Raw genomic sequence first — 55,707 nt, 5'->3', positions numbered from 1 at the left:
CCCTGCCGGCCTATCGGGGCGACATCGTCAACGGCATCGGCTTCGACGAGAAAAGCCGCGTACCGGATCCGGAGCGATTGCTGCAGTCCTATCATCAGTCCACCGCGACCCTGAACCTGCTGCGGGCGTTCGCCCAGGGCGGCTTTGCCGATTTGCACCAAGTGCACAAGTGGAACCTGGATTTCATTGCCAATTCGGCCCTGGCGGAAAAATACAGCCACCTGGCCGACCGCATCGATGAAACCCTGGCGTTCATGCGCGCCTGCGGCATGGACAGCTCGCCGCAGCTGCGCGAAACCAGTTTCTTCACCGCCCATGAAGCGCTGCTGCTCAATTACGAAGAAGCCTTTGTGCGCCGCGACAGCCTGACCAACGACTATTACGACTGCTCGGCCCACATGCTATGGATCGGCGACCGCACCCGTCAGCTGGACGGCGCCCATGTCGAATTCCTGCGCGGGGTGAACAACCCGATCGGGGTCAAGGTCGGCCCGAGCATGAACCCTGACGACCTGATCCGCCTGATCGACGTGCTCAACCCGGACAACGACCCGGGCCGCCTGAACCTGATCGCGCGCATGGGCGCCAACAAGGTCGGCGATCACCTGCCGCAGCTGCTGAGGGCCGTGCAACGCGAAGGCAAGCAGGTGCTGTGGAGCTCCGATCCGATGCACGGCAACACCATCAAGGCCAGCAGCGGCTACAAGACCCGGGATTTCGCGCAGATCCTGGGCGAAGTGAAGCAGTTCTTCCAGGTCCATGAAGCGGAAGGCACCTATGCCGGCGGTATCCACATCGAGATGACCGGGCAGAACGTCACCGAATGCATCGGCGGCGCACGACCGATTACCGAGGATGGGCTGTCGGACCGCTACCACACCCACTGCGATCCGCGGATGAATGCCGATCAGTCGCTGGAACTGGCGTTCTTGATTGCAGAGACGTTGAAGCAGGTTCGGCGTTAGGTTCTTCTTCGCCTGTTCAATCGCTTCGCGAGCAGGCTCGCTCTCACATTGGATCTGCAGTGGACACAAAATCCGTGCTCACCGAAGGCCACTGTGGGAGCTTGCTCGCGATGGCGCCAGCTCAGTCACCCTCGATCTGCGCCAATGCCACTGCCAACCGCACCCCACTCTCCCGCTGGCAATTGAGTTGGACCCGCTCCAGCCCCAGCCACCGGGCCATGCGCCATAGGTTCAGCGCCAAGGCCTGCATGCCTCCCTCATCCAGCCCCGGCTCCTCCTCATGCACGGCATGCACCGCCAATTGCCCCAACGCCCGCTCGGCTCGCAGGTCTACCCGCGCCGCAATACGTTCGTGGTGCAGGAACGGCAACACGTAATAGCCGTACACCCGCTTGTGCACGGGGGTGTAGATCTCCAGCCGATAGCGAAAGTCGAACAACCGCTCGGTACGACCGCGCTCCCAGACCAGTGAATCGAACGGCGACAGCAACGCACTCGCGGCGACCTTGCGAGGGATTTTCACTGCGGGTCGGCACCAGGCCGGTTGTTTCCAACCCTGCACCTGGCAACGCTGCAGTTCCCCCGCCTCCTCCAGCTCGGCCAGGCGCCCACGACTGTCGGCCGGGTCGAGGCGAAAGTAGTCGCGCAGGTCTTTTTCGGTGGCGATACCCAATGCGTCGGCGGCATGCACCAGCAAGGCACGCTGGGCCTGGGCTTCGTCGGGCAGCGGTTGCTGCAGGACCGAGGCCGGCAAGACCCGCTCCGGCAAATCGTAGAGGCGCTCGAAGCCTCGGCGCCCCGCCACTGTCACCTCACCCGCCGCGAACAGCCATTCCAGCGCATGCTTTTCCGCGCTCCAGTCCCACCATGGCCCGGCCTTTTCCTGGCGAGTGGACAAGCTGCCGGCGCCAATCGCGCCCTGGTCCCGGACCGCTTGCAGCACACGGCGAATGACATCCTGCCGCTCCCGCCCAAAACGCGCCAATTGTTGATAGATACCTTCGCCGCGCGCCGCCCGCACCATGCGCCAGCGCATCAACGGATACATCGCCACCGGCAGCAGCGAAGCCTCATGCCCCCAATATTCGAACAGCGTGCGACGTCGGCCCTGGCTCCAGGCCGCCTGGTCGAGGAGATCGCGATCGTAGTGACCGAGTCGGGAAAACAGTGGGAGGTAATGCGAGCGCACCAGCGCGTTGACGGAGTCGATCTGAAGGACGCCGAGGCGTTCGATCAAGCGGTTGAGGCGCGAGGGTTGCACCGACGCTGACGGCAGCCGCCCATCGAATCCTTGGGCGGCCAACGCCAGACGCCGGGCCTGTTTGAGGGTAAAGGACAGCGTCGCGGGCATGGGAATCTCCTTGTCTGCTCGCAACCTACCTCACCAATAAGGGGCTTGTGTAGGGAAGGATGGCTCATTTGTGCATGGGGTCATCCCAAAATGGCCGAACCACTTCCTGCTCCACGTCGGCGCGACTCACGCCGATGTCCTTGAGCGCCTCGTCGCTCATGCCGGCCAGCAACTCACGTTCGTGGTGTAATTCGTACCAGCGACTAACCTTATGCAGCAGGGCACTGACCGAGAAGCCGTGGGAGAGTTTGTCTATCAGCAGATAACCTTTCTGACCTTTCATCGTGATGTCCTCCGTTGGGGATGGCTCAAGTCTCGCGCCAACGGTAAGATCAATCCAACGAATGTTTCTTATGCAACACATCTCGGAGATTGATCAATTGTCGAGTTACCCGAGTATCGATACGGAAGTGCTGCGCACCTTTGTCGCCATCGCCGATCAAGGTGGCTTTACCCGCGCCGGCGAATTGGTCAACCGTACGCAGTCCGCGGTCAGCATGCAGATGAAGCGGCTCGAAGAAGACGTCTTGCAGCGCCGGCTGTTCGAGCGCGATGGACGACAGGTCAAGCTCACCGCCGAGGGGCAAGTGTTGCTGGGTTACGCCCGGCGGATCCTCAAGCTGCACAGTGAAGTGTTCAATACCCTGCGCGAACCCCATATGGTCGGCACGGTGCGCATCGGCACGCCGGACGATTATGTGATGCGCTTTCTGCCGGGCATCCTGCAGCGCTTCGCCCAGTTCTATCCGCTGATCGAAATTGAGGTTCACTGCGAATCGTCCAAGCAATTGCTGCTGCGCCAGGACCTGGACCTGTCCATCGTCACCCGAAAGCCGGGGGATGAGATCGGCCAGTTGCTGCGCAAGGAGCGTTTTGTCTGGGCCGAAGCCGCCTGCTTCAACGTCCACGAACAGACGCCGCTGCCGCTGGCAATGTTCAACAGCGACTGTTTCTGCCGGCAATGGGCGTGTAATGCGTTGGATGCCATGGGCCGCGATTATCGCGTGGCCTACAACAGCTCGAGCCTGTCGGCGCTCATGGCAGTGGTGGGCGCCGGCCTGGCGATCACGGCGCAACTGGAAAGCCTGCTGACCCCGGACATGCGTGTGCTGGGCGAGGCCGAAGACCTGCCGGAGCTGCCCGAGGCGAGCATCATGCTGATCCGCAACCTGCACAATCCGTCGCCGATCACCGAGTGCCTGGCTGAACACATCGTCGAAGGCTTCAAGCTTTAAAGATGAGCAGCACCGCGCACAGCACCAGGAAACCGCAGAACAACCCACGCAGCAGTCGCTCCGGCAACGCGTGGGCGACCTTCACGCCCCAACTGATGCTCATCAACCCACCGATTGCCAGCGGCACACCGATCCACCAGTCCACTTCATTGTGAAAGGCGTACGTGGCAAGGGTCACGCCCGTGCTGGGCAAGGCCAGCGACAGCGACAATCCCTGGGCAACCACCTGAGTCGTGCCGAACACGCTAGTGAGGATCGGCGTGGCGACAACCGCCCCACCCACACCAAACAGGCCGCCCATCGTCCCTGACGCCGCCCCCAGCACGCCGAGCCATGGCCAGCCGTGGCGCATCTGCGCCGAAGCCGGTGCCGTGGGGGCGAACATGCGGATGAGGTTGTAGGCCGCCAGGACAACCAGGAACACCACGAAACCAATGCGCATGCTTTCCGCGTCGATGCCTACGGCCCAGATGGAGCCGAGCCAGGCGAAGCAGAATCCCATGGAGGCCAACGGCAGGACGTGACGCAGCTCGATACGATTGCGCTGGTGATAACGCCACAGGGCCAGCATGACGTTGGGAACCACCATCACCAGGGCCGTGCCCTGGGCGATCTGCTGATCCAGGCCGAACCATACGCCCAGCACCGGTATCGCGATCAGCCCGCCACCAATGCCGAACAACCCCCCCAGGGTGCCCAATGCGGCGCCCAACAGTAAATACAGCACGACCTCGATCACAGACGACTCTCCCCTTATTCAGGGCGCCTATCCTACGCAGTTGGCGTCATTCATGGAACGCAACATCCAGTTACACGTCAGAATTATCTGGTGCATTAAAGATTCGTCCGCTAGATTCATACGATCATCGATGAAAGGTTTTGCCATGAGTACCCAACGCGACACTCCCGACCCCTGCGAAGCGCTGCTGCTGGATAACCAGGTCTGCTTTGCCCTGCATTCCACGTCGCTGCTGATGACCAAGGTCTACAAACCACTGCTCCAGGCATTGGGCCTGACGTATCCGCAGTATCTGGCGATGATGGTGTTGTGGGAAAAAGACGGCCTGACCGTCGGTGAAATCAGCACACGTCTACTCACCGACCCAGGCTCGCTGACGCCACTGCTCAAACGCCTGGAGGCCGAAGGCTTGCTGAGCCGCACCCGCAGCCGTGAAGACGAGCGCGTGGTGATCGTCGAGCTCACTGAACAGGGCCGTGCCTTGCAGAAAAAAGCGCTCGACATCCCACAATGCATCCTCGCCGCCAGCGGCCAGACGCTAGAGCAATTGAAGAAACTGCAGCTTGATCTCCAGGAACTGCGCGGGCATTTGCAGGACAGCCTATAACCACAGGAATACCGCCGGCCCTTATGGGAGCGAGGCTGCTCGCAAAGGCGCCGGCGAGTCCACCACCCCCACCGCTTGACCCTCCGTTCTCCTCGCCAAACCCCACGCGTCGAAAAAATTTTTAACCCCATCAAACCGCTCTAGAGCAGTCATTCCAGCCATTTTCGGCTTACCAATTCACATTCGCCACGAAAATTTATCTTGCGCGCAAACTATTAGCGCATTACATTCTCTCCACACCTAATTAGCGCGCAAACATTTAGCGCACAAATCCAACCTGAAACGAGGCGTCCACCATGAAAACTCTCTACACCGCAATCGCAACCTCCACCGGCGGCCGTGACGGTCGTGCTATCTCCAGCGACAACATCCTCGACGTCAAACTCGCCACGCCAAAAGAACTTGGTGGCGCAGGCGGTGCGGCGACCAACCCTGAACAACTGTTCGCCGCCGGGTACTCGGCCTGCTTCATCGGCGCGCTGAAATTCGTCGCCAGCCAGACCAAACGCAAGATCCCCGACGACGCCTCGATCACCGCCCACGTCGGCATCGGCCAGATTCCTGGTGGTTTCGGTCTCGACATCGACCTGCACATCAGCCTGCCGGGCCTCGATCAAGCCGACGCCCAGAGCCTCGTTGATGCAGCGCACCAGGTTTGCCCTTACTCCAACGCCACCCGCGGCAACGTCGATGTGCGCCTGCACGTGACCGTTTGACCCTCGCCCCCAACCGACTGAATTTCAAGGAGACAGACATGAACACCATTAACAAAACCCTGACCGGTGCCCTTCTCGCCCTGAGCGTCAGCAACGCTTTCGCCAACGGTATCGTCGAACACAACACCCAGGCGTTCCTCGACGCACTGAATGCCGGCACCGGCAAGCCGCTGGAGCAGTTGTCGCCCAAGGACGCCCGCGCGGTACTGGTCGGCGCCCAGGCAGGCGTGAAGTTGGCACTGCCCAAGGCCGATGTCAGCGAGAAGACCATCAAGGTCGACGGTCAATCGATCAGCCTGACGATCGTTCGTCCGGCCGGGGCCAAGGGTGAGTTGCCGGTGTTCATGTTCTTCCATGGCGGCGGTTGGGTGCTGGGAGACTTTCCGACCCACGAACGACTGGTCCGCGACCTGGTGGCGGGTTCGGGCGCCGCTGCAGTGTTCGTCAACTACACGCCGTCACCCGAAGCGCATTACCCGGTGGCAATCAACCAGGCTTACGCCGCAACGAAATGGGTCGCCGAGCACGGCAAGGAAATCAACGTCGATGGCAAGCGCCTGGCGGTAGCGGGCAACAGTGTTGGCGGTAACATGGCCGCCGTCGTGGCCCTGATGGCCAAGGACAAGGGCACCCCGGCGATCCGCTTCCAGGCGCTGTTGTGGCCGGTGACCGACGCCAACTTCGAGACGGCGTCCTACAACCAATTCGCTGAAGGGCACTTCCTCAGCAAGAACATGATGAAGTGGTTCTGGGACAACTACACCACCGATGCCGGGCAGCGCAACGAGATCTATGCCTCGCCATTGCGGGCAACCACTGCGCAACTCAAGGGCTTGCCGCCAGCGCTGGTGCAGACCGCCGAGGCCGACGTGCTGCGCGACGAAGGCGAAGCCTACGCTCGCAAACTGGACGCGGCGGGCGTCCCGGTCACAGCGGTCCGTTACAACGGCATGATCCACGACTATGGCTTGCTCAACGTCGTGAGCCAGGTGCCAGCGGTGCGTTCGGCGATGTTGCAAGCGTCGCAGGAGCTCAAGGAACACCTGAAATAACAGGATCCCTGGCAGCAAGAATGAAAAAGCCCGACTCAATGGTCGGGCTTTTTCGTACAAGAGACTTCGCTTATTTAGCGCGGCCTTTGTAGGAACCGCCTTCGCGGGTATCGATCTCGATCATGTCGCCGATTTCGATGAAGTCAGCAACCGACAGCTCGGTACCGTTCTTCAGTTTGGCAGGCTTCATCACCTTGCCGGAAGTGTCGCCGCGAGCGGAGCCTTCGGTGTAGTCAACCTGACGCACGATGGTGGTCGGCAGTTCTACGGAAACCAGGCGCTCTTCGAAGAATACGGCTTCGCAAACGTCGGTCATGCCTTCTTCAACGAACGGCAGAACGCTTTCGATGTCTTCGGCGTTCAGCTCGTACATGGTGTAGTCAGTGGTGTCCATGAACGTGTAGGTGTCGCCGCTGATGAAGGACAGGGTCGCTTCCTTGCGGTCCAGGATCACGTCGTCCAGCTTGTCGTCCGCACCGTACACGGTTTCGGTCTTGTAGCCGGTCAGCAGGTTTTTCAGCTTGGTCTTCATGATCGCGCTGTTACGACCCGACTTGGTGAATTCAGCTTTCTGAACCAGCCAAGGATCGTTGTCGATACGAATCACGGTACCGGGTTTAAGTTCTTTACCAGTTTTCATTGCGAATATCCGAATTTGGATGGGATTTACAAAAATCTAGGCCGCGTATCATAGCCAATTTCGGTAAAACTTCACCAGCGCCGTGGCGAGATCGGCTCGCGAGCCTTGTTCCAGGCACCATGCCTGGGCGTGCTCGGCCAGTTCCAGATGCTCAGCGCAAACTGCTTTCCAGTGTTCGGCCATGTCCTGGCCGGCGTTCCAATCCCGCCAAAGACCGCTGATCGCTTTTTCCACCGACTCAGAAAGTCCCTGGGTATACAGCCTGAGAAATGCCTCGAATTTTTCCAGGTGGACGTCTTCTTCCTGTTGATAAATGTGCCAGAGCAGGGGCCGCCCCGCCCATTGCGCACGCACGAACGAGTCTTCGCCGCGCACCGCGTTGAAATCGCAGCACCATAGCAATCGGTCATATTCATCCTGACGGACAAATGGCAACACCTGCACCGTCAGGCCGCCACGGCGATGCAACGCGCCGGGCGCCAAGCCGTCCACGCCCAGCCAACGCGCCACATCGCCCAGGACTCGACCTTCCGGGACCAATACGTGAGACGGGCACACATCGGTCGCCATCGCCTCGAACCAGCTCGCCAGCCCTGCATTTTCGTACGCAAACAGCGAGATCAGGCGCGCACCGGGTTCTCGCATAACACCCAATCCGTGCAGGAAACTTTTCTGCGCTGCGTCATCGTGTTGAAACTGCCGCCGGCGCTCCAGCAGGTCGGCCTCACGCAACAAGCCTCCCGTTCCCGCCTGGAAGCCGGGAAAAAAGAAATATTTTTGCACATGCTTGTATTTGACCGACGGCAGACCGTGGCAACCGATGACCCAGTCCTCGGCGCTCAGGTAGTCGAGGTTCATCCATAACGGCGTCACCTCGCGTTCGGCCATCGCGTCCATGTAGGCGCTGGGCAATTGGCAGGCAAATGCTGCGATGACGACGTCTGCTGCCTCGGTAGCGGGCCAATCCTTTGGCCACTGGCACACTTGCACGCCCTGCTGCCATTGTTCACGAAGGCTGACTTCGATGTCCGGGCACAGCCGCTCGAAAGCACGCAGGTCGTCGACCCAAAGCCGCACCGCGCACTGATGCTCGGCCACCAATTGCCGGGCCAGGCGCCAGGTAACGCCGATGTCGCCGAAGTTATCCACGACGGTGCAAAAAATATCCCAACGCACGGTCATTCCCGACTCCCTGTGGCAAAACCTGATTGTCCCGCATTGAACCGGTGTTGCAGAAGGGCCGACGGCGATTAATCTTCATGCGACAATCAGCGCTTATCCATGCCCCTGCCAGGAAGCAGCCATGCCTGACCATCCCCCAGCCCCGCGCCTCACAGCCTTGCGATTGACCGTCAGTATTGCCCTGGGACTGTGGCTGGGGTTCATCGCCATCGTTCTGACGGGCTGGCTGCTGTCCAGGTTCCTGTTCGAAGAACAACTGGCTCCGGTGGCCGAAGCGGTCCATCAACTGGCGCAACCACCCGCGGTGCAACCGGCACCCGAGCCGCCCACGCCGATGTTCGAGCAGTACCAGCAGAACCTACAGAAGAACGAGCGACGCCAGGCGCTGGATCAGGTGCGCAGCAATCCTCGCAACCTGTCCAACCCCAAATGCCAGTTCTGGCTGCAACAGGACCAGAACGCACCCAGCGAAAAAAGCCGCGCCAATGTCCTGCAGTTCTGCGAGTGATCATGAACAAACAGACCGTCCACCAGTTGATCCTCGACAAGCTCAAGGTCGACCTCGACATCGCCGAGCGCGCCGCGCAGACCGCCTACGAAACCGCGACCCACGAAGAAAACATCGCCGAGAACAAGTACGACACCCTTGGCCTTGAAGCGTCCTATCTTGCTGCGGGACAGGCCAGGCGCGTAGAGGAAATCCGCCAGGCCCTTGCCCTTTGCCAAAACCTGGCGCTCAGGCCTTACGATGACCAGCGCGGCATTCAGATCGGCACTTTGATCGGATTGGAGGATGAAGATGGCCGCCAACAGTGGCTATTCCTGGGGCCGGATGCGGCAGGACTGAAGGTATCGCTGGTGGGGCAGCCCATCACCGTCATCACCCCTCGCTCGCCACTGGGCAGAGGCCTGCTGGGCAAGTTCGAAGGGGATGAAGTGGAGATCGTCGTGGCGGGCGCCCGGCAACAGTTCGCTGTCACCGAGGTGATCTAGGTTTCTGCTTAGTGCACCGGCAATTCGACGCCGTCGAACAGCTCTTCGAGTTCTTGCTTGTTGTGGCACTGGATGGCCTTGGCCATCACTTCCCGCGTCAGGTGCGGCGCGAATTTTTCGATGAAATCGCACATGAAGCCACGCAGGAAGGTGCCGCGACGGAAGCCGATCTTGGTCACGCTGGACTCGAACAACTCACTGGCATCCAACACCACCAGGTCATTGTCGAGCTTGGTATCGACGGCCATTTTCGCCACGATGCCCACGCCCAGGCCGAGGCGAACGTAGGTCTTGATCACGTCGGCGTCGGCGGCGGTGAACACCACTTTCGGCGTCAGGCCGCGGTGGCTGAAGGCTTCGTCGAGTTTTGAACGACCGGTGAAACCGAACACGTAGGTCACGATCGGGTATTCGGCCAAGGCTTCCAGGGTCAACTTAGGCAGCTTGGTCAGCGGATGTCCCTGGGGCACCACCACGCAGCGGTTCCAGCGATAGCACGGCATCATCACCAGGTCGCCGAACAACTCCAGGGCTTCGGTGGCAATGGCGAAATCCACCGTACCGTCGGCGGCCATCTCGGCGATCTGCATCGGCGAGCCCTGGTGCATATGCAGCGCCACGTCCGGGTATTGCTTGATGAAATTGCTGATCACCGGCGGCAGTGCATAACGGGCCTGGGTGTGGGTGGTCGCGATGGACAGGGTGCCTTTCTTCTCGTTGGAAAACTCCTGGGCGATCTGCTTGATGCTCTCGACCTTGCGCAGGATCTCGCCAGCCGTGGTGATGATGCGTTCACCGGCCGGGGTGACACGGGTCAGGTGCTTGCCGCTGCGGGCGAAGACTTCGACGCCCAGTTCGTCTTCCAACAGGCGGATCTGCTTGCTGATGCCAGGTTGCGACGTGTAGAGGCTTTGGGCGGTAGCGGAAACGTTGAGGTCGTGGTGCGCCACTTCCCAGATGTAGCGCAATTGTTGAAGCTTCATATGTATCCCTCAAAGCAGTTGGATGCGACGGGCATCAGCGACGGCATATAACTATATGAATGGTTGTATTAAGAAATCTAGAACTTTTTATAAAAAGCCATCATTTAGCCTCAGGTCTCTCCGTGACGCCGGCGCTGCACCAGCGGCACCAGGTAGACCGGCACCCGGGATAACTGCAATACCCGAGCGGCGGTCCTGCCCAAAGGGGTGTCGCCGTTCGCTCCCTGGCAATGACTGCCAACGATCAGCAGATCGACGGAGAGTTTCGCCGCCTGCTCCAGAATGACCTGGGACGGGTCACCCTGGAATACCCTCACCGACTTGATCAACTGCAAGTCTTGCTGCCCTTCCCCCAGCTCCTCGCGAAAATTGTCGAGGACCCGCTGCTCGATGTTGGCCATCACCGTATTCAGACCCTGGCGATGAAATTCGTTCAACGCGTGCTCATCGAGATAACTCTGCAACACCGACTCGGCGAACAGCCCCATCGGCTCAACCGCGTGCACTACATACAACTCGGCTTCGAACGTCCGTGCCAACGCCAAGGCATGCTGCATCACATAAGGGGCATAGAGGCCCAGGTCTGTGGCGTACAGCATCGAACGAATCATGTGACCTCCTCAAGTGCCAGAATGGCGGAGATTGATTCAGCTTAGCAGCGCCCCGAAGACTGCGACGTGCGGCATGACGCCCCGCGCAACCGGCGGTCAGAGCTTCACTTCGTTACTGATGCCGTGGGGCACGTGCCCGGTGGCGACCACTTCGCGGGCGAGCTCGCAGTGACCGGTCTGGTCGTCGAAAAATACATCGGCGGCAAAGGCTTCGAGAAACGCCGACTTGGTCAAGCCGCCCAGGAACAATGACTCGTCGAGGCGGATGTCCCATTCGCGCAACGTGCGGATGACCCGTTCGTGGGCCGGTGCCGAACGGGCCGTCACCAATGCCGTGCGGATCGGGCAGGCATCCTCGGGGAATTCTCGCTGCAGTGCATTGAGCGCCGCCAGGAACCCCTTGAACGGTCCGCCACGCAGCGGTTCACGCGCGGCCTGGCGCTCACTGGCCTGGAAGGCTTCCAGGCCGCCGCTCTGATAGATGCGTTCCGACTCGTCGGAAAACAGCACCGCATCGCCGTCGAAAGCAATGCGCAACTCCTCGCTGGCGGCGCGGCTGGCGCCGCCCGACAGGATTGTCGCCGCTGCAAACCCGGCATCCAGTGCGCTGCGCACGTCTTCGGCATGGGTGGAAAGGAACAGGTCGCAGCCGAACGCCTTCAAATAAGGATACGGGCTGCGACCACCAACGAATGCGGCCCGGGAAATCGCCAAGCCGTAATGGTGGATCGAGTTGAATACCCGAAGGCCTGTATCAGCGCTGTTTCGCGAAACCAGGATCACCTCGACCCGGGCACGCCCAAGGTGTTCGTTGAGGTTGAGCAGCTTCTGCACCAGGGCGAAGGCATCCCCTGGCTCGAGGACTTCGTCCTCATGCTCGATCTGGTATTGCCGATAGGCCTCGACGCCGCTCGACAGATAGACCTTGTGACTTTCCCTCAAGTCGAACAAGGCCCGCGACGAAATCGCCAGTACCAGTTTGTCATCGATGTTATTGGCCATGTTGCCCCCCTTCGCCTATCAACGGTTGCGACGATCCAGGAACGCCAGCGCCTGGTACAGCGCTTCGATCTTCGGCAGCTCGCAGCCCGCCGCCCTGGCCGCTGCCAATGGCCGGGCGTAGATCGCGTCCAGCTCCAACGGTCGCTTATGGGCATAGTCGTGATACATGCTCGGCCAATAGTCGGGCATCTTTTCGGTCATCGTGAACAGATAGTCTGCGTAGCCAGCCGCGATTTCATAGCCGCAGGCCTGAGCACCGCGCACCACCTCGCCCATGAGCGCCTGGATCAGCCCACGGCTCTGATCGCTTGCCATCAACGGCGAGGTGCTGGCCGCCAGCAGAACCGACAGACCGTTGTACGGCACGTTCCACACCAGCTTCTGCCAACGGGCCTGCTGCAAGTCGGGCATCGCCTGGGAATCGATGCCGGCGCTACGGAACAGATCCGCCGCCGCCTCGACAACCGCCATGCGTTCAGCCTGCCCCTGGCAGGGGCCACTGTGATAGCCAATGTTGACCGCACCGAGCGCCTGGTGGGCGATGACGCCCGGGCCGACACGATTCACACAGATCAGGCACAAGCCACCCAACAGGTGCAGCGACTCGGGCAGCAGCGGCCGCAGGTCTGCCTCGACATCGAGGCCATTCTGCAACAAGAGGACTTTTGCACCATCGGCGGCGGCCTGGATGATCGCCGGTGCCAGGTCGGCATTGCTGGTGGTCTTGGCGCCGACCAGCAGCCATTCGCAAGGCGGCATTTGCTCCGCCGAGCGGTATGCCTGGACCGGATCAAGGCTCAGCGCGCCATGGACATCGCTGGCGATACGCAGGCCGTCCTCGGCGACGGCGGCGAATTCGCTGCGTAACAAGAAGTGCACATCATGACCGGCGCGGGCCAGCATCACCCCGTAAAACCCGCCGATCGCCCCGGTGCCGATCATGCCGATCCTGCCTTTCCCGGCTCTAGCGCCTGCCTGCATCATGCAACTCCCCTGTCTGACTATCCCCGCGCATCATTACACAGGACCTACCGTCCGTGGCGAGCGACCTTGCCTGCGGCAATTAAAGGGGCGCCTGCCCATTGTCGAGCCACCTCCGAACGCGCTAAGGTTCGGCTCCCCGACGCGCTTAACTTCGCTGTGCACCGCCGCGCGGGGATCGCTGGCGGCCGGCACCCGTGACCTGACGAGTAACACGATGGCTGATTTACCGATCAATGACCTAAACGTCGCCTCCAACGAGACCCTTATCACGCCTGACCAGCTCAAGCGCGATATTCCCCTGAGCGACGCTGCCCTGCGCACCGTGACCAAGGGCCGGGAAGTCATCCGCAACATTCTCGACGGCACCGACCACCGCCTGTTCGTGGTGATTGGCCCCTGCTCGATCCATGACATCAAGGCTGCCCACGAATATGCCGAGCGCCTGAAGGTACTCGCCGCGGAAGTTTCCGACACCTTGTACCTGGTGATGCGGGTGTACTTCGAAAAACCCCGGACGACCGTTGGCTGGAAAGGCCTGATCAACGACCCATACCTGGACGACTCCTTCAAGATCCAGGACGGCCTGCACATCGGACGCCAGTTGCTGCTGGACCTGGCTGAAATGGGCTTGCCCACCGCGACCGAAGCCCTGGACCCGATCTCTCCGCAATATTTGCAGGACCTGATCAGCTGGTCGGCCATCGGCGCGCGCACCACCGAATCCCAGACCCACCGGGAAATGGCTTCCGGCCTGTCCTCGGCGGTCGGCTTCAAGAACGGCACCGACGGCGGACTGACCGTGGCGATCAACGCCTTGCAGTCGGTTTCCAGCCCTCACCGCTTCCTCGGTATCAACCAGGAAGGCGGCGTGTCGATCGTCACTACCAAGGGCAACGCCTACGGTCACGTCGTGCTGCGCGGTGGCAACGGCAAGCCGAACTACGATTCGGTCAGCGTCGCACTGTGCGAACAGGCGCTGGACAAGGCCAAGGTCAAGCCGAACATCATGGTCGATTGCAGCCACGCCAATTCCAACAAGGACCCGGCGCTGCAGCCGCTGGTGATGGAAAACGTCGCCAACCAGATCCTGGAAGGCAACCAGTCGATCATTGGCCTGATGGTGGAAAGTCATTTGAACTGGGGCTGCCAGGCGATCCCGAAAGACCTCGCCGACTTGCAGTACGGCGTCTCCATCACCGACGCCTGCATCGACTGGGGCACGACCGAGAAGACCTTGCGCGGCATGCATGCCAAGCTCAAGGACGTGCTGCCCAAGCGTCAGCGCAGCTGATCGGGTGCTTGAACCGATAAAAAATCGGCAATAAAAAACGCCGGGCTTTTCAGTCCGGCGTTTTTTTTGGCAATCGTTGGAGGTCAGAGCTTCGCCGCGTGCCGCTGGTGACGCTCCATGTAGCGCTCCACATAGGAGCAGGACGGGATCACCGTATAGCCCATTTCTTCAGCAAACCGCAGCGCTTCTTCGGTCAACTTCGCCGCAATCCCCCTGCCCCGCAGCGCGTTGGGCACGAAGGTGCGATAGATGTCCAGGGTCTGCTTGCCCAGGTCCATATAGGTCAGATAGGCACGATGACCGTCCACAGTGGTCTCGAACTGATGACCAGCCTGGTCATGGTGGATGGTAACCGCCTCGCTCATCACTACTCCTCGCGGGTCTGAATGCCGACCCCTACCTTACCGATGTTTTTCCGGCGAAGGAACATCTACGCCACCCCGTGCCTACCTGGTCACCGAGCGCAAAAAACCAGTCGCTCAAACCCGAGCACGTCCTGAATAGTAGGCACCAATGACGCAAATGCTCAAGGCACGCCGGTCACTGAAGGGATAAACCCCGACGGGTTTATCGATTGAGCGTGACTTTCAGGCTGTAGTCGGTCAAGGCGCAATAGCTGAACATCGCCAGTTGTTGAGTCTTGAGACGAGCGCCGGATGTTAAAGTCACCGCCATGGCCAATAAAAAGATGCCTGCGGTTGCGCAAAAAATGAGCAAAAGTCTAAGAGAATCAATAAACAGCAACTTTAGTGTCGGCGCCTGAGTTGCGCTCGCCCGCGGAACTTTTTTTCACCGGCGCGCTCCATTCGGGAGGCTGAGGCTGTGTATTTTTTAAACAACCCCTGGAAAAGTTGCTTGAAAAAGAATCACCGCCTACAATTTTTTTGCTTCTTGCGCTACGTCAGTTTACTTACTACAAGTAATGAGTAGTATGTACGCCGGCTAACTCCTCACTCTGGGGAGACAGTCATTAAATAGAAAGTCCTTGAAGGGGAACACGATGAACAACGTTCTGAAATTCTCTGCTCTGGCCCTGGCCGCAGTTCTGGCTACCGGTTGCAGCAGCGCATCGAAAGAAACCGAAGCACGTCTGACTGCTACTGAAGACGCAGCAGCTCGCGCCCAAGCTCGTGCAGACGAAGCCTACCGTAAAGCTGATGAAGCTCTGGCTGCTGCTCAAAAAGCACAACAGACTGCTGACGAAGCTAACGAGCGTGCTCTGCGCATGCTGGAAAAAGCTAGCCGCAAGTAATAGTCCTTCGGGATTGTTATCGAGCCGACCCATTACTGGGTCGGCTTTTTTATTGCCCTTGGTTTTTGCAGGACAAAAAAACCCGCCGGCATCACAAGACATCGGCGGGTCGCTTCAGCAGATTCTTACTGGGGCATGTCGACCGGCGCGCTCGAGACCATCGACGCCGAGGCACCAGGAACGGCGATTTCCACTGGCAAGCCGTCTTCTGCAGCCACCACGTCACGCACCACATCCCAGTTCATGCGCAGGTTGCTGGTGATGTCTTCGCGCTTGAGCATCGCGTTGATGACCGAGGTGTGCTTGTCCACCACGGACGGGTTGCCCTTGTCGTCCAGGGGCGTATGGGCTTCCAGATAAACCTTGCCGCCACTGAGGCCCAACTTGTACGGATCGTTGATGATCCGCACCGAAGTGCCCACCGGGACCATGCCGGCCATTTCCAGTACGTTGTTGTTGAACATCCGGAAGCAACCATGACTGGTGCGCATGCCAATGCCGAACTTCTTGTTCGAACCATGAATCAAGTAGCCGGGCGTACCGAGGGTGAACTTGAACGGACCCAACGGATTGTCGGGACCGGCCGGCACGACATTCGGCAGCGGGTCCCCATCAGCGGCGTGTTCGGCCTTGATCGAAGCCGGCGGCGTCCAGGTCGGGTTCGGTGTCTTGGCGATAATGCTGGTATGGGCGATGGGCGAACCCCATCCTTCACGGCCAATCCCCAGCGGGAACGTATAAACCACGTTCCGGCCCTTGGGGAAGTAATAGAGCCGGTATTCGGCGAGGTTGATCACTATGCCTTCGCGCGGACCCGGTGGCAGGATGAAGCGGGTCGGCAGGACGATCTCGGTGCCCGCCCCCGGCAACCACGGATCCACCCCGGGGTTGGCCGCGACCATTTCGGTATAACCCAGGTCATAGGTGGTGCCCAGGTCAGCGAAGGTATCTTCGTACTTGGCCTTGATGACCTGCACCTGGCCAACTATGTCTTCACCTGGCGGCGGCAGGGGCAATTGCAGTGCAGCAACGGGACCAGCCATACACAGGGCGGCAAGAGACAGGCAGCGGGCGACGGCAGGCAAGCGCGGCAACATCCGGGAAATCCTTCGCAGATCGAACAAAAGGGCTATTGAAACGGCGATTGTACACTGCCGCCCGTTACTTCGGGGAGAGCGGCGCCGGAGTGTCCGATGCGCAGCATGCCGGGAATTGAAATGAAGCCCGCACAGGGTCATGCCGCGATTCGAGGCATCACAACTCGAACCGCAACTCCGGCCAGATCGGCGAGGTGCCACGCTTCTGGGACTCCAGGATCGCCCGGCACAACGAACACAGGCGATGATCCTGGAAAATCTTGCGATCGACCCCGGACCAACGTGGCTGGGCCGGCAAAAGGCTGCCGCACAAGGTCCGGTCGGCCGAACCGCCCAGCTCCAACTGCCGGGTCACCAAGTGCACGCGTACTTCCTGGCAGGCGAACAGATCCAACTGCTCGTCAGGCTCGATCAGTTGGTAGGCAAACAGGGACCAGGCGGGACGCGGCATCGGGGGCTCCAAATCGGGGGCGCCACATTAGCCGAAACACCGCCTGTAGAAAAGCGTCAAAGCAGCGGTTTCAGCGTCGGCCAGACATTTTCCAGCAACTTGCCCTGGGCCGCGACGGACGGGTGCAATCCGTCGCCCTGCATCATCCCCGGAACACCCCCGACATCCTTGAGAAAAAACGGCACCAGCGGCACCTGTTTCTCATCGGCCAGGGTGCTGTAGACCTTTGCGAAGGCCTCGGTGTAGCGCCGTCCATAATTGGGCGGCAGCTGCATGCCCAGCAAAAGCACTTTCGCACCACTGGCCCGGGAGCTGTCGATCATCGCTGCAAGGTTTTGTTGCAATTGTGTTGGCGGCTGTCCACGCAGGCCATCGTTGCCTCCCAACTCCAGGATCACCAACTCCGGCTTATGGGCCGCAAGCAGCGTCGGCAGGCGCGCCAGGCCACCTGCACTGGTGTCACCACTGATCGAGGCATTGATCACTTTATCGTCGAAACCCTCGGCCTTGAGCCGTTGTTCGAGCAACGACACCCACCCTTGCCGGGTATCCAGGCCGAAAGCCGCGCTGATACTATCGCCAACGATCAGGACTGTACCCGCCGCTGCGTTCTGGACCATGCACATCAAGGCCAGGCCGGCACTCAAAAACCACACACGCATCGGATTCTCCATGGGCTCAAGCATTCTCACCGCGACGGACCTTAGCAAAGTGGTTCCCAGCGCGGAAGGTGAACTGACCATCCTGCACGAACTCAGCCTGGAACTGAACAAGGGCGACAGCCTGGCTATCGTCGGCGCGTCCGGCTCCGGCAAGTCGACTCTGCTCGGCCTGCTGGCCGGCCTCGACCTGCCCAGCAAGGGCGAAGTGACCCTCGCCGGCCAGGCCCTCAGCGCACTGGACGAGGACCAGCGCGCGCGGGTCCGCGCCGAGCATGTCGGCTTCGTCTTCCAGTCCTTCCAACTGCTCGACAGCCTCAATGCACTGGAGAACGTCATGCTGCCGCTGGAACTGGACGGTCGCAAGGACGCCCGGGAGCGCGCCACGCAACTGCTGCAACGGGTCGGACTCGGCCAGCGGCTGACCCACTCGCCACGCCAGCTCTCCGGCGGCGAACAACAGCGCGTCGCCATCGCCCGCGCCTTCGCGGCCGAACCCGACGTGCTGTTTGCCGACGAGCCGACCGGCAACCTCGACAGCCACACCGGCGAGCGCATCAGCGATCTCCTGTTCGAACTGAACAAGGAACGCGGCACGACCCTGGTACTGGTCACCCATGACGAACGCCTGGCCCATCGCTGCCGGCGCCTGATCCGACTTGAAGCCGGCCAGATGGTCGCGCCCCTGGAGCCTTGATGGCACGCTTGCCCTTGCTGCGCCTGTTCCGTCTTGCCATCCGCCAGCTGCTGCGCGACGCCCGCGCTGGCGAGCTGCGCGTGCTGTTCTTCGCCTTGCTGGTGGCCGTGGCGGCAAGTACCGCCATCGGTTACTTCGGTGCCCGGCTCAACGGCGCAATGATGATGCGTGCCACCGAGTTCCTTGGCGCCGACCTGCTGCTTGAAGGCAGCTCCCCTGCCCGCCCGGAACAGATTCGCAGCGGCACCGAACTGGGCCTGGAACATGCCCGGGTGGTGGAGTTTTCCAGTGTCGTGGCCACTGACAACGGTATCCAGTTGTCCAGCGTCAAGGCGGCCGATGACATCTACCCCTTGCGTGGCGAACTGAAAAGCGCCCCCGCGCCCTTTGCACAGGAAGAAACGGGCGGACATCCCGCTCCGGGGGAGGCCTGGGTTGAAGCTAGGTTGTTGACCGCCCTGGACCTGAAGATCGGCGACAGCATCGATGTCGGCAACAAGACCCTTCGCATGAGCCGGGTGCTGACCTACGAACCGGATCGCGCCGGCAACTTCTACAGCCTCACCCCGCGGGTCATGATCAATCTCAAGGACCTGGACGCCACTGGCGTGGTGCAACCGGGCAGCCGGGTCAGCTATCGAGATCTATGGCGAGGCCCGGCCCCCGCACTGCAAACCTACCGCGACCTGGTCAAGCCTGGCCTGGAACCCAACCAGCGCCTGCAGGATGCCCGCGACGGCAACCGGCAGATCGGCGGCGCCCTGGGCAAGGCCGAGCGCTACCTGAACATGGCCAGCCTGGTGGCGGTGTTGCTGTCCGGCGTCGCCGTCGCCCTCTCCGCCAATCGCTTCGCCACCCGGCGCTTCGACGCCAGCGCGCTGTTGCGTTGCCTTGGCTTGTCCCGCCGCGAAGCCATGGTGTTGTTCAGCCTGCAACTGACGGTGCTGGGCCTGCTCGCCAGTATCAGCGGCGCCCTGCTCGGCTGGGTTGCCCAGTTGGGCCTGTTCGCCTTGTTGCATGACCTGTTGCCGACCACCGTACCGCCGGGCGGCCTGCTGCCGGCCATCGCCGGGATCGGCACCGGGCTGGTGGCACTGGCGGGGTTCGCCCTGCCGCCGCTGGCCGCGCTGGGCCGGGTTCCGCCGTTGCGCGTGCTGCGCCGGGACATGCTGCCGATCCCCTCCAGTACCTGGGTGGTCTACGGCGCCGCATTGGGTGCGCTCGGGCTGATCATGTGGCGCCTGAGCCTGGACCTGGTGCTTACGTTTGCCCTGCTGGGTGGCGGCGTGATTGCCGCGCTGGTGCTCGGCGGCCTGCTGCTATTGGTGTTGCAGAGCCTGCGCCGGATGCTGGCCCGCGCCTCGTTGCCCTGGCGCCTGGGGCTCGGCCAATTGCTGCGCCATCCCCTGGCAGCTGCCGGCCAAGCCCTGGCATTCGGCTTGATCCTGTTGTCCATGGCGTTGATCGCGTTGCTGCGCGGCGAGTTATTGGACACGTGGCAGAACCAGTTGCCAAAAAACGCCCCGAACTATTTCGCCCTGAATATCCTGCCAAACGACCGGCAGGCATTTGCCGACAAACTGATGGAGCTCTCGGCGCAGTCGGCCCCGTTGTACCCCGTGGTACCGGGGCGGCTTATCAGCATCAACGGCGAACCGGCCAAGGAATTCGTCACCAAGGACTCGGCGGGCGACCGCGCGCTGCAGCGTGACTTGAGTCTGACCTGGGCGGCGGACCTGCCTGCGGGCAATGTGGTCACCGCCGGGAACTGGTGGCCGCAACAGTCACCGGACGACATCCCGGGGGTGTCGGTGGAAGGCAAGGTTGCCGAAAATCTCCAGATCAAGCTCGGCGACCGCCTGGTGTTCAATGTTGGGGGTCTCAACCGGGAGGCTAAAGTCACCAGCCTGCGGGAAATCAACTGGGACAATTTCCAGCCAAACTTCTTCATGATTTTCCAACCCGGCACCTTGAAGGATCTTCCGGCCACGTACCTCACCAGCTTCTATCTGGCACCCGGTCACGACCGACAGATTGTCGACTTGTCCCGGGCATTTCCCGCCGTGACTATCCTGCAGGTGGAAGCGTTGCTCGAACAACTGCGCAGCATCCTCGCCCAAGTCACGCTGGCCGTGGAATATGTATTGCTGTTCGTACTCGCGGCGGGCATGGCCGTGCTGTTCTCAGGCTTGCAGGCCACCCTCGACGAAAGGATTCGCCAAGGCGCATTGCTACGTGCCCTCGGCGCCGGGCGCCCCCTGCTGACCAAGGCCCGGCGCATCGAGTTCGGGTTGCTGGGTGCGGTCAGCGGCTTGCTGGCCGCCCTGGGCTCGGAACTGGTGAGCCTGGTGCTTTATCGGTACGCCTTCGACCTGCCCTGGCACCCGCATCCGTGGCTGTTGGTTCTGCCATTGGTCGGCGCGTTGCTGATCGGTGCAGCGGGCGTATTCGGCACCCGCCGAGCGCTCAATGCCAGCCCGCTGACAGTGTTGCGCGAGGGTTGATAGACTGCCGGCTTCGCTATCACAAGAAGTTGCCATGAGTCGCTATCGCCCTCCCCGCACCGCCGGCACCGCGCTGATCACCCCTGAAGGTGAGGCGCGGATGCGCGCCGAGCTTCATGAACTTTGGCATGTGCGCCGCCCGCAGGTGACGCAATCGGTCAGCGAGGCGGCGGCCCAAGGCGATCGTTCGGAGAATGCCGAATACACCTACGGCAAAAAAATGCTGCGGGAAATCGACAGCCGCGTGCGCTTCCTCACCAAGCGCCTCGAAGCGCTAAAGGTCGTCAGTGAAAAACCCAGCGACCCGAACAAGGTCTATTTTGGTGCTTGGGTAACTGTGGAAGATGAAGATGGCAGAGAATCCCGCTATCGCATCGTTGGGCCCGATGAGCTGGATTTGAAGCAGCACCTGATCAGTATCGATTCACCGCTTGCACGGGCATTGATTGGCAAGGCGCTGGATGCCGAAGCGCGCGTCCAAACACCTGCTGGAGAGCAGCTTATTTATATAACCCGCATAGATTATTTATAATCAAGCCCCCTGTTACTTGGGTACAACGAAACATCGCCGCACAAGTTCAACGAGCTCTTGACTTGACCTCCGCCGACCCTTGAAGGAAATTAAAAGTGCGCCTAGCGCAAACTTTTAACAATTATCTATTCAAGGACGAATAACATGGACGGAAACTTTCGCGACCGTTGGATGAACAATACACCTGGCATATACAAACTTCGCATCGATGAATTGATCTTGCCTGGCACGCATGATTCGGGCGCCGATAGAGAAGCCCCAAAAATGATGATGCCAAACGAAATTACCCAGGACGTACCTATCCGCGACCAGATCAATCAAGGGTTCCGGGTACTCGACTTGCGTGTCGAACTATTTTCGAGCCAGCCCGTCGGTCACCCACGCCGCTTTCAGCTCTACCACCTTACGTCTTCAGGGCGCACCGTTGCGGGTGATGTCCTTGGCGTGCTCAATGAATTTTATGCAGTATCGGGCCGAGAGAACGAAGTAATAATCCTGAACTTTCACCAGTTCAAGGATTTCACCGACGAATCACACCAAGAACTCCACGATTTAATCGATGAAATGATCGGCCATCGACTTATTCCCTACTCACAACGCCACCTGACTCTTCTAGAGTTAAGGCAATACTACCCGGGAAGAAACGTCGTTATCTCATACAACAGGCGTGCCGGCGATGGGTACTGGCCCGGAGTGGAACAACAATGGACTGGCAAGAACTATATAAGCACTTCGGAATTAAAGATATTCATGGACGAAGCCAGCAGCCGTCCCAAATCTCAATACACTCTTCGCTCCATCCAGTGTGCCAAATATACCGGCCTTTTCGTCCCTGACGATTTCAGTGACAAAGTGAATCTCTGGTTCGAGTCCCGAGACGGCGACAGCTACATCCAAGGCTTTCACATCATCAATACCGACTGGTCGACCCGCAGCAACATCGTGCTTAATTGCATGCACGCCAACCAGTTTCGCGCCATGACCAAAGGCTGATCGCGCTCAACGGCGTGTGATCAGCCCTTGCCGGGCCACGCGGGTCAGTTGCCGGATCATTTCGGGTGCGTCGGCGGCATTCGGCGACTGGATCACCGCCAGGTCGAAACTGTCATTGGCGAAGCGCGCCAGGGATTCACCGTCTTCGACAAACTGGATCAGGAAGGCTGCCGGTCCGTGGCTGCGACGCGGCCAGCCGTCAAGGTAACGCAGCAGCGTTGGCTGGTGGGTACCACCCAGGAGAATTTTCGGATTGCGTTGGATAAGGTTCGCCGTGATCGGCGCAAGACGTACAAGGGGGCTGGGTGCGTTCATCGTGTCGTGTCTCTGCCTCAAAAGTCTGCATGGCAGGTGAGAGGCAACACCGAACCAGCGCTTTAGCGGTATTTCGAAGCCCTGTTTCCTGGCTTCTATCGGCAACTGAATGAGTCACCTGGCGCCCCGCAAGTAGCTGTTTAAATCGGCGCATGAGCGGCATCCTAGAGAAGCTGACCGGCCAGTGTCAAGAATCGACACCTACAAAAAAGGCCCGTACTGGACGGGCCTCGGGATTGCGGCAAGCGCTTAGCGGGCGATGGCGTTGTCGGCGGAAAGCTTGCCCGCACCTTCGATCAGCACGGCGATGCTACCTGCCAGCAGGGCCAGGCCGAACTCATAACCATTATTGGCCATGAACAGACCGTTACCGATGTGCACCGAGAAGATCGCCACCAGCGACAGGATCGCCAGGCCCAGCGCCGCAGGGCGCGCCAACAGACCGATGATCAGCGCCAGCCCGGCGAAGAACTCGGTGCCGCCAGCCAATGTCGCCATCAGGTAGCCGGGAGCCAGGCCGATGCTTTCCATCCATTGCGCGGTCCCTGCCAAACCGTAGCCGCCAAACAGCCCAAACAGTTTTTGCGAGCCATGGGCCGCGAAGATGATGCCGACGACGATGCGCAAGACAGTCAGGCCGTAGCCAGCACGGGAGAACAGTACTTTGTTGATAACGGTGCTCATGGATGCAATTCCTTGGATGTGTGTGGTTGGAGGCCATATTAATCGAATAACTTTATCTGAATAGCGCAAAAACTCCGCCATAACCATCAAATTATTTGATTATTTGCGTGAAACCACCTCTCGTTCCTGGGGCTCCAGCGACTCTCGCTCCCGATCAAACGCCAGATAGTATTTGTTCACACTGTTAACGTAGCTGACGGCGCCCATTCCCACCTGCTCCATGGCGATGCGCTCCACCTGGAAAAACCACTGGTTCGGGTTCAACCCGCGTCGCCGGGCCTCTGCGCGCATGCCTTGCACCCGTTCGGGGCCCATGTTGTAGGCCGCCAGGACAAACGCCATGCGTTCGCGCTCGTTGAGCTTGGGGCTGGCGAAAAACTTGCGGCGGATCATGGCCAGGTACTTGGCACCGGCCAGCACATTACCGTCGAGGTTGCGGATGTCGTTGACCCCGACCCGCTGGGCTGCGGACGGGGTGATCTGCATCAGGCCGGTGGGGCCGCTACCGCTGCGCGCGTTGGGTTGCAGGGCCGACTCCTTGAACGCCAGGGCAGCCAGGTTGAGCCAGTCCATGCCCTGGGCCTGGGCGTGCTTTTGCAACACCGGACGCAGCTTCTCCAGGCGCTGGCGATTGGCGCGGGCCAGCGGATAGTGGACTTGATACAAGCGACGGTAGATCCGCAGGAACGCAGCGTCTTCGTTGGACGGCGCCTTGTAGGTGGCTAGAAATCGATCGATGCTCGCCCGTAGCATCGCGGCGTCGCGGCGGACGAACCAGAACTCGTCACTCGGCTCGCCGATGAGCAATTGGCGGTCGAAGCGCAGCTTGGGCAGGATCTTGCCCCAGCGTTCGGCAATCGGCTGCTCGACGATCGTCAGGTGGAAAATCCCCCCTTGGACCATCTCCAGGACATCCTCCACCGCCAGGGTGGGGTCGACCCACTCGATCTTCACCGGCGGCAACTTGTGCAACGCCAGCTTCTGATTGATCTGGCTGACGGCGTCCCCTGCCGCACTGCCATTGGGCAAGGCCAGGGTCTTGCCCGACAATTGTTCGACGCGGGTATAACGTTTCTCGCCCTTGATCCCCACCAGCAACAACGGTACGTCGGTGCGGATCGGGTTACTGGCGCTGACCGCCTGGCCGGCTTGCGGCTCGAGCAATTCGCCTGGCGCGACCAGGTCACCTTCGCCACGTTGCAAGGCGCCAAGCAGCTGGTCCTTGGCCTTGGGAATGATCTTGAGGGTAATTTCCTGGCCATCCCGGGCATGACCGTTCAGGTATTGTTCAAACGCCCGCAACCGATGATATTCGACGCCAATGGGTTGCCCCTGTACCTCGCCGGAACTGTTGCGGCTCTGATTGACCAAGACCTTCAATACCCGGCTGCTGCGGATTTGCGCCAGGTCACGAACCGTTCCCGGCGCCACGGCCTGCACCGGCCCGGGCAGCCGCGCTTCGGCCGGCATCGGCAAAAGCAGCGAACAACACAGCAGTAGCAACACCTGGGTACGTGTCATCCACTCTCCGGAAGGACATTGCCGGGCCATCCCACGTAGAGCGGAATCGGGCCGACAAAACAGAGCACCTGAGGCGCTGAAAAGTGCGAAAGACTGGCACAACGATGGCCGTGATACCACCCCGACCTGTCTCGTGGCCTCAACAGACAGCCGCAACTCCTTGTAGTTCTTGGCTTTTCTTATAAATCTACAGCTCTGATATGCTTTCCGGCCTTTGGCCGAGGTAGCACCATGCAACTCATCGATATCGGCGTCAACCTGACCAACCCCAGTTTTGCTGACAAACACCAGGCGGTGCTCGAGCGCGCCTACGCAGCAGGGGTCTGCCAACTGGTGTTGACTGGCACCAGCATCGAGGGCAGCGAACAGGCCCTCGAACTGTGCCGACAACTTGACGAAGCTGGGCAACAGCTGTTTTCCACCGCCGGCATCCACCCCCACAGCGCCAGCGATTGGACCGCCGACAGCGCCCGGCACCTCAAGGATTTGCTCAAGCAAGAGCGCGTCCGCGCGGTGGGGGAATGCGGGCTGGATTTCAATCGAGATTTCTCGCCGCGCCCACAACAGGAGAAAGTCCTGGAAGAACACTTGGCCCTTGCGGTGGAGTTGCAATTGCCGGTGTTTCTTCACGAGCGCGACGCCGACGAGCGTCTGCTGGAAATTCTTCGCGACTTTCGCGATCGACTGCCCGCCGCGGTCGTGCATTGCTTCACCGGCGAGAAAAAAGCGCTGTACAGCTATCTCGACCTGGATCTGCACATCGGTATCACCGGGTGGATTTGCGATGAGCGTCGAGGCACTCACTTGCATCCGTTGGTACGGGAAATTCCCCGTGGTCGACTCATGCTCGAAAGCGATGCGCCATACCTGCTGCCGCGCACCCTACGCCCCAAACCCAAGAACGGTCGCAACGAGCCGGCGTACCTGACTGAGGTCTTGCGCGAGGTTGCCCTGCATCGGGGCGAAACCCAGGAAGACCTGGCGGCCCACAGCACCGCCTGCGCGCGGGCGTTTTTTGGGTTGCCCGTCATCTCCTGACTGGATGGGCACCTGTGGAGCGAGCCTGCCCGCGAAGGCGCGCTGTCAGTGGACCATGTGCGACAGGTCGACCGCTTTCGCGAGCAGGCTCTCCCACAACAGGCTCTCCCACAAAGGGTTATCGATATCTGTTGATGCACATCAAAACCCCGCGCCCCTGAATAGCAGCAGAATACTGGCACCTTGCCGAAACTGTTTCCGCTATCAGAGAAGACCTACCATGGGTGCCTGGCTTAGCAATATCTCGCTGAAGTACAAATTCTGGGCGGTCAACGCGGTCGCCTTTGCCACAACGCTGCTGTTGGTGCTCTATGCCATGCACCTGGAACAGCAGGTCCGAGGGGTAAGCCTGGGCCAAGTCTTCGCTGACCGCTTCAGTCAATATGCCGTGGCGGTGTTTGTGTTGATGCTGGCGATGCTGGGTGCATCGCAACTGTTGATCCGCTTTCTGCTCAGCCAGCTCAACACCTTGAAAGACGTGATGCTGCATGTGGAAAAAACCGGTGACCTGTCCGCCCGCGTGCCCCTGGCCTGCCGGGACGAGGTGGGCCAGATGGCTGCCGCGTTCAACGCAATGCAAGCCGGTTACCAACGCGTGGTGGATACCGTCGCCAGCACCGCACGACAACTGGACAGCGGCGCCGCTCGCCTCGCGTCGAGCATGAACGAAGTGCGCCACGGCATGCTCGGCCAGCAGAGCGAGACCGATCAGGCCGCCACGGCGATCAATGAGATGTCCGCCACGGTCTATCACATCGCCCAACATGCCGGTGCCACCCGTGACCTGTCGAAAACCACCGACGCCCTGGCCGGTAACGGCCGCGAGGTGGTCGGCCGCGTCCAGCAATCGATTACCGGGCTGTCCACGGGTGTGCAGCAGACCGCCGAGATGATCCAGCGCCTGGCCGAAGACAGTCAGAAAATCAACGGCGTCGTCAGCGTGATCCACAGCATCGCCGAGCAAACCAATCTGCTGGCCCTGAATGCCGCCATCGAAGCGGCACGCGCCGGTGAAATGGGCCGCGGTTTTGCCGTGGTGGCCGATGAGGTCCGCAACCTCGCCAAACGGGTCCAGACCTCGACGGATGAAATCACCACCATGGTCTCGGCGTTGCAGGCGGGAACCCGCGACGCGGTGGATTTCATGCAGGAAAGTTCGCACAAGGCCGACGACTGCGTGCAGCAGGCGTGCGCGGCCGGCGAAGCATTGGCGCAGATCACCGAGGCGGTGGCGCAGATGCGCGAAAGCAACACCCAGATCGCCGTCGCGGCCGAGCAGCAAAGCCATGTCGCGGAAGAGATGAACCGGGCGGTGGTGAGTATTCGCGACGTGACCGAAAACACCGTGCGCCAGACCGTGGATTCGGCCACCACGAGTGATGAATTGGCGACGCTGGCGGGTGAGTTGAACAAGGCGATTGGGCAGTTGAAGCTTTAACCCCCTGAACAAATGGAAATCGGTAGCGAGGGAGCAAGCTCTCTCGCCACAAAAGCCTTATAGCTATGACCAGCTATCGCCACGATAGCCAACCGCGATTCGCCGCCCTGCCCGTCCCGACCTATCCTTCGGTTATTCGGTTTCAACGAACTCAAGGAATAGCATCATGGGCAAACGTCACCCCAACCTTCCGGCCTGGCAATGGCGCGCCTACCCCGACAATCATCGCCACCCGACCAACCTGGTGCTGCATCTGATCGCGGTGCCGTTGTTCATCGTGGCCTTCCTGCTGATCATCTCCGGCGTGTTCAGCCTGAGCCTGGGCGACGTCGCCATCGGCGTCATCGGCCTGCTCGCCGCACTCGGGCTGCAACGCCATGGCCACAGCCTGGAAGCACAAGCCTCCGAGCCGTTCAGTGATCGCAAGGACGCCATGTCGCGCCTGCTGGTGGAGCAATTCCTGACGTTTCCGCGTTTTTTTCTCAACGGTGGCTGGTGGCGCGCCTGGCGGGATCGCCACCGCCACTGAATGACCGTGACACCTCAGCCGAAAATCGTCACGGTTTGCCGACTCATGGCGATCAGGCGCCCATCGGCGCTCCAGAATTTCGCCGCGACATGACCGTAGCCGTCCTGGGCATGCTCGATCTCGGCCAGGTACTGGCACCAATCCAACGTCGTGAGCGCCAGCAACGGCTGGACGAATTCGATGGTCCAGGTCAGCGTGCTGCCCGGCGCCATTTGGGTGAGGTGCGGTAACAGTGCCGGGGGCCAGGCGTCCACCAGCGCCAGGATATGCCCCTCGTCCAGCGGTTGTTCCTTCACATCGCCGCGCAAGCGCACCCAGCCGCCCATGCTGCGGGATTTGTTGCCGGTGAACGGCAGCCCGCCGACGCTCCAGCGCATCGCCAGGTGCCGCATGAATTCCGGCGTTGCGCCCTTGACGTAGGGCAACTCCTGGCATTGCTCGACATCCGTGAATTCGGGGGCGGGGTCAGCGGGCACCGACACGACCGAAGATCGTGACGCGCCAAAGCTGCCTTGCACCACGGTCACGACCTCACCGTTCTGCATCGCACGCCCCAGAACCTGGCTGACGGCCTTGCCTTCACGCAATACATCGACTTGAAAACTGACGGGAATGTCGGGCGCGACCGGGCCGACAAAGGTGATCGCCAGCGAGCGCACCGGACGATCCGCCGGGACCTGCGCCCGCATCGCTTCGTATTGCAGCGCCGCCACCAGGCCGCCAAAACTGGCACGCCCCTGCCCCCATTCCGGCGGGATCACAACGGCGTCTGGCTGATGGCGCACGGCATCGATCAAATCGGAGAAGCGCATGTCGACCTCTAGAAGCAGCGGAAAAAGATGAAGGGATCTTACCCAGCCAGGACAAGCGACACAGCGCTCATTCCGGCCAAAGAGACTGACAGAAAAGCCGTGGTTCTGAATATCCCACCGGGGTTATGGCTAGATTCAGGATTTATCGAAACAACTGGCGATCAGTTTATCCAGCACGCGGTCGGACTTGGCCTCGGCTTTTTCCATGGTGATTCGCCAGACCGGTACACAGGGCTGCAGGTCGGATTCCTGCTCGGCACGCGCCAGCCATTGCCAGCAATCATGCCAATCCCCCAGGACGCCCTGGGCAGACTTGAGCCGTGGCATGGCCGCTTCCGGCAGGCGATCGAGTTCCGGATAGGCTTCGATGGCATAGCGCACGCGCTTGATCAGCAGACGTAATCGGTGACGGTCATGGGCGGGATCGCGCAGGGCCTCGCCGAGTTTTTTCCATTGTTTGTCGAGGCGTTTTTCGATGCGTTTGCGCAGCCCGGCCAGCAGGCCTTGGCGCTGGGCAGCACGGATGAAGCGTGGGAACGCGTCGAGGATCATCAGCAAGTGCGCCAGCTCGGGGCTGCTGGCCACGGCGGGATAAGCCTCGGCCATTTGCACCTGGCGCCGTTGCGCCGCCTCGGTCTTGCCGTGTTTTTCCAGATAAGCCGCCAGCACTTCGCGGTCGCGCAAGGGCGTGGTCAGGGTGCCCACTGCCGACGCGGCTGTTTCCAGCTGCTCGACACCGGGCAATCCACGCAGCGGACGAAGCAGGCTGCGCAAACGGCGAACCGTGGTCCGCAGGTCATGCAGCGCTTCGCTGTCGGTTTGGGCATTCAAGCGGGCCTGGCAGGCCAACAGGCGGACTTCCAGGCCCAGTATCCGGGCCACCAGCCGATCGATCATGGGGGCGTACTCCATACGCAGCATCAAGTTTCGAGTCGCGAGCCGCAAGTGGGGGCGATGCGTACCGTCCTCTTGCCGCTTGCAACTCGAAGCGCGCCGCTGTGTTTATCGTCCTGCGCGGGATTCGCGAATGTAGAAGCGCGCCTTTTCGGCTTTCTTGGTGCAGCCCTCGAACGCTTCGAATTGCTGTTGGGTCTTGGCGCCGGTCAGCAACGACAGGGCCTTGGAATAACTCACGGTACCGGCGAAACCTTCGGCCTTGGCCAAGTCCAGTTCGCGCCATGCGCTGTCGAGTTGGCTGCCACAACTGTCGCGGTACGCGGTCTTGCCGGCACAACCGGCCAGGGCCAGAACCATCAGGGATGCCACCAAGGGCAGGCAGATCCGGGCTTTCATCGATAACACCTCAAGTCAGGTCAACAGTCGTGCTGGTAAGACGGTTTCGCCGGGAAAAAGTGCCTCGGCGCCACCGGTATATTCAAGTGTGGACGAGAATACGCAAATGCCGTCGTGGCGTGTCAAAAAACGACGTTCACGCCACAACGATTTGAGCCGGGCCGTCGATCAGTGCATTGTTGACGTCTGTTCGACGAGAGGCCACCTCATGACAAAACGTGTCGCATTGGTATTGGGCTCGGGCGGCGCCCGGGGCTATGCCCATATCGGAGTGATCGAGGAGATCGAACGGCGCGGCTACGACATTGCCTGTATCGCCGGTTGCTCCATGGGCGCCGTCGTGGGCGGCATCTACGCCGCCGGCAAGCTCGAGGATTACCGCAACTGGATCGAAAGCCTCGATTACCTGGACGTGTTGCGGCTGGTGGACGTCAGTTTTCGTCTCGGGGCGATTCGTGGCGAGAAGGTATTCGGGCAGATCCGCAAGATTGTCGGCGAGCTCAACATCGAAGAACTGCGCATTCCCTATACGGCGGTCGCCACCGACCTGACCAACCAACAGGAAATCTGGTTCCAGGAAGGTTGCCTGCACCAGGCAATGCGCGCCTCGGCGGCCATTCCCAGCCTGTTCACCCCGGTGATGCAAGGCAACCGCATGCTGGTAGATGGCGGCCTGCTCAACCCTCTGCCGATCGTGCCGGTGGTGTCGAGCCATTGCGACCTGATCATTGCGGTCAACCTCAACGCCACCAACCAGAAGCAATACCGGTTGCCTGTCATCCAGCGCCCCGCCGCGTTCCGGCGTCGCTTCGACACCTTGGTCAGTTCCCTCGGGTCACGGTTGCCATTTCGCCGCAAACAGGCCGAGCAATTATTGTTGCTGGAACAGGAAGCGCTGAAAGCCGAAGCCGCGGATATCAACCCCTGGATCGAATCCGCTGAGCCGGAAGGCCAACAACCCGCCGCCGCGCCAGAGAGCGATGGGGCGCCGAAATCCGCCACCGGCTCGTTCATCATCGATAACGTCGGGCCCGCGTCGCTGCTGGATCTGATCAACCAGAGCTTCGAGGTGATGCAGACCTCGCTCGCCCAGTACAAGATTGCCGGTTATCCACCGGACGTGCTGATCAACGTGCCAAAACGGGTGTGCCGGTTCTTCGAGTTCTACAAGGCGCCGGAGCTGATCGCGCTGGGACGGGAGATTGCCCGGGATACGTTGGATCGGTATGAGAGTGAGCAGAATTGAAGTCGCTTGGATTTCCTGTGGCGAGGGGATTTATCCCCTCGCCACAACAGCGTCAAATCAAGCGCCGCCCTCTTCCAACAACCGATACCCCACCCCCGCTTCAGTCACGATAAACCGAGGCCGGGTCGGATCGTCGGCGAGTTTCTGGCGCAGGTGACCGACGACGATGCGCAGGTAATGGCTGTCTTCGACGTGGGTCGGGCCCCAGATGTCCTTGAGCAATTGCTGCTGGGTGATGACGCGTCCCGGATGCCGCGCCAGTTGCGCCAGCACCGCGTACTCCTTGCGGGTCAGGGCCACTTCGGTGCCGTCCAGCAGGACCCGGCGATAAGCCAGGTCCACCGTCAACGGACCGAAGGTCAGCGCCGCCGGCGCCGCCTCGCCTGTCGGCGCCTGGCGCAGCAACGCACGCACGCGGGCCAGGAACTCCTGGATGCCAAAAGGCTTGGTCACGTAGTCATTGGCGCCGTTGTCCAGCGCCTCGACTTTCTGCGCTTCGCTGGCGCGCACCGAGAGAACCAGCACCGGCACCGTCGACCACTCGCGAAATTCGCGCAATACCTGCTGGCCGTCCATGTCCGGCAGGCCCAGGTCGAGTACCAACAGATCCGGCTTGTTCAACGCCGCCTGGGCCAAGCCCTCGGCCCCCGTCTCGGCCTCCAGCACCTTGTAGCCTTGAGAGGCCAGGCTGATGCGCAAAAATTTGCGGATCTGCGGTTCATCGTCAATGACCAAAAGGGTCGCGCTCTGGCTCATGAGGTCCGTTCATCGTAATCAAGTGGCGAGAGCATAACGCAGCGCCGGTCAGGCTTCATCGTCCATCCCCGGTTGTGCCTGCAAGGGCAGGTGCAGCGTGATGCAGGTGCCGCGACCGTCGAGGCCGTCATCAACACTGATCCGCCCGCCATGGGCCCCGACCATGCCCTGGCAGATCGCCAATCCCAGTCCGGTGCCCTGCCCGCCTCGATCGCCGCGCGCAGCGGTGTAGAACATGTCGAAAATCTTTTCCCGCTCTTGCTCGGGGATACCCGGCCCTTCATCCGCCACGGCGAACAGGATTTCTTCCGCCGTCGCCTCGGCGCTGAGCAGCAATCGCCCGTGGGCCGGGGAAAATCGCGCGGCGTTCTCCAGCACGTTGACCAGGGCCTGTTCGATCAGCGCGGCGTGGACATACAGCAACGGCAAGCCGACCGGCACCTCGACCCTGACCGCCAGCGGTGCCAGCACCGCCCGCAGGCGGTTCAACGCACTGGCGACGATGTCGGCGGGCGACACCCAATCGCGCGCCAGCTTCAGCGCGCCATGGCCGAGACGGGTCATGTCCAGCAGGTTCTGGATATAACGATCCAGGCGCTCGGCCTCGTCGCGAGTGCCTTCGAGCAGTTCGCGGCGGTCGTCCAGCGGGATCGCCTCGCCCAGTGCCAGCAGGCTGTCGATGCTGCCGCGCATGGACGTCAGCGGCGTGCGCAAGTCATGGGAGACAGACGCGAGCAAGGCACTGCGCAGCTGTTCGGTTTCGCCGTGCAGGCGCGCCGCTTCCAGATCCTGCGCCAGTTGCGCCCGCGCCAGCGCCTGGGCCAGCGGTTGGCTGAGGGCCGCCAGCAAGCGACGGCGCTGGCCGCTCAAGGGTTTGCCATCCTTCGGGCACACGCCCAACAGCCCCAGCGGGCCGCCCTCGCTCGACAAGGGCCACCACCACCAGCGCCCGGACGGCAACGTCGCGGTACCGGCACCGGCCGGTTGGTCGTGTTGCCAGGACCAGTCCGCGGCGGCACGCTCGGCCTCGGTGAACGTCAACGGCTCGGCGGTCTCGACCTTCCAACCCTGGGCGCCGTCGCGGTTGAGCAGGCACAGTTGCAAGTCATCCTCGCTGTCGAGGTGCTGCACGGCGGCACTGATCACGGCCTGGCGATCCGTGGCGGCGGTGAGCTTGCGTGACAAATCGAGCAGTTCGCCGGTTTCCTGCTGGGTGTCGCGCAGTGCTTGCAACTGACGACGCTGGCGAGCCGCAAGATTGCCCGTCAGGGCGGCCATCAGCAGGAAAAACACCAGCGTCAGCACGTCTTCTTCACGCTGGATCGTCAGGGAAAAATTCGGCGGGATAAACAGAAAATCGTAGGCCAGGAATGACAACGCGGCACACGCCAGCGCCGGCCCAAGACTGCTGCGAACCGCCACCAGCAACACCGCCATCAGAAACACCAGGGAAATGTTCGGCAGCGCCAGCAGCCCTGAGACGCCCCAGGCCAAGGCGCTGGCAGCCACCGTTGCCGCGAGCGCCAGGGCATAGTCGAAACCGGTCGCGAGGGTACTCGGGCTCAGGCGCGTGGGCGGTGGCGATTCATCGCGGTCCAACACGTTGATTTCCAGGCCACGGGCATTGCGCAACAGTCGCGAAGCCAGGCCGCCGCCAAACAATCGTCGACGCAGACGCCGCCGGGACTGGCCCACCAACAGCAACGTGGCGCGGCGTTGCTGGGCGTGCTGGATCAAGGTCCTGGCAACCTCCCCGGCGCGCAGTGACACCACCTCCCCACCCAGCCGCTCGGCCAACTGCTGGGCACTCTGCAAACGCTGGCGCGACGACTCATCCCGTGCCCCGCCGTTATCCACATGCACCACGCTCCAGGGCAGATGCCGGCGCTGGGCAACGCGGCTGGCGTGGCGCACCAGCCGTTCGGCCTGCAAGTCGCCGTCCACGCCCACCAGCAACCGACCGCGCACCGCCGGCGCCGACTGGCCCAGTTGCCGATAGCCTTGCGCCAGATCTTCGTCGACCTGCGCCGCCGCGGTCTGCATCGCCAGCTCGCGCAATGCGGTGAGATTGGTCTGGGTAAAAAACGCATCGATGGCCGCCCGCGCCTGCTCTGGCACGTAGACCTTGCCATCGCGCAGACGCTCCAGCAGCTCTCGCGGTGGCAGGTCGATCAGCAGCAGCTCATCGGCCTCCTGCAACACCCAGTCCGGCAGCGTCTCGCGCACTTGTACGCCGGTGATGCCGCGCACTTGATCGTTGAGGCTTTCCAAATGCTGGACGTTCACCGTCGTGTAGACATCGATGCCAGCCGCGAGCAATTCCTGGATGTCTTGCCAGCGCTTGGCGTGGCGACTGCCAGGAGCGTTGCTGTGGGCCAGTTCATCCACCAGCACCAGGCTCGGGCGGGCCGACAGCAGACCGTCGAGGTCCATTTCCTCGAGCATCACGCCGCGATACTCCGAACGCACCAGCGGCTGCTGCACCAGGCCATTCAATAGCGCTTCGGTCTCGGCGCGCCCATGGGTCTCGACCACACCGGCGATGACGTTCGTGCCTTGGCGCAACCGGGCGTGGGCCGCTTGCAGCATGGCGAAGGTCTTGCCGACGCCCGGGGCGGCGCCCAGGAAGACCTTGAGACGGCCACGGTCGTGGCGCGGCAGATTGGCTAATAGTGCATCGGCGCGGCCGGAGTCGCTCATGCTGGATCTCTTGTTTCAGGAATGGATGAAGTCTCAGGTTTCTACAGTTTTTCCAGGGCCATGTTCAGCGCCAGCACATTCACCACCGGCGGGCCCACCAGGGGTTGCTCGGTGTGGGTATCGAGCAACTGCTGCAACGTCGACACCGGCACATTCCTGGCGGCGGCGACACGCGCCAGTTGATAGGCAATCGCGGCCGGAGGCAAGTGCGGATCCAACCCGCTGCCGGAGGTGGTCAGCAGCGCCAGGGGCACCGCGCCCTGGCCAGGGACTTGGAGTTTATGGGCGTCATCGATCACGCGGGTGGCCAGCGCCGGATTGCTCGGAGAAAAGTTGCTCGCGCCACTGGCCACGGTCGCGAAGGCGCCCGCCGAAGGCCGTGGGTGAAACCAACCATCGCCGACAAAATCCTGGGCGATCAGCCGGGAACCGCGGACCTTGCCATCGGCATCATGGACCAGGCTACCGTTGGCCTGGTCCGGGAAGGCGATTTGCGCCACGCCGGTGACAATGAGTGGGTAAGCGATGCCGGTGATCAAGGTCATCAGGAGTAACAGGCTCAGGGCCGGGCGAATCAAGGTGAACATTCTCAAATCCTCAGGTGAAAACACATCTTTGATGGGTGTCCTCAGGCTCAAACCAACCCCAGCCCCGTCAGTAACAGGTCGATCGCCTTGATCCCCACGAACGGCACCGCGATCCCGCCCAGACCGTAGATCAGCAGGTTGCGGCGCAGCAAGGCCGCAGCGCTCGCTGCCTGCACCCGCACGCCGCGCAGGGCCAGGGGGATCAACACGACGATGATCAAGGCGTTGAAGACGATGGCCGACAGGATTGCGCTCTGCGGGCTCTGCAGTTGCATGATGTTCAACACGCCCAACTGCGGATAGATCGAGGCGAACAGCGCCGGCAGGATCGCGAAGTATTTGGCGATGTCATTGGCAATCGAGAACGTGGTCAGCGCGCCACGGGTGACCAGCAATTCCTTGCCGATCTGTACCACATCCAGCAGCTTGGTCGGATCGCTGTCGAGGTCGACCATGTTGGCCGCCTCCCGCGCGGCCTGGGTGCCGTCGTTCATCGCCATGCCCACATCGGCCTGGGCCAGGGCCGGAGCGTCGTTGGCGCCGTCGCCGCACATGGCGACCAGCCGGCCATCGTTCTGCTCATGGCGAATGCGCGCCAGTTTTTTCTCCGGCGTGGCCTCGGCCAACACATCATCCACGCCCGCTTCGGCGGCAATCGCGGCGGCGGTCAGCGGGTTATCGCCCGTGACCATGACCGTGCGAATCCCCAGCTTGCGCAACTCGGCGAAGCGCTCGCGGATGCCGGGCTTGACCACATCCTTGAGGTGAATGGCGCCAAGCAATTTGCCGTCGACGCAGACCAGCAACGGCGTGCCGCCGCTCTGGGCGATCTTGTCGACTTCCCGCGCCAATGCGGCGGGCAGCCCATCACGGGGCAAACCGATGAAACTCAACAGTGAATCCACTGCGCCCTTGCGATAAACCCGTCCCTGATAATCCACGCCGGACAAACGGGTTTCGGCACTGAAGGGCACGGCTGTCAGTAACTCAGCGGCGGGTTCAGCCTGCGGATGCAACCCACGCAGATATTCGACGATGGACTTGCCCTCGGCCGTGTCGTCGGCCAGCGAGGCAAACAAGGCGCCTTCAGCCAACTCCTTGGCGCTCACGCCTGGAGCGGCGTAGACCGCGGCGCAGCGGCGGTTGCCGAAGGTGATGGTGCCGGTCTTGTCCAACATCAGCACGTGTACATCCCCCGCCGCCTCCACGGCGCGGCCGGACTTGGCGATCACGTTCAGGCGTACCAGGCGGTCCATCCCGGCGATGCCGATGGCCGACAGCAAGCCGCCGATGGTGGTGGGAATCAACGTCACCAACAGCGCCACCAGGAACACCAGCGGCAAGCTGCCGTTGGCGAAATGGGCGAACGGCTGCAACGTCACCACCACCAACAGGAAGATCAGCGTCAGGCCAATCAACAGGATATCCAGCGCCACTTCGTTCGGGGTCTTCTGGCGCTTGGCGCCTTCGACCAAGGCAATCATGCGGTCGAGGGTAGATTCGCCGGGATTGCTGGTGATGCGCACCAGCAGCCAGTCGGAAACAAGCCGCGTGTTGCCGGTGACCGCCGAGCGATCGCCGCCGGACTCACGGATGACCGGCGCCGATTCCCCGGTGATCGCCGCTTCGTTGACCGCCGCGATGCCTTCGATCACTTCGCCGTCGCCAGGGATCATTTCCCCCGCCGCGACCCGCACCACATCGCCTTTGCGCAGGCGAGTAGCAGGGATCACCTCAAAACTGTCCGCCGTCTGGCGGCGGGCGCTCAAGCCTTCGCTGCCAGCCTTGAGGCTGTCGGCACGGGCCTTGCCGCGCCCTTCGGCCAAGGCTTCGGCGAAGTTGGCGAATAACACGGTGAACCACAGCCACAGGGCGATCTGCGCGGCCACGAACGTCGGCACGGCGCTGTCGGGAACCAGGCACAGCACGGTGGTGAGGATCGCGGTGACTTCCACCACCAGCATCACCGGCGCGCGGTGCAATTGGCGTGGGTCCAGCTTGACGAACGCTTGCACCAGCGCTGGCCGCCACAGCGCCGACAGATTGGTTTTGGCTTGCTCCGGCGCCTTGGCGACGACGGTCTTGCTCATTGGCATGTTCATCATCAAATCCTCAGAAACCCAGGCTCAAGTGTTCGGCAATCGGACCCAGGGCCAGGGTTGGCAGGAAGGTCAGGCCGCCCACCAACAGGATGGTCACCGTCAGCAAGGTCACGAACAGCGGGCCATGGGTGGGAAAACTGTTCTGGCCGACGGGCGCGGGCTTTTTCATCGCGAGGCTGCCGGCCAACGCCAGGACGGGAAGGATGTAGCCGAAACGACCAATCAACATGCCCAGGCCCAGCATCACGTTATGGAATGGCGTGTTGGCGCCGAACCCCGCGAACGCCGACCCGTTGTTGGCCCCCGCCGAGGTGTAGGCATAGAGCAACTGGCTGAACCCGTGAGGTCCAGGATTGCTGACCGCCGCCGCAGGGCCGGGCAGGCTCGCGGCGATGGCACCCAGCACCAGGACGCTGACGGGCATCACCAACAGCGTCACCACCAGCAACTGCACTTCCCGGGCGCCGAGCTTCTTGCCCAGGTATTCCGGCGTGCGACCGATCATCAACCCGGCGAGGAACACCGCGATCAACACGTTCAACAACATTCCGTAGAGACCCGCGCCGACGCCGCCGAAGATCACCTCGCCGACCATCATGTTCATCAGCGCCACCATGCCGCCCAGCGGATTGAGGCTGTCGTGCATGGCGTTGACCGAGCCGTTGGACGCCGCCGTGGTCGTCACCGACCAGAGCACCGATGCGGTGGTGCCGAAGCGCGCCTCCTTGCCTTCCAGCGGCGCGGCTTGTTCAACGGCAGTGTCGTTGAGGGCCGGATTGGGCTGGTATTCGGCCCAAAGCGATGTCGCACCGCCGATGAGGAACAAGGCAAGCATGCAGGCAATGATCGCCCGGCTCTGGCGCAGGTCCTTGACGTAATGGCCGAAGGTGAACACCAGCGCCGCCGGGATCAGGATGATCGACGAAACCTCGAACAGATTGCTCCACGCCGTCGGGTTCTCGAACGGATGCGCCGAGTTGACACCGAAGAAGCCGCCGCCATTGGTGCCCAATTGCTTGATCGCAATCTGGCTGGCCGCCGGCCCCAGAGGGATTACCTGATCAACGCCCTGCATCGTTACGCCATGGACGTAATGCGCCAAGGTCTGCGGCACGCCCTGCCACACCAGGAACAGCGCCAACACCAGGCACAGCGGCAACAATCCGTAGAGCGTGGCACGAGTCAGGTCGACCCAGAAATTGCCCAGGGTCGTGGCGGACTTGCGCCCGATCCCGCGACACAGCACCACCAGCACGGCCAGGCCGGTGGCAGCGCTGACGAAGTTCTGCACCGTCAGGCCGATCATCTGGCTCAAGTAACTGAGGGACGCTTCACCGCTGTAGGACTGCCAGTTGGTATTGGTCATGAAACTGACCGCCGTATTGAAGGCCTGGGTCCATTCCATCCCGGGCAGGTTTTCAGTGTTGAGTGGCAAGTGCCCCTGTAACAGCAGCACCGTGAACAACAACGCAAAACCGGCGAGATTGAATGCGAGCAAGGCCAGGGTGTACTTCTGCCAGCTCTGCTCGGCAGTCGGATCGACACCGGCCACCTTGTAACAACCGCGCTCCACCGGACCCAGCAGCGGTGAGAGCCAAGTGCGCTGGCCTTCCATCACCCGATAGTAAAACCGCCCCAGAAACGGCGCCGGAATCAACACCAGCGCGAAGAAGCCGAGGATCAGCCCGTAGTCATAACCGTGCATAGCCGCTCCTAACCCCGGTCCGCGCGCAACAGCGCAACCAACAGATAAATGAACAGCGCCACTGCCAGCAGCAGCGACACCCCGTCCAGAACACTCATGGGATTTCTCCGTGGTACGGCGTCGTGCCGTGTGTGGGGGGATTGTCGGTAGGGAGGGTGTAAAGGTGCGAGATCGAGGGTTGGGGTGGGGGATAAAGAAAATGTAAATAATCAGGTGGCGGTCGTCGAAGCCCGCTATGTACGAGCCTGCTCGCGAAGGAGCCCTCGCAGGCTTCAACGCTCCGAACTGGGGCACAAACCCTGCCTATCCAGCGGCGAACATCCCCGATACGACACGATTCCACCCTTTACGACCGCCGAAACCATACTGGCACGTCCACTGCACTGCCCCTCCCCCAGCGCTTTTGCTACTTATCGAGGGGGAGCCACCGATGAACACACAACTCAAACCCACCCTGGGCACCCTGCACCTCTGGGGCATTGCCGTAGGCCTGGTAATTTCCGGCGAATACTTCGGCTGGAGCTACGGCTGGGGCGTGGCCGGCACACTGGGCTTTCTGGTGACATCGTTCATGGTGGCGGCCATGTACACCTGTTTCATCTTCAGCTTCACCGAACTGACTACCGCCATTCCCCACGCCGGCGGGCCGTTTGCCTATAGCCGTCGGGCCTTTGGCGAGAAAGGCGGGTTGATTGCCGGGTTGGCGACGTTGATCGAATTCGTTTTCGCCCCGCCCGCTATCGCACTCGCCATCGGCGCCTACCTGAACGTGCAATTCCCGGCGCTCGACCCGAAACACGCCGCCGTCGGTGCCTACATCGTGTTCATGGGCCTGAATATCCTCGGCGTGAAACTGGCCGCGACTTTCGAACTGGTCGTCTGTGTACTCGCCGTCGCCGAGCTGCTGGTGTTCATGGGCGTGGTCGCGCCCGCCTTCAGCTTCAGCAGTTTCGCCCTGAACGGCTGGGCCGGCTCGGACGTCTTCGGCGCACCGGCCATCGCCGGGATGTTCGCGGCCATCCCCTTCGCGATCTGGTTCTTCCTCGCCATCGAAGGCGCGGCCATGGCCGCCGAAGAAGCCAAGGACCCAAAACGTACGATCCCCAAGGCCTACATCAGCGGCATCCTGACGTTGGTGTTCCTGGCCATGGGCGTAATGTTCTTCGCCGGCGGCGTTGGTGATTGGCGCACCCTGTCCAATATCAACGACCCGCTGCCACAAGCCATGAAAACCGTGGTCGGCGAAAGCTCCGGCTGGCTGCACATGCTTGTCTGGATCGGCCTGTTCGGCCTGGTCGCAAGCTTCCACGGCATCATCCTCGGCTACTCGCGCCAGTTTTTCGCCCTGGCCCGCGCCGGCTACCTGCCCGCCTCCCTGGCCAAACTGTCACGCTTCCAGACCCCGCACCGGGCGATCATCGCCGGTGGACTGATCGGCATCGCCGCCATCTACAGCGACGGCCTGATCAACCTCGGCGGCATGACCCTCACCGCCGCGATGATTACCATGGCCGTGTTCGGCGCCATCGTCATGTACATCATGAGCATGCTCAGCCTGTTCAAGTTGCGCAAAACCGAACCGAATCTCGAACGTACCTTCCGCGCCCCCGGCTATCCGATCGTACCGGGGATCGCCCTGGCACTGGCGGTCGTGTGCCTGGTGGCGATGGCCTGGTTCAACGCCCTTATCGGGCTGATCTTCCTGGGGTTCATGGCGGTGGGGTTTGTGTATTTCGTCCTGACCGCTCAGTTGCGTGCAGATGCGCCGGCTGATGCGATGTTGACCGGGCTATAACGTGGACACGGCATAACCGGCGTAGTATGGAACCACTGCGAACAGTCTTCGCTCATAAGTGGTAGGGGCAATGGCCAGCGAAAGACTCGCCTGGCCAAGGCCCCCTCAAGGAGAGCCCTATGCCCTGGTATGCCTGGTTAATCCTGATCGTCGCCATCGGCTCGATCGTGGGTGGTTTGATGCTGCTGCGCGACACCGCGAACAAGGTGGAATTGACGGATGAGCAGCGCAAGCGTGTTGCAGAGCGCAATGCGGAAATGGATGCGAAGGAAGCCAAGGATCGCTGACCCGCTTTTGGTGGCGAGGGAGCTCGCTCCCTCGCCATAAGAGCGGCGCGCCGTGGCTCTACTGTTTCTCCCAATCCGCCTTGGCAATATGCAACCCATGCAGCCCCTTGTAGGTCGCCCGCTCAGGCTGACTCCAGCCTTGTAACAACGAATCCTCCAACCGATAGATTTCCACCCCTAGCGGACGACAAACGCTAAGAGGATCCTGCGCCTCCGGCCCCCACATCGCCAGCGACAAATCACCACCGGGGCACGTCGATAACGCACACAACAGATCGATCTCAGCAAAGAACTCTAGATAATCGCCCTTCTGCGCCGGACACGCCTTCATGAAATACATGTCGTCATGATTCAGGCCGGTGCATTGGAAGATGTTCAGCACATCGTGAACATCGAACTCGGTCAAACCATAAGGCAACACCGCGCGGGTCAGGTTCGAGTGGCAATGATGATGGAAATCCTCACCGGTCAGCATCTTGTTTACGTAGGGATCACACCGTGTACCCAGCAGATCGTGCAAACGCCCGCCGTGCTCGTCGATGCCATAGTCGGCGAGACTGTCATCGGTAATCGTCACCAACGGTCGCAGAAATGGCAGATTCGACCAAAGCCGATCGTAGATGCTGACATGAGCGCCCTGAAGCTGGCGCGTGCGCGCGGCCCAAAGACGCTCTCGTGGGTCATGGGCATTCCAGACGTTGAAATCTCCTACCTGCGGGCCGACCGGCGTGGTTACGCGAAAGACATGCCCCGCCGGCACTTGCCAGGCGCGGCCAGTGCGGATGGGTACTTCGAACTGCTCGATCAGCGTGCGCTTGTCCTGTTCGGCGCGGATTCGATCGTAGAACGGCTTGTCCACTTGGAGCGCGGAACCTTTGCTGACTTGGTAGGCGGCTGGGTAGTCTTTGTACATGGCGCGGATCCTTTGATCAGTGAGGGTTGGCGGATGTCAGCAGATGCAACAGCAACTGTTCGGAATCGTCGAGATAACGGCTCATGCCTTCGTGGGCCGCTTGCCTGTTGCCTTCAGCCAACCAGTCATGAATTTGCCGGTCACGGGCGAGCCACGGCGCCTGGAAACGCGCGTCATCGGGAGCTGAACAAAACACCAACCGAAGCTGTGCGACCACGTTGGTGAAGAATTCATCGAGCAGAGGACTGCGCATCAATCCCACGACATGCTGGTGGAATGCCAAGCCGTGAGTCCCTACGGCGCGCCAATCTTCGCGCTCCCGTGCAAGCTCAGCGGCTTCAAGGGCTTCGAGCATGCGGTCGGACTGGTACTCGCTCAGCGGTTTGCTGCTGAGAATGGCCTGTAACTCCAAGGTACGACGGACCTTGAACAGATCCCGGACATCATCGACGCCCAACCGGCGAACCATCACCCCTTTGTTACGCACGTAACGGGTCAACCCTTCCTGGCCCAAACGATGCAACGCTTCACGAATGGTATTGCGCGAAGCGTTGTAGGCTGAGACCAGGTTGTTTTCGACGAGCGCCATGCCTGGGATCAGGCGGCCACCGATGATATCGGCGCGTAGCTCAAGCGTGATCTGATCGGCCAAGGAAAGAGCATTGGTCATTGAGGGGGGCCCTTAGATTGTTGAACAATCGATAACATCCTGATAATCACTTTCCATGCCAATGCAGGGCTTCCCAGCGGATTGCTTCCGCCAGATAGCAAAAAGGCCAGTCAACTCGACCGGCCCTCCCTTCAATCACTCATCAATTCACTTCCAACTTGTCACGGTTCCTGTCGAGAATCGCCTTTCCGATCCCCTTGACCTCCAGCAACTCGTCCACCGAAGAGAACGGCCCATTACTCTCCCGATACGCAACAATCGCGTCTGCTTTACCCTTGCCAATCCCTGACAGCTCGCGCTGCAGCGTCGCAGCATCCGCCCCGTTCAGATCCACCTTGGCACTTTGCGTTTGGACCGACTGTTCCACCGATTGTGGTGCGGCCATTGTCCCTGGTTTGACCGCTGGCGCCGCGATAACAGCAATCGAGGCGCTGGTGAGAAAGGCAAAAATCAGAGAGTAGAAATAGCCTGTACGCATAAATGACGCTCCATGACATCGTTGAGAGAGAAGCAGCTTTTCCGAAGCTGCTTCTCAAACTTAGGCGATCATGAAGGGGTGTCAAAAGTGTGTACGTTACGAGGTGTGTAACAATCAGGGTTCAAGGCGACGTTGCTGGTAGATCCAATCGACGATTTCATCGTCGGGGGTATAGCCATGGACAGTTTCGCGTAACATCTGACGCACCCGTGCGTAATCGTCGCTCTCAACGGCATTGAGCAGCTCACCGAGCTTGGACTTCAGCGTATCCCAAGGCAGATGATCCTCGTTCGCCGTCATGATCATGGGATGCTCGGTTGCGGCAACGTTATCGCCGATCAGCAATTCCTCATACAGCTTCTCACCAGGCCGCAGACCGGTGAATTCTATGGAAATGTCACCCTGGGGATTACGCTCGGAACGAATGCTCAGGCCCGATAGATGAATCATCTTTTCCGCCAGCTCGACGATTTTCACCGGCTCGCCCATGTCCAATACGAACACATCCCCGCCCTGCCCCATGGAGCCAGCCTGGATCACCAACTGCGCGGCTTCGGGAATGGTCATGAAGTAACGGGTGATTTTTGGATGCGTGACGGTCAGCGGACCGCCGGACTTGATCTGGCTGTGGAATAAAGGGATTACCGAACCCGAGGAACCCAACACGTTGCCGAAACGAACCATGGTGAACCGGGTTTTGTTCACCCGCGATACGTTGGCTTTATCGCCAAACAATACAGGGGCGACCTCTCCACTCAAGGCCTGAAGTGTCAATTCAGCCAAACGCTTGGTACTGCCCATGACGTTTGTTGGGCGCACCGCCTTGTCTGTAGAGATCAGCACAAAGTTGGAAACCCCGGACTGCAAGGCAGCCTGAGCGGTGTTCAGCGTGCCGATGACATTGTTCAACACACCTTCGGCGATGTTGTGTTCCACCATTGGCACGTGTTTATACGCTGCCGCGTGGTAGACGGTTTCCACCTTCCAGGTTTTCATTACATCCAGCAATTTATCCGGATGGCGGATAGAACCCAGAATCGGCAACAATTTCACCGAAGCAGACTCTCGATCAACACGCTGCTCCAACTCGGACAGGATGCTGTAGAGGTTGAACTCGCTGTGGTCGAACAGCAGAAGCGTGGTTGGCCTCAGCGAGAAGATCTGCCGACACAACTCCGAACCGATCGATCCGCCCGCCCCGGTTACCAATACCGTCTTGCCCTTGATACAACGTTCAAGCAAGTCAGGCTGGGCAGGTACGGCGTCACGACCAAGCAAGTCGGCGATATCCACTTCCTGGATATCGTCCACTTTTACCCGGCCGCTGGCGAGGTCTGTGAAATTGGGAACGCTTCGAATGTGTAAGGGGAAACGCTCGAGCATCGAGAGAATTTCCCTACGACGGGCGCGGGTGGAGGACGGTAAGGCCAGAAGGATTTCCTGGGCGCCTGTAACATCGATCATTTGCTGAATATGCTTGGGCTTGTAGACTTGAAGCCCGGAAATCGATCGATCAGCGATACTCGAATCGTCATCGATAAACGCCACGGGCCGCATCACTTTCCCCATGCGCAAGGCGGCGACAAGCTGATTCCCCGCTACACCGGCGCCATAGACCGCGACTTTCGTCAGGCCGTCGTCGCGATTGGTAAACGGTATGTGCTGTCCGCCGGTGAACCAATCCCCCATGAAGTATTGGCGCATGCATAGGCGCAATCCACCGATGATGACCATGCTCAGCCACCAGTAGTTGAAGATAATGGAACGGGGGACGACGGTCTGGTGGTTGCTGTACCAGTAGACGACGACGGCCAGGATCAGGGAGGAGAGGCTGACAGCTTTAATGATGGCGACAAGGGCGTCGTTGCCGAAATAGCGCATGACGGCGCGGTACATGCCGAAGCGGATGAAGAGGGGGATGGCCACAATCGGTGCAGACAGGAACAGCCAGAAATGCACCCTTATAGGATTAGCAACGTCATCTATACCCAGCCGGACGACGAACGCCAACCATAACGCCGCCCAAACGAGCAACACATCTGTCAAAACCTGGATCAATCGTTTATGGCGGCGCGGCAAACGCAGCAGGTAGTCGCGCATTCTGTCCATATTTTCTATTCCATTCTGGCATACGCAGCAGATTGAATCTGCGGCAACATTGTACTGGGGTAAGGGGGTCCATTACAGATAAAATAACAGGTATCGGAGCGTGAGAGAGCCCCGCGTCGATTCAAAACGCCATGACAACCTGTCCCCTCACTCCAACAGCCATAAATCCGCACCGTCAATCCGGTCCTTCTGTACTGCGGTTAGCCGGGCGAGAAGGTATACTCCCGGACGCGAATTTAGACCCAGCCAGTCGCTTCTGCGGACCGCCAGCTATCATGCCTGGCCCCATCAAGCCGAAGTTCATAGGCCACTCAGGCAATCACAAACAGAGTTAAACGAGCAAGGTATAGGGAAGTGAGCGCAAGCATGCATATCGGATTCTGGACTAAAACAAAGAGCATTCTAAAATGGGCGATCCTTGGTTGCACTCTTACGCTGGCGCTTACATGGGCCCTCTTGAAAACTCCCATCCTAACGCCCACGCTCAAAATCGAGACCCTAAATTTTCCCGGGGAAACGTCGCAACTGTTCTATAAAAAACTTTCATCCTATTCGGAACAGAATTCTGCATTTGCAAAGCTCGACTCCTCACGAACAACATTTCAGTTTAGACTGCCTTTGTACGATGACGAGCTGCGCTGGGACCCCCTTGAGAAAGCGGGAACGTTTTACCTTAAATCAGTTAGCATCAATTTACTAGCGTATCGAAAATCTGTTTCATTGGATGACGTCAACCCTACCTTTGAGTTGCAAAAAGGTATAAGAAATAACCGGACGGTTTTCGTAGCGCCACCGGGCTCGATCGACCCGCAAATCAGAATTCGAATAGATAGCGAAGCTCTGGACATTGCAAGGATTAGTGTAGCTTTCGTACTTGCCGTTCTAATCACACTAGCCACACTCATCTGGGTTAATTGGCACACCGCCATCTTGGCATTTGCAGAGAAGGACACTCTGTGGATAAAACAGCTGAAAAACGCGTTACACAAAGATCAATTTTCGGCCTCCGAATTTATTATATTGTTTGGCATCGGCATCGCCCTAAACCTGATCCCTGTCACCAGCTTTTTTTTATCAGTAGACGATGAAGTAGGTGCATATCGAACTGATCCGTCAGCTTGGATATCAGATGGCAGATGGACCGCGTTTCTTGTTGAGAAATTCATTTTTCCATTACCGGTTTTGCCTTTTGCTCCAAACCTGTTCTTCTATGCATGTTTGGCGATCTCCTATATGGTAATTCTCCGAGCACACAACCTGAAGTTCAATTGGGCTACCGCCTTAGCATACTGCGTGTTCGTCGCTCATCCGATCTGGTGGTTCATAGGCGAGTTTTATTCAAATTTACCATCGGCAGGGCTGGGAGTGATGTGCCTCTCTATAGCCGTATACATCACGACGCGTTTGAACCTTTCCAACCAATTCAATCGTACCAAAATCCTCCTAATGATCATCGCGAGTCTCTGCTTGGCGCTTGCAGTAGGAGCCTATCAATCACTAATTATGTTTTACATGGTCATTGGGATAGGCAGCGTCATATTTGCATTCAAAGATAAGACGACCGAGCAAACAGCGCTTCTAGAATCCGCATTCAAGCGGGTAAGTTATTTAATCGCGGTATTTCTTGCTGGCCTAGCTCTCTATTTTCTACTCAACAAAATTGCAAAGCACTTTTACCCCGCAAACTATGGCTACCTGGATAGCTTCCTACGAATAGACGCACTAATAACTGACCCACTGCTTATATTCTCGTTAACCTTCGAGGAAATGTTCAAAATATATACCGGCTCAGAGCGGGCTTATGGCGTAGCGTTTTTTAGTTCCGCAGTCGCTTTAGGTTTTTCCATATTGTTCTTGGTTACCCAGAAGACGTGGGTAGCCTGCCTGCGCATGACTCTATTCATCTGCGCCCTGCTCATCTCCCCATTTCTACTACATTTTGTCACTGGGGGAGCATACCTCCCACTGCGCTCCATGCTCGCCATATCTTTTATTAGCTGGATGAGCGTGATGGTTATTCTTCAGAACAAAGGAGCTCTTCGCATATTCGGTGTTGCTCTTACATCCATCCTAATATTCCAGATGATAACCATCAATGGTCAATATGCGGCTAGCACGATATTAGCAACCACACATGACCGCCTCACCGCTCAAGCTATTTACTCGCGGATCGCCGAGGTAAATCCAAATTTTGACCGAGACACATTGGCGTCTATAGATATATATGGAAAACTTTCCTTCGTCAGCAGATACCCTTCTCCCAGCTCCTCTACGATGAGCGCGTCATTTTTTGACTGGGACGACGGAAACGCTAATAGAATGATCAGATACATGCAGCTGATAGGATTCCAAAACCTATCTGTAATACACCCCACCCAACGAATAGAACTGACGCCAAAGTTTAAAGACATGCCTATATGGCCTGCGCCGGGCTCAGTCCGGTTGGAAGATGGAGTTTATCTGATCAAGCTGTCCGAAACCCCAGACCCTACCCATGCACAATATAAGCAGACAGGCCTCTGAAGAGGTCTTGCCCCCCGAAGGGGCTCCGCGACACGCTGAAGAAAAGGCGAATACTCGCATGCCGAAATCACCTCGAAATGACTCAGAACGAAGTGGTTTAGCTCGACAAATATTGCGAATTATGTAGTAACATTTCGCACCTAGCGGTTAGTCAACATTTTTGGATGGATCATGGAAGTAAATCAACCCGTTCCGTTGTTTTCTGCTGTCGCGGCCAACGCAGGCATTGACTTTTCCGAACCCCTCATGCGGGTAGTTAACAGACATTGGTACATTTTGGGCGAAGAGGTCAAATCCTTTGAGCGGGAGTTTGCCGACTATGTGGGTGCAACACGCTGCGTTTCTGTCGCCAATGGTTCCGAAGCGTTGGAGATTGCGCTCCTTAGCCTTGGAGTAGGTCCAGGTGATCGCGTCATCACGGTGGCCAATGCTGGCTTCTACAGCAGCACCGCCATTCGTGCAGTTGGCGCCGAGCCGGTATATGTCGATGTGGATGACGAGTCCCTGACCATGTGCACCGAATCGTTGAGAAATGCCCTATTTACCCCAGTAAAGGCTGTAATCGTCACCCACCTCTACGGGCGAATGGCCGACATAGAGAACATCTACGAAATTTCCAAGGCTGCCGGGGCGGCGGTTGTGGAAGACTGCGCGCAGTCTCATGGCGCACGGTTAGCTAACGGCCAGTGTGGCTCCTTCGGCGATCTTGCCTGCTTCAGCTTCTATCCGACCAAGAACCTGGGAGCTCTAGGAGATGGCGGAGCCATAGTCACATGCTCTGACGAGCTAGCAGCGCGCTTGCTCAAGTTACGTCAGTATGGCTGGTCGACGAAGTACCACGTTACCTCCGCCTCGGGCCGCAATAGTCGTCTTGACGAGATGCAAGCTGCAATTCTTCGAGTCAAATTACCCCTACTGGACCAATGGAACGAACAACGTCGCGCAATTGCCAAAAAGTATTGTGAGGCCTTTGCAAACTTGCCGGTTAAACTTCCTACAAGCCTGGGCGATGACTATGTCGCACACCTGTTTGTAATACGCGTCGAAGACAGAGAAACGTTTACGACCTACCTAAGCAAACAGGGGATCGCTACAGATGTTCACTACCCTGTTCCTGACCATCGGCAAACCGCCTATGTACTAAAAGAAACCTTTGAGCTGCCAGTTACCGAGTCAATCAGCTCTCAGGTGGTATCCTTACCGTGCTTTCCAGGGCTGAGCGACGCACAAACCAATCGCGTAGTTGAAGCTGTGACAAGCTACTTCAAACAGAGAGTTTAACGTGCGTTCATTGGTTATTCCCGTCTATCGCAACGAGGACTCGCTTCCGTCACTGCTGGCGGCTGTCGATAACCTGAATATCGAACTTCAAGGCTCTCTAGAAGTGGTTTTTGTCGTAGACGGAAGCCCAGATCGCTCCTATGAAATCCTGCGGGAAAGCCTGCCCCATCAGAAGTTTTCGTCACAGTTGATTCTGTTGTCCAAAAACTTCGGTTCCTTCATGGCCATCAGAACGGGCTTGCAGCATGGTAAAGGTAGAACCTTTGCTGTAATGGCGGCTGATCTACAGGAGCCACCGAGTCTCGTTCTTACTATGAATCGCTTGCTCAATACCGAGCCTGTGGATGTCGTAGTTGGGGTGCGGGAGAGCCGGCAAGATCCTTTTCTATCTAAACTGGCATCGAAAATATTCTGGAGCCTCTACAAGCGATACGTTATTCCGGAAATGCCCGCCGGGGGCGTAGACATGTTCGGATGTAATTTGGAATTTCGGGATAATCTGCTTAAGCTCGAAGAGCGGCACAGTTCGTTAATCGCCCAGATTTTCTGGCTCGGCTTCCGACGTCAAATCGTTCACTATTCTCGCGTCGCAAGAGAACATGGAAAATCCGCTTGGACGCTAAGAAAAAAATAAACTATTTGATGGATAGTGTTTTCTCATTTACCGACCTGCCCATACGGCTACTCATTCGTGTAGGCGCAGCAGGGTCGGCACTTTCAGCGCTGTATGGACTTAGCGTAGTTCTGGCCAAACTGGGAGGCCTCATAGATGTTCCTGGCTATGCCATGACTTTATTCACCATTACCTTACTAGGCAGCCTGAACCTGCTGGGACTGGGGGTCATCGGTTCCTATGCATGGCGAACCTATGAGAATACTAAAGGGCGCCCTTTGACGATCCCCATGAAAATTTTTGAATTCGGAACAAAAAAATGAATGGTTCAAAAGATTACTTCGTTCACGATAATGCGCTATGTGAATCATCTAACATTGGTTCCGGCTCTAGAATTTGGGCGTTCGCGCATGTATTGCCTGAAGCTCGAATTGGCGAAGACTGCAATATTTGCGACCACGTGTTTATCGAAAACGACGTCATTATTGGTTCTCGAGTTACACTCAAATGCGGTGTCCAGGTATGGGATGGAATTACACTCGAGGACGACGTCTTCGTCGGCCCGAATGTGACGTTCACTAACGACCTATTCCCTAGGAGCAAAGTTTATCCAACAGAGTTCACCAGAACGACCATCAAAAAAGGGGCGTCCTTGGGAGCAAACTCGACCATTTTGCCAGGAATCATCATCGGCTCATCAGCCATGGTGGGCGCTGGCGCAGTCGTTACGAAATCAGTCCCACCAAATGCCATTGTTGTGGGTAACCCCGCAAAAATCATCGGCTATGTAGATGCTAAGCCGTCCAACGGCTCCGTAGTGGAAGGTCCCAGTAAGATTGGTAAATCCGAGGTTCACCCATGCGGCGTGACGTTGCACCGGATGCTAGAAGCCATAGATATCCGTGGCAGTTTGAGCGTAGGGGAATTTGAACAAGATATCCCGTTTGCGGTAAAACGTTACTTTCTCGTATCCAATGTTCCAACGGCGGAGACCCGAGGGGAGCATGCGCACCGCGAGTGCCACCAGTTTTTGATAGCTGTAAAGGGAACCGTGCATGTTGTTGCGGACAACGGCAGCAATCGGCAGGAATTCGTGCTGGACTCACACACGCTGGGCCTTTTCCTACCCGCAATGACTTGGGGTATTCAGTACAAATACTCTTCAGATGCCGTGCTACTGGTATTTGCTTCGGAGCACTACTCAGCGGAAGATTATATACGTGATTATGACCAATTCCTGATCGAAAAGAAAATACAGGCTGATTGAAAAATGAGCCCAATAAAATGGCAGGATATAAAATTCGTCCGTTTTCTTCTGACCGGAGGAATAAACACCATTGCGACCTATTGTTTATATCTAGCCCTATTAAACCTCCTCCCATATATTTGGAGCTATTCCATTAGCTATGTTTCTGGAATTTTTCTAGCTTTTTTCCTGAATCGCTTTTTCGTCTTCAAGGAACATCAAGGATTAAAGACCGTTTTGTTGCTACCCATGATCTATGTGGCGCAATACGCCATAGGAGTCCTAATAGTATGGTTATGGGTCATGACGTTGGAGCTTCCTGAATTTCTGGCTCCGCTTGCAGCTACTTTAATTTTAATACCTTTTACATACGTGCTGTCCAAGCTAATTTTTGTCAAGCCTAAGACATTGTCGCCGTGAGCTATCCAGATGCTTCCCCCCAACAGGACGCCGCCATGAATGAGAAAATTTCTAAGGCTAAGGAGCCTTAAAATTTCCTGCTGGATGTTTCTCATGCACATTTCCATTTTTTATTGTCAGAAATATGGCAAAAAATTTCCCGCATTGGAGCACTAGGGGTTTGGTTTATTCTGGAAAATGCTCATTTGTTAATTAAAGAATTTTCCAACAGTTTTTTAACGCTTGGGCTCTCGCCACGTTGCCCTTAGAGCAGGAGAACGCTACTTATTGCAGCTGAAAAACGAAGAAGCAAAGCAATACTGCTTCTCATTTAAACTCATGTCATATTCCGATTTTTTATAAGACTCTAGAAAAGCGTGGATAAAATGGATGCAAGAATCGCGAAACTTAAGCTATGGGCTTGCTTTTTAGTTATTCTGCTACATGTATCAGCCGGACAAGCAAGCACATGGGGAGAGGGTTGGTGGGCTGCACATATTTTTGAGTCTTTCACAAGAATCTGTGTCCCCGTTTTTTTGATGATTTCAGGCGCGCTTCTTCTTAAAAAAGTCGAACCACTTAGCATTTTTTTAAAGAAGCGCTTTGTAAGAGTTTTTCCCCCGCTTATTTTCTGGACCGTTTTTTATGTTGCTTGGCTTTGGTATTGTCGCGTCGATATTAGTAACTGGCTTATAGAATCCTTGACCGCCCCGGCGATGTATCATCTTTGGTACTTATACGCCATAATCGGACTGTACGCACTAACCCCTATTCTCCGCTTATATTATAAAATTGGGAGCATGCCGGAAAAACTTTGGGGAGTTACTCTATGGATATTTGTAAGCTCTATTTGGCCTCTGGCGTCTATTATGCAAAATCCGCAGACTTGCATTCCAATAACCCTTCCGAGTACAGCCTCTTTATATCACGTCTCAACGTTCAGCGGATACTTTGGTTTTCTGCTACTGGGTGCGATACTTAGCGACATAAAAATCAGCGCGAAAATTGGCGCCATTATGTTCGTTAGCGGAGCCGCAGCGACGTCGATAGCAACCTATTGGCATTCCACTATGGTTGGCAGTCCATGCCAAACTTTTTATGATTATCTCTCTCCTTTAGTTATTTTTTCAGCCATTGGTTTTTTTTGCTACTTCATGTCAACCAATCCACACCCGCCGACAAAAAGAATAGCATCCGCGGCAGAATGCACCTTGGGCATTTACTGTCTTCATGTGCTTATTATTGGCGGGATATTCCCAGCATTTGGATTAAGCGCAACCGGCATAAATACATGGTTCATGGCTCCAGCCATTTCAATGGCAGCATTTTTGTTGTCCTTGATCGTTGTATATTTAATGCGCTTGACAGCGTTTGGACGTTATATAACCTGAAGTGCTCGAATCCATTATCGGAGGCCATGCATAAGCTCTTAGCTACTGCTTTGTACCGCCGTATGAACGCCCACCTTGATAGCTTCCAAATAGTCGCAGGACTGGCCCGTCCGCCATGATGCGACCCAATGCAAAACTCGAAAGGATCAAGTCGCACCCGATTCACGTCTTCACTCTACGCTTTCTGCGCAACAATCACTTGCCCTCATGCAGTTGCGCTTCATTTCGTTGTGGCCAACTTACGGCGAAACTTTAGCCCACAAGAGTACGCCCATGCTGCCCCCCCCCAAAAAAACGCGCGGAGCGCGTCAAAAGAATAGGGGCACTAGTCAGTAAGCGTTCAAATAGAAAATCCTCGTCAGGCTAGAGCTACCTTCGCCTGGCGAAACAATCTGTTCTTATAATTAATAGCCGGCTTTTCTATCAGCCTCCAAGAAATCGCCGCCAAAGTCATAGACAGAACAGCGAAAAAAATAGCCAACTGCCATCCACGTATTTTGCCATCGCAGAGACTTACACTTATCTGCTGAACAGGAAAAGAAAATAGATACGTACCATAAGAAAGATCGCCAACTTTGGTGGTTAGATTGTTCAGAATTGGTTTATGATATGCGAGATATACAATAAAATATGGCAGCCATAGATATACGAATAATTCAACATAACCTGACAAGGTACCAGCAACCAGAAGAGTTAAACAAACGAAAGCAAGCCTGGAATCGATGGGAATATACCTCCGGCATATCCACAGCATCGATCCAATAGCGAACATCAGCCCATACTGAAGAGAAGTAGAAACCATTGTCATACCAAACAGCACAATACTAGATAACTCAGAGGTGATCGAATTCCACAAATAAAGCACAGCCATTAGAATAGCAACCGGAACAACAAGAGTCAGCCTCTAACCCCCCCATCAAACAAATAAGAGCAAGTACGTATAACAAAGCAACTCTATCGGAAGAGTCCACAAGGAACCATTAACGCCATTTTGAAAAGGCAAATCCACGAAAACACCTGAAAGTATAAATTCTATTCTATAGGGAACCGCATTAAGCAGATATTTATAGACCTGCCTGCTCTGAAAATACTCCTCAATGCTTAAGCTAGTAAATATAGGACCTATAACCAACGCTGTTACAAACACCGTAACAGCTAACGCAGGAATTATTCGAAAAACCCTACTTGAGAAATATTCAACAATCGTCCTTCGCTCAATAGATCCAGCAACGAGAAAACCACTAATAACGAAAAATACATATACACCGAGACTAGAGTTCTGTAACCACCGAACAGCCTCACCAGCGGTTCCAAGGGTTCGCCAGCTAAAACAAGGCTATGCGAAACCAGGACTAGCAAAGCGGCAAATAATCTTAACAGGTCAAAATTATTTACTCGTCCATCTACAAAGTCACCTAGCGTTTTTCCAGGATTTCTCACGCGCATCACCACCGCAACCAAAAAATTTGTTGCACATTAGCATGGCCGATGTGGTGCACCATCGAAAATTCTTGGGAGAACTGCCCTACAATTGACATCTTCAACAACCTTGGCTCGCGAGATAGAAAGCAAAAACGAACAGAGCCAAACTATGGTTACAGTTTGCGCCTACACAATGACACTAGCTGAAACGTCCTAGTGATACTCAGACTCATGGCACGTCCCTGAAGAGGAGATGATTGCCCAGGCGGAAGGTCTGGGGGCGCCCTTGGTGATTCAGACTCTACGCCGACATCATCAAAGACTCAACGATAGCGCTAGAACCAAGCTTTCATAGCGCTTCCGTCCTTCCCGCTTGGAACCTGAAGGCAAGAAGAGCTAAGGGAACGTAGCCAAGGAACAATCCTATCACTTCATTGAATTGAAATCGGGTGACACCGATCGCAATCGGTAGCAACCAAAGCAGATTGATCAAACCTACAGTAATGGTCACAGGCCAATGCTTACCGTATCGCCGCGCTGCGAACTGGTAGGCATGACTACGATGCGCCTCATAGACCTTCTCCCCGCGAAGCAAGCGACGCAGAAGAGTAAATGTTGCATCGACAATAAAGACGCCTAACAGAATCAGCCATCCCCAAAATAGCTCGAACGATACCCAACCCGCCTGGAGCGCGAGAATTCCAAGCATCAGACCGATGAAACCGCTGCCGGCATCGCCCATGAAGATCCGCGCTGTAGGAAAATTCCATATTAGGAATCCACATACAGAACACGAGAGCAGCAGAGGGGGCCACATTAAAAAATTATCGTCGTCCAGCCAGTACAACACGCATGCGCCTAGACTTACGGTCACAGCCTCGACACCAGCAAGACCGTCGATACCGTCCATAAAGTTATAAAGGTTCAGCAACCAAACGAGAAAAAATGCGGCCAGTACCGAGCCTGGCCAACCCAGGTCGAAGACTTGATCAAAGACATATACGGGCGGCAGACCATCGAGCCAATAGAGCGCCCAGCCCGCCGCAGCGAAGTGCCCTAACAGCCGCCAGCGTGCGGCGATGTGCCCATGGTCATCCATAAAACCCAGCACAGCGACGAACGCTCCTGCCCCTAATCCGGACAGGAGAAGGTCGGTCGGGATTACTCCATCCATATACAGTAGACAAAGTGCGAGCAGAAAGCTGATAACGATCGCAACGCCCCCCCCTCTAGGCGTTGGGATGGAGTGAGAACTGCGGTCGTTGGGAATGTCGATAAGATGTTTTGAGAACGCATAACGGCGCAATATACCCGTTAA

The 55,707-nt window shown here is 58.5% G+C and carries 55 protein-coding genes and 2 pseudogenes (2 of these 57 running past the window's edge); 25 read left to right on the top strand and 32 right to left on the bottom strand.

Going from position 1 to position 55,707, the window contains the following annotated elements; all coding sequences use genetic code 11:
* Positions 1-965, top strand: partial view of a class II 3-deoxy-7-phosphoheptulonate synthase gene (locus tag JZ00_RS09170; protein WP_039588915.1) — the 3' portion only. It extends 382 nt beyond the left edge of the window; the window shows 965 of its 1,347 coding nt (coding positions 383-1,347); its start codon lies beyond the left edge, outside the window; the stop codon is at positions 963-965.
* Between the two features lie 121 nt (positions 966-1,086).
* Here JZ00_RS09170 and JZ00_RS09165 read toward each other — a convergent pair whose 3' ends face one another.
* On the bottom strand, positions 1,087-2,316 hold the full coding sequence (locus JZ00_RS09165; protein ID WP_039588914.1) for a winged helix-turn-helix domain-containing protein: 1,230 nt from the start codon (positions 2,314-2,316) through the stop codon (positions 1,087-1,089).
* 64 nt (positions 2,317-2,380) lie between these two features.
* Positions 2,381-2,599 carry a DUF1127 domain-containing protein gene (locus tag JZ00_RS09160; protein WP_039588913.1) on the bottom strand — a complete coding sequence of 73 codons (219 nt, stop codon included), beginning with the start codon at positions 2,597-2,599 and terminating at the stop codon, positions 2,381-2,383.
* Between the two features lie 97 nt (positions 2,600-2,696).
* Between JZ00_RS09160 and JZ00_RS09155 the strand changes: the two genes are divergently transcribed.
* The gene (locus JZ00_RS09155; RefSeq protein ID WP_027912697.1) at positions 2,697-3,551 is read left to right on the top strand and encodes a LysR substrate-binding domain-containing protein; all 855 of its coding nucleotides are present in this window, start codon (positions 2,697-2,699) and stop codon (positions 3,549-3,551) included.
* On the opposite strand, the gene JZ00_RS09150 is transcribed toward JZ00_RS09155, so the two are convergent.
* A complete protein-coding gene (locus tag JZ00_RS09150) occupies positions 3,541-4,290 on the bottom strand; it encodes a sulfite exporter TauE/SafE family protein (RefSeq protein WP_039588909.1) in 750 nt (249 codons plus the stop codon). The two genes, JZ00_RS09155 and JZ00_RS09150, sit on opposite strands and share 11 nt — an antisense overlap.
* 145 nt (positions 4,291-4,435) lie before the next feature.
* Between JZ00_RS09150 and JZ00_RS09145 the strand changes: the two genes are divergently transcribed.
* The 3 genes from JZ00_RS09145 to JZ00_RS09135 all read left to right on the top strand — a co-directional run bounded on the left by JZ00_RS09145 (position 4,436) and on the right by JZ00_RS09135 (position 6,665).
* Complete coding sequence (locus JZ00_RS09145; protein ID WP_039589368.1) at positions 4,436-4,897, top strand: MarR family winged helix-turn-helix transcriptional regulator; 462 nt, start codon at positions 4,436-4,438, stop codon at positions 4,895-4,897.
* 296 nt (positions 4,898-5,193) lie between these two features.
* Entirely contained in the window at positions 5,194-5,613 is a 420-nt protein-coding gene (locus JZ00_RS09140) for an organic hydroperoxide resistance protein (RefSeq protein WP_039588908.1), read from the top strand.
* Positions 5,614-5,651: 38 nt separating this feature from the next.
* Complete coding sequence (locus JZ00_RS09135; RefSeq protein WP_039588907.1) at positions 5,652-6,665, top strand: alpha/beta hydrolase; 1,014 nt, start codon at positions 5,652-5,654, stop codon at positions 6,663-6,665.
* A gap of 70 nt (positions 6,666-6,735) precedes the next feature.
* On the opposite strand, the gene JZ00_RS09130 is transcribed toward JZ00_RS09135, so the two are convergent.
* Both JZ00_RS09130 and earP read right to left on the bottom strand, forming a co-directional pair.
* Positions 6,736-7,305: an elongation factor P gene (locus tag JZ00_RS09130; protein WP_003226785.1), complete on the bottom strand. Its 570-nt coding sequence runs from the start codon at positions 7,303-7,305 to the stop codon at positions 6,736-6,738.
* Between the two features lie 48 nt (positions 7,306-7,353).
* Complete coding sequence (gene earP / locus JZ00_RS09125; protein WP_039588905.1) at positions 7,354-8,487, bottom strand: elongation factor P maturation arginine rhamnosyltransferase EarP; 1,134 nt, start codon at positions 8,485-8,487, stop codon at positions 7,354-7,356.
* Positions 8,488-8,608: 121 nt separating this feature from the next.
* Here earP and JZ00_RS09120 point away from each other — a divergent pair, with 121 nt between their 5' ends.
* A complete protein-coding gene (locus JZ00_RS09120) occupies positions 8,609-8,995 on the top strand; it encodes a cytochrome b/b6 domain-containing protein (protein WP_039588904.1) in 387 nt (128 codons plus the stop codon).
* Between the two features lie 2 nt (positions 8,996-8,997).
* Positions 8,998-9,480 carry a GreA/GreB family elongation factor gene (locus JZ00_RS09115; protein ID WP_039588903.1) on the top strand — a complete coding sequence of 161 codons (483 nt, stop codon included), beginning with the start codon at positions 8,998-9,000 and terminating at the stop codon, positions 9,478-9,480.
* Positions 9,481-9,488: 8 nt separating this feature from the next.
* On the opposite strand, the gene cysB is transcribed toward JZ00_RS09115, so the two are convergent.
* The 4 genes from cysB to JZ00_RS09095 all read right to left on the bottom strand — a co-directional run bounded on the left by cysB (position 9,489) and on the right by JZ00_RS09095 (position 13,057).
* On the bottom strand, positions 9,489-10,463 hold the full coding sequence (gene cysB / locus JZ00_RS09110) for an HTH-type transcriptional regulator CysB (RefSeq protein ID WP_003183769.1): 975 nt from the start codon (positions 10,461-10,463) through the stop codon (positions 9,489-9,491).
* Positions 10,464-10,573: 110 nt separating this feature from the next.
* On the bottom strand, positions 10,574-11,074 hold the full coding sequence (locus JZ00_RS09105; RefSeq protein WP_039588902.1) for a universal stress protein: 501 nt from the start codon (positions 11,072-11,074) through the stop codon (positions 10,574-10,576).
* A gap of 96 nt (positions 11,075-11,170) precedes the next feature.
* On the bottom strand, positions 11,171-12,076 hold the full coding sequence (locus JZ00_RS09100; protein ID WP_030141870.1) for a 5'-nucleotidase: 906 nt from the start codon (positions 12,074-12,076) through the stop codon (positions 11,171-11,173).
* Positions 12,077-12,094: 18 nt separating this feature from the next.
* Entirely contained in the window at positions 12,095-13,057 is a 963-nt protein-coding gene (locus tag JZ00_RS09095; RefSeq protein WP_039588901.1) for a putative 2-dehydropantoate 2-reductase, read from the bottom strand.
* A 217-nt stretch (positions 13,058-13,274) separates the two neighbouring features.
* On the opposite strand from JZ00_RS09095, the gene JZ00_RS09090 reads away from it, so the two are divergent.
* The gene (locus tag JZ00_RS09090) at positions 13,275-14,351 is read left to right on the top strand and encodes a 3-deoxy-7-phosphoheptulonate synthase (RefSeq protein WP_039588900.1); all 1,077 of its coding nucleotides are present in this window, start codon (positions 13,275-13,277) and stop codon (positions 14,349-14,351) included.
* An 83-nt stretch (positions 14,352-14,434) separates the two neighbouring features.
* Here JZ00_RS09090 and JZ00_RS09085 read toward each other — a convergent pair whose 3' ends face one another.
* The gene (locus JZ00_RS09085; protein WP_039588899.1) at positions 14,435-14,716 is read right to left on the bottom strand and encodes a GNAT family N-acetyltransferase; all 282 of its coding nucleotides are present in this window, start codon (positions 14,714-14,716) and stop codon (positions 14,435-14,437) included.
* Between the two features lie 635 nt (positions 14,717-15,351).
* Between JZ00_RS09085 and oprI the strand changes: the two genes are divergently transcribed.
* Positions 15,352-15,603, top strand: a complete 252-nt coding sequence (gene oprI, locus JZ00_RS09080) for an outer membrane lipoprotei OprI (RefSeq protein WP_011335311.1) — start codon at positions 15,352-15,354, stop codon at positions 15,601-15,603.
* A 125-nt stretch (positions 15,604-15,728) separates the two neighbouring features.
* On the opposite strand, the gene JZ00_RS09075 is transcribed toward oprI, so the two are convergent.
* The 3 genes from JZ00_RS09075 to JZ00_RS09065 form a co-directional block, all read right to left on the bottom strand.
* Positions 15,729-16,700, bottom strand: a complete 972-nt coding sequence (locus JZ00_RS09075; protein ID WP_039588898.1) for a L,D-transpeptidase family protein — start codon at positions 16,698-16,700, stop codon at positions 15,729-15,731.
* A 157-nt stretch (positions 16,701-16,857) separates the two neighbouring features.
* Entirely contained in the window at positions 16,858-17,151 is a 294-nt protein-coding gene (locus tag JZ00_RS09070) for a hypothetical protein (RefSeq protein WP_003183788.1), read from the bottom strand.
* 56 nt (positions 17,152-17,207) lie between these two features.
* On the bottom strand, positions 17,208-17,813 hold the full coding sequence (locus tag JZ00_RS09065; RefSeq protein WP_039588897.1) for an arylesterase: 606 nt from the start codon (positions 17,811-17,813) through the stop codon (positions 17,208-17,210).
* A 10-nt stretch (positions 17,814-17,823) separates the two neighbouring features.
* Here JZ00_RS09065 and JZ00_RS09060 point away from each other — a divergent pair, with 10 nt between their 5' ends.
* The 4 genes from JZ00_RS09060 to JZ00_RS09045 all read left to right on the top strand — a co-directional run bounded on the left by JZ00_RS09060 (position 17,824) and on the right by JZ00_RS09045 (position 22,536).
* On the top strand, positions 17,824-18,507 hold the full coding sequence (locus JZ00_RS09060) for an ABC transporter ATP-binding protein (RefSeq protein WP_039588896.1): 684 nt from the start codon (positions 17,824-17,826) through the stop codon (positions 18,505-18,507).
* Positions 18,507-21,011, top strand: a complete 2,505-nt coding sequence (locus JZ00_RS09055; protein ID WP_039588894.1) for an ABC transporter permease — start codon at positions 18,507-18,509, stop codon at positions 21,009-21,011. Before JZ00_RS09060 ends, JZ00_RS09055 begins: the two co-directional genes overlap by 1 nt.
* Before the next feature lie 34 nt (positions 21,012-21,045).
* A complete protein-coding gene (greB, locus tag JZ00_RS09050) occupies positions 21,046-21,543 on the top strand; it encodes a transcription elongation factor GreB (RefSeq protein WP_039588893.1) in 498 nt (165 codons plus the stop codon).
* Between the two features lie 144 nt (positions 21,544-21,687).
* Positions 21,688-22,536: a PI-PLC domain-containing protein gene (locus JZ00_RS09045; RefSeq protein WP_039588892.1), complete on the top strand. Its 849-nt coding sequence runs from the start codon at positions 21,688-21,690 to the stop codon at positions 22,534-22,536.
* A 6-nt stretch (positions 22,537-22,542) separates the two neighbouring features.
* On the opposite strand, the gene JZ00_RS09040 is transcribed toward JZ00_RS09045, so the two are convergent.
* From JZ00_RS09040 to JZ00_RS09030, 3 genes are all read right to left on the bottom strand, one after another.
* Positions 22,543-22,851 carry a hypothetical protein gene (locus JZ00_RS09040; RefSeq protein ID WP_039588891.1) on the bottom strand — a complete coding sequence of 103 codons (309 nt, stop codon included), beginning with the start codon at positions 22,849-22,851 and terminating at the stop codon, positions 22,543-22,545.
* 249 nt (positions 22,852-23,100) lie between these two features.
* The gene (locus tag JZ00_RS09035) at positions 23,101-23,535 is read right to left on the bottom strand and encodes a DoxX family protein (RefSeq protein WP_039588890.1); all 435 of its coding nucleotides are present in this window, start codon (positions 23,533-23,535) and stop codon (positions 23,101-23,103) included.
* 99 nt (positions 23,536-23,634) lie between these two features.
* Positions 23,635-25,056 carry an MltF family protein gene (locus JZ00_RS09030; RefSeq protein WP_039588889.1) on the bottom strand — a complete coding sequence of 474 codons (1,422 nt, stop codon included), beginning with the start codon at positions 25,054-25,056 and terminating at the stop codon, positions 23,635-23,637.
* A gap of 231 nt (positions 25,057-25,287) precedes the next feature.
* On the opposite strand from JZ00_RS09030, the gene JZ00_RS09025 reads away from it, so the two are divergent.
* From JZ00_RS09025 to JZ00_RS09015, 3 genes are all read left to right on the top strand, one after another.
* A complete protein-coding gene (locus JZ00_RS09025) occupies positions 25,288-26,094 on the top strand; it encodes a TatD family hydrolase (protein ID WP_039588888.1) in 807 nt (268 codons plus the stop codon).
* 220 nt (positions 26,095-26,314) lie between these two features.
* On the top strand, positions 26,315-27,532 hold the full coding sequence (locus JZ00_RS09020) for a methyl-accepting chemotaxis protein (RefSeq protein ID WP_039588887.1): 1,218 nt from the start codon (positions 26,315-26,317) through the stop codon (positions 27,530-27,532).
* Positions 27,533-27,698: 166 nt separating this feature from the next.
* A complete protein-coding gene (locus JZ00_RS09015) occupies positions 27,699-28,061 on the top strand; it encodes a terminase (protein ID WP_039588886.1) in 363 nt (120 codons plus the stop codon).
* Between the two features lie 14 nt (positions 28,062-28,075).
* Here JZ00_RS09015 and JZ00_RS09010 read toward each other — a convergent pair whose 3' ends face one another.
* The 3 genes from JZ00_RS09010 to JZ00_RS09000 form a co-directional block, all read right to left on the bottom strand.
* A complete protein-coding gene (locus JZ00_RS09010; protein WP_039588885.1) occupies positions 28,076-28,873 on the bottom strand; it encodes an acyl-CoA thioesterase in 798 nt (265 codons plus the stop codon).
* A 135-nt stretch (positions 28,874-29,008) separates the two neighbouring features.
* The gene (locus JZ00_RS09005) at positions 29,009-29,770 is read right to left on the bottom strand and encodes a CHAD domain-containing protein (protein WP_039588884.1); all 762 of its coding nucleotides are present in this window, start codon (positions 29,768-29,770) and stop codon (positions 29,009-29,011) included.
* A gap of 105 nt (positions 29,771-29,875) precedes the next feature.
* The gene (locus tag JZ00_RS09000) at positions 29,876-30,166 is read right to left on the bottom strand and encodes a hypothetical protein (protein WP_039588883.1); all 291 of its coding nucleotides are present in this window, start codon (positions 30,164-30,166) and stop codon (positions 29,876-29,878) included.
* A 208-nt stretch (positions 30,167-30,374) separates the two neighbouring features.
* Here JZ00_RS09000 and JZ00_RS08995 point away from each other — a divergent pair, with 208 nt between their 5' ends.
* Complete coding sequence (locus JZ00_RS08995) at positions 30,375-31,412, top strand: patatin-like phospholipase family protein (protein ID WP_039588882.1); 1,038 nt, start codon at positions 30,375-30,377, stop codon at positions 31,410-31,412.
* 57 nt (positions 31,413-31,469) lie between these two features.
* On the opposite strand, the gene JZ00_RS08990 is transcribed toward JZ00_RS08995, so the two are convergent.
* From JZ00_RS08990 to kdpF, 6 genes are read right to left on the bottom strand one after another with little or no spacing between them, the layout of a single operon-like run.
* A complete protein-coding gene (locus JZ00_RS08990) occupies positions 31,470-32,168 on the bottom strand; it encodes a response regulator (RefSeq protein WP_039588881.1) in 699 nt (232 codons plus the stop codon).
* 48 nt (positions 32,169-32,216) lie between these two features.
* A complete protein-coding gene (locus JZ00_RS08985; protein WP_039588880.1) occupies positions 32,217-34,868 on the bottom strand; it encodes a sensor histidine kinase in 2,652 nt (883 codons plus the stop codon).
* A 41-nt stretch (positions 34,869-34,909) separates the two neighbouring features.
* Positions 34,910-35,455 (bottom strand): potassium-transporting ATPase subunit KdpC, encoded by a 546-nt coding sequence (kdpC, locus tag JZ00_RS08980; protein WP_039588879.1) that lies wholly within the window; start codon positions 35,453-35,455, stop codon positions 34,910-34,912.
* A gap of 47 nt (positions 35,456-35,502) precedes the next feature.
* On the bottom strand, positions 35,503-37,557 hold the full coding sequence (gene kdpB / locus JZ00_RS08975) for a potassium-transporting ATPase subunit KdpB (protein ID WP_039588878.1): 2,055 nt from the start codon (positions 37,555-37,557) through the stop codon (positions 35,503-35,505).
* 10 nt (positions 37,558-37,567) lie between these two features.
* Positions 37,568-39,262: a potassium-transporting ATPase subunit KdpA gene (gene kdpA / locus JZ00_RS08970; protein ID WP_039588877.1), complete on the bottom strand. Its 1,695-nt coding sequence runs from the start codon at positions 39,260-39,262 to the stop codon at positions 37,568-37,570.
* 8 nt (positions 39,263-39,270) lie between these two features.
* Positions 39,271-39,360 (bottom strand): K(+)-transporting ATPase subunit F, encoded by a 90-nt coding sequence (gene kdpF / locus JZ00_RS08965; RefSeq protein WP_032863112.1) that lies wholly within the window; start codon positions 39,358-39,360, stop codon positions 39,271-39,273.
* 332 nt (positions 39,361-39,692) lie between these two features.
* On the opposite strand from kdpF, the gene eat reads away from it, so the two are divergent.
* Positions 39,693-41,057, top strand: a complete 1,365-nt coding sequence (gene eat, locus JZ00_RS08960; RefSeq protein ID WP_039588876.1) for an ethanolamine permease — start codon at positions 39,693-39,695, stop codon at positions 41,055-41,057.
* Between the two features lie 119 nt (positions 41,058-41,176).
* Entirely contained in the window at positions 41,177-41,344 is a 168-nt protein-coding gene (locus JZ00_RS30055) for a DUF2897 family protein (RefSeq protein ID WP_080942495.1), read from the top strand.
* A gap of 58 nt (positions 41,345-41,402) precedes the next feature.
* Here the strand turns inward: JZ00_RS30055 and JZ00_RS08955 are convergent, their stop codons facing one another.
* The 4 genes from JZ00_RS08955 to JZ00_RS08940 form a co-directional block, all read right to left on the bottom strand.
* The gene (locus tag JZ00_RS08955; RefSeq protein WP_039588875.1) at positions 41,403-42,257 is read right to left on the bottom strand and encodes an urea carboxylase-associated family protein; all 855 of its coding nucleotides are present in this window, start codon (positions 42,255-42,257) and stop codon (positions 41,403-41,405) included.
* 16 nt (positions 42,258-42,273) lie between these two features.
* Positions 42,274-42,927 carry a GntR family transcriptional regulator gene (locus JZ00_RS08950; protein WP_039588874.1) on the bottom strand — a complete coding sequence of 218 codons (654 nt, stop codon included), beginning with the start codon at positions 42,925-42,927 and terminating at the stop codon, positions 42,274-42,276.
* Between the two features lie 142 nt (positions 42,928-43,069).
* Entirely contained in the window at positions 43,070-43,405 is a 336-nt protein-coding gene (locus JZ00_RS08945) for a ComEA family DNA-binding protein (RefSeq protein WP_039588873.1), read from the bottom strand.
* Between the two features lie 114 nt (positions 43,406-43,519).
* Positions 43,520-45,514, bottom strand: a complete 1,995-nt coding sequence (locus JZ00_RS08940) for a polysaccharide biosynthesis protein (RefSeq protein ID WP_039588872.1) — start codon at positions 45,512-45,514, stop codon at positions 43,520-43,522.
* Positions 45,515-45,880: 366 nt separating this feature from the next.
* Between JZ00_RS08940 and JZ00_RS08935 the strand changes: the two genes are divergently transcribed.
* The 6 genes and pseudogenes from JZ00_RS08935 (at position 45,881) to JZ00_RS30050 (ending at position 52,967) form a co-directional block, all read left to right on the top strand.
* Positions 45,881-48,037: a glucosyltransferase domain-containing protein gene (locus JZ00_RS08935; protein ID WP_039588871.1), complete on the top strand. Its 2,157-nt coding sequence runs from the start codon at positions 45,881-45,883 to the stop codon at positions 48,035-48,037.
* A gap of 171 nt (positions 48,038-48,208) precedes the next feature.
* Positions 48,209-49,318, top strand: coding sequence for a DegT/DnrJ/EryC1/StrS family aminotransferase (locus JZ00_RS08930; protein WP_039588870.1), 1,110 nt, complete (start codon positions 48,209-48,211; stop codon positions 49,316-49,318).
* A gap of 1 nt (position 49,319) precedes the next feature.
* A pseudogene (locus JZ00_RS08925) lies at positions 49,320-50,254 on the top strand (glycosyltransferase family 2 protein).
* Positions 50,251-51,198: a WxcM-like domain-containing protein gene (locus tag JZ00_RS08920; RefSeq protein ID WP_039588869.1), complete on the top strand. Its 948-nt coding sequence runs from the start codon at positions 50,251-50,253 to the stop codon at positions 51,196-51,198. The pseudogene JZ00_RS08925 and the gene JZ00_RS08920 overlap by 4 nt, the downstream one beginning before the upstream one ends.
* Before the next feature lie 3 nt (positions 51,199-51,201).
* The gene (locus tag JZ00_RS08915; RefSeq protein WP_039588868.1) at positions 51,202-51,597 is read left to right on the top strand and encodes a GtrA family protein; all 396 of its coding nucleotides are present in this window, start codon (positions 51,202-51,204) and stop codon (positions 51,595-51,597) included.
* 365 nt (positions 51,598-51,962) lie between these two features.
* Complete coding sequence (locus JZ00_RS30050; RefSeq protein ID WP_082112059.1) at positions 51,963-52,967, top strand: acyltransferase; 1,005 nt, start codon at positions 51,963-51,965, stop codon at positions 52,965-52,967.
* Positions 52,968-53,325: 358 nt separating this feature from the next.
* Here JZ00_RS30050 and JZ00_RS30795 read toward each other — a convergent pair whose 3' ends face one another.
* From JZ00_RS30795 to JZ00_RS08910, 3 genes and pseudogenes are all read right to left on the bottom strand, one after another.
* Positions 53,326-53,838 (bottom strand): acyltransferase family protein, encoded by a 513-nt coding sequence (locus JZ00_RS30795; protein WP_152668417.1) that lies wholly within the window; start codon positions 53,836-53,838, stop codon positions 53,326-53,328.
* Positions 53,839-53,883: 45 nt separating this feature from the next.
* Positions 53,884-54,249, bottom strand: a pseudogene (locus JZ00_RS31900) (acyltransferase family protein); the annotation flags it as partial.
* A 489-nt stretch (positions 54,250-54,738) separates the two neighbouring features.
* Positions 54,739-55,707: the 3' portion of an MraY family glycosyltransferase gene (locus JZ00_RS08910; RefSeq protein ID WP_039588867.1), read on the bottom strand. It continues 48 nt past the right edge of the window; 969 of the gene's 1,017 nt are visible here — the last part of the coding sequence; its start codon lies beyond the right edge, outside the window — the gene reads right to left on this strand; it ends in the stop codon at positions 54,739-54,741.

This window comes from Pseudomonas frederiksbergensis, assembly GCF_000802155.2.
Classification (GTDB): Bacteria; Pseudomonadota; Gammaproteobacteria; order Pseudomonadales; family Pseudomonadaceae; genus Aquipseudomonas; species Aquipseudomonas frederiksbergensis_A.
The sequence above is the reverse complement of the archived record's forward strand: the minus strand, read 5'-3'. Positions and strand labels throughout refer to the sequence as shown.

What these genes read in the sequence shown, in the direction of transcription:
- JZ00_RS09165 (WP_039588914.1), bottom strand. Translation starts at nt 2,316, where the DNA reads ATGCCCGCGACGCTGTCCTTTACCCTCAAACAGGCCCGGCGTCTGGCG.
- JZ00_RS09160 (WP_039588913.1), bottom strand. Translation starts at nt 2,599, where the DNA reads ATGAAAGGTCAGAAAGGTTATCTGCTGATAGACAAACTCTCCCACGGC.
- JZ00_RS09145 (WP_039589368.1), top strand. Translation starts at nt 4,436, where the DNA reads ATGAGTACCCAACGCGACACTCCCGACCCCTGCGAAGCGCTGCTGCTG.
- JZ00_RS09140 (WP_039588908.1), top strand. Translation starts at nt 5,194, where the DNA reads ATGAAAACTCTCTACACCGCAATCGCAACCTCCACCGGCGGCCGTGAC.
- JZ00_RS09135 (WP_039588907.1), top strand. Translation starts at nt 5,652, where the DNA reads ATGAACACCATTAACAAAACCCTGACCGGTGCCCTTCTCGCCCTGAGC.
- JZ00_RS09130 (WP_003226785.1), bottom strand. Translation starts at nt 7,305, where the DNA reads ATGAAAACTGGTAAAGAACTTAAACCCGGTACCGTGATTCGTATCGAC.
- earP (WP_039588905.1), bottom strand. Translation starts at nt 8,487, where the DNA reads ATGACCGTGCGTTGGGATATTTTTTGCACCGTCGTGGATAACTTCGGC.
- JZ00_RS09120 (WP_039588904.1), top strand. Translation starts at nt 8,609, where the DNA reads ATGCCTGACCATCCCCCAGCCCCGCGCCTCACAGCCTTGCGATTGACC.
- JZ00_RS09115 (WP_039588903.1), top strand. Translation starts at nt 8,998, where the DNA reads ATGAACAAACAGACCGTCCACCAGTTGATCCTCGACAAGCTCAAGGTC.
- cysB (WP_003183769.1), bottom strand. Translation starts at nt 10,463, where the DNA reads ATGAAGCTTCAACAATTGCGCTACATCTGGGAAGTGGCGCACCACGAC.
- JZ00_RS09105 (WP_039588902.1), bottom strand. Translation starts at nt 11,074, where the DNA reads ATGATTCGTTCGATGCTGTACGCCACAGACCTGGGCCTCTATGCCCCT.
- JZ00_RS09100 (WP_030141870.1), bottom strand. Translation starts at nt 12,076, where the DNA reads ATGGCCAATAACATCGATGACAAACTGGTACTGGCGATTTCGTCGCGG.
- JZ00_RS09095 (WP_039588901.1), bottom strand. Translation starts at nt 13,057, where the DNA reads ATGCAGGCAGGCGCTAGAGCCGGGAAAGGCAGGATCGGCATGATCGGC.
- JZ00_RS09090 (WP_039588900.1), top strand. Translation starts at nt 13,275, where the DNA reads ATGGCTGATTTACCGATCAATGACCTAAACGTCGCCTCCAACGAGACC.
- JZ00_RS09085 (WP_039588899.1), bottom strand. Translation starts at nt 14,716, where the DNA reads ATGAGCGAGGCGGTTACCATCCACCATGACCAGGCTGGTCATCAGTTC.
- oprI (WP_011335311.1), top strand. Translation starts at nt 15,352, where the DNA reads ATGAACAACGTTCTGAAATTCTCTGCTCTGGCCCTGGCCGCAGTTCTG.
- JZ00_RS09075 (WP_039588898.1), bottom strand. Translation starts at nt 16,700, where the DNA reads ATGTTGCCGCGCTTGCCTGCCGTCGCCCGCTGCCTGTCTCTTGCCGCC.
- JZ00_RS09070 (WP_003183788.1), bottom strand. Translation starts at nt 17,151, where the DNA reads ATGCCGCGTCCCGCCTGGTCCCTGTTTGCCTACCAACTGATCGAGCCT.
- JZ00_RS09065 (WP_039588897.1), bottom strand. Translation starts at nt 17,813, where the DNA reads ATGCGTGTGTGGTTTTTGAGTGCCGGCCTGGCCTTGATGTGCATGGTC.
- JZ00_RS09060 (WP_039588896.1), top strand. Translation starts at nt 17,824, where the DNA reads ATGGGCTCAAGCATTCTCACCGCGACGGACCTTAGCAAAGTGGTTCCC.
- JZ00_RS09055 (WP_039588894.1), top strand. Translation starts at nt 18,507, where the DNA reads ATGGCACGCTTGCCCTTGCTGCGCCTGTTCCGTCTTGCCATCCGCCAG.
- greB (WP_039588893.1), top strand. Translation starts at nt 21,046, where the DNA reads ATGAGTCGCTATCGCCCTCCCCGCACCGCCGGCACCGCGCTGATCACC.
- JZ00_RS09045 (WP_039588892.1), top strand. Translation starts at nt 21,688, where the DNA reads ATGGACGGAAACTTTCGCGACCGTTGGATGAACAATACACCTGGCATA.
- JZ00_RS09040 (WP_039588891.1), bottom strand. Translation starts at nt 22,851, where the DNA reads ATGAACGCACCCAGCCCCCTTGTACGTCTTGCGCCGATCACGGCGAAC.
- JZ00_RS09035 (WP_039588890.1), bottom strand. Translation starts at nt 23,535, where the DNA reads ATGAGCACCGTTATCAACAAAGTACTGTTCTCCCGTGCTGGCTACGGC.
- JZ00_RS09030 (WP_039588889.1), bottom strand. Translation starts at nt 25,056, where the DNA reads ATGACACGTACCCAGGTGTTGCTACTGCTGTGTTGTTCGCTGCTTTTG.
- JZ00_RS09025 (WP_039588888.1), top strand. Translation starts at nt 25,288, where the DNA reads ATGCAACTCATCGATATCGGCGTCAACCTGACCAACCCCAGTTTTGCT.
- JZ00_RS09020 (WP_039588887.1), top strand. Translation starts at nt 26,315, where the DNA reads ATGGGTGCCTGGCTTAGCAATATCTCGCTGAAGTACAAATTCTGGGCG.
- JZ00_RS09015 (WP_039588886.1), top strand. Translation starts at nt 27,699, where the DNA reads ATGGGCAAACGTCACCCCAACCTTCCGGCCTGGCAATGGCGCGCCTAC.
- JZ00_RS09010 (WP_039588885.1), bottom strand. Translation starts at nt 28,873, where the DNA reads ATGCGCTTCTCCGATTTGATCGATGCCGTGCGCCATCAGCCAGACGCC.
- JZ00_RS09005 (WP_039588884.1), bottom strand. Translation starts at nt 29,770, where the DNA reads ATGATCGATCGGCTGGTGGCCCGGATACTGGGCCTGGAAGTCCGCCTG.
- JZ00_RS09000 (WP_039588883.1), bottom strand. Translation starts at nt 30,166, where the DNA reads ATGAAAGCCCGGATCTGCCTGCCCTTGGTGGCATCCCTGATGGTTCTG.
- JZ00_RS08995 (WP_039588882.1), top strand. Translation starts at nt 30,375, where the DNA reads ATGACAAAACGTGTCGCATTGGTATTGGGCTCGGGCGGCGCCCGGGGC.
- JZ00_RS08990 (WP_039588881.1), bottom strand. Translation starts at nt 32,168, where the DNA reads ATGAGCCAGAGCGCGACCCTTTTGGTCATTGACGATGAACCGCAGATC.
- JZ00_RS08985 (WP_039588880.1), bottom strand. Translation starts at nt 34,868, where the DNA reads ATGAGCGACTCCGGCCGCGCCGATGCACTATTAGCCAATCTGCCGCGC.
- kdpC (WP_039588879.1), bottom strand. Translation starts at nt 35,455, where the DNA reads ATGTTCACCTTGATTCGCCCGGCCCTGAGCCTGTTACTCCTGATGACC.
- kdpB (WP_039588878.1), bottom strand. Translation starts at nt 37,557, where the DNA reads ATGAACATGCCAATGAGCAAGACCGTCGTCGCCAAGGCGCCGGAGCAA.
- kdpA (WP_039588877.1), bottom strand. Translation starts at nt 39,262, where the DNA reads ATGCACGGTTATGACTACGGGCTGATCCTCGGCTTCTTCGCGCTGGTG.
- kdpF (WP_032863112.1), bottom strand. Translation starts at nt 39,360, where the DNA reads ATGAGTGTTCTGGACGGGGTGTCGCTGCTGCTGGCAGTGGCGCTGTTC.
- eat (WP_039588876.1), top strand. Translation starts at nt 39,693, where the DNA reads ATGAACACACAACTCAAACCCACCCTGGGCACCCTGCACCTCTGGGGC.
- JZ00_RS30055 (WP_080942495.1), top strand. Translation starts at nt 41,177, where the DNA reads ATGCCCTGGTATGCCTGGTTAATCCTGATCGTCGCCATCGGCTCGATC.
- JZ00_RS08955 (WP_039588875.1), bottom strand. Translation starts at nt 42,257, where the DNA reads ATGTACAAAGACTACCCAGCCGCCTACCAAGTCAGCAAAGGTTCCGCG.
- JZ00_RS08950 (WP_039588874.1), bottom strand. Translation starts at nt 42,927, where the DNA reads ATGACCAATGCTCTTTCCTTGGCCGATCAGATCACGCTTGAGCTACGC.
- JZ00_RS08945 (WP_039588873.1), bottom strand. Translation starts at nt 43,405, where the DNA reads ATGCGTACAGGCTATTTCTACTCTCTGATTTTTGCCTTTCTCACCAGC.
- JZ00_RS08940 (WP_039588872.1), bottom strand. Translation starts at nt 45,514, where the DNA reads ATGGACAGAATGCGCGACTACCTGCTGCGTTTGCCGCGCCGCCATAAA.
- JZ00_RS08935 (WP_039588871.1), top strand. Translation starts at nt 45,881, where the DNA reads ATGCATATCGGATTCTGGACTAAAACAAAGAGCATTCTAAAATGGGCG.
- JZ00_RS08930 (WP_039588870.1), top strand. Translation starts at nt 48,209, where the DNA reads ATGGAAGTAAATCAACCCGTTCCGTTGTTTTCTGCTGTCGCGGCCAAC.
- JZ00_RS08920 (WP_039588869.1), top strand. Translation starts at nt 50,251, where the DNA reads ATGAATGGTTCAAAAGATTACTTCGTTCACGATAATGCGCTATGTGAA.
- JZ00_RS08915 (WP_039588868.1), top strand. Translation starts at nt 51,202, where the DNA reads ATGAGCCCAATAAAATGGCAGGATATAAAATTCGTCCGTTTTCTTCTG.
- JZ00_RS30050 (WP_082112059.1), top strand. Translation starts at nt 51,963, where the DNA reads ATGGATGCAAGAATCGCGAAACTTAAGCTATGGGCTTGCTTTTTAGTT.
- JZ00_RS30795 (WP_152668417.1), bottom strand. Translation starts at nt 53,838, where the DNA reads ATGGCTGTGCTTTATTTGTGGAATTCGATCACCTCTGAGTTATCTAGT.